We start from the raw sequence: 55,624 nt of genomic DNA, 5'->3' as shown, positions 1-55,624 counted from the left end.
TGCTGGACGGGGGCATCCTGACGCTTGCCGAGCGGGTGCCGGTACGGCTGGCCTGGCGCGGTCTGTTCGTACGTTCCCTCGCACCGATCGCCGTGCACGGGCTCGCCGGGCTGATGATGGCCGTGCTGTGGCGCAGCCCGTACGGACCCGTCGCCGCGCTGCTCGTGCTGCTGCCGATGTGTGTGTCCTGGTGGGCCTTCGCCCAGTACCACCGGGAACAGGCCGCCCATCAGGCCACCATCCGCGCACTCGTGCAGGCCGTCGACATCAAGGACGAGTACACCCGCGGGCACAGTGAGCGCGTAGGCCAGGCCTCGATGATGATCGCCCGTGAGCTCGGCATGGACGAGGGCCGCATCGAGGTGCTCCGCTTCGCCGGGATCCTCCACGACGTCGGCAAGCTGGGCGTGCCGACGCGGCTGCTGCGCAAGGACGGGCCGTTGACCCCCCAGGAGCGGCGCGTCATCGAGCTGCATCCCGAGTACGGGCACGAGATGGTGCGGGGGATCTCGTTTCTGGGGGAGGCGCGGGCGGCCGTACTGCATCATCACGAGCGGCTGGACGGGAGCGGGTATCCGTACGGGCTGGTGGGGAGCCAGATTCCCGAGTCCGCACGGGTGGTGGCGGTCGCCGACGCCTTCGACGCCATGACGTCGACGCGGTCGTATCGCCGGGCACGGCCTGTCGCCACCGCGCTGGAGGAGCTGGAGCGGTGCGCCGGGTCGCAGTTCGACCCGCGGATGGTCACGGCACTGGTGCGGGCACTGAGCAGACACGGCTGGCACCCCGCGGTGACCGCGGACGAGGAGCGCCCACCGCACCCCCGCCGACCGGTCTCCAGCCGCCCCGGAGCGCACCGATGAGGCGGCAGGGCCTGTGGGCGGGGTGGCCGGGGTTCGGGTTTTGCGTGGGTGCATCGGTGGGGCGGCCGGGGTTCGAATCTGGCGTGGGTGCATCGGTCGGGTGGTCGGGCCTCCGGTCAGGCGGGAGCGCGGCGGTGGGGCGTTCCGGACTCTGGTTTGAGCGGGGCACTCCGGTGGGGTGGTCCGGGCTCTGGTCTGCGGGGAGTGCTTCGGTGTGGCGGCTCGGGCTCAGGTCTCGTGGGGGGTGCGGATGAGGTGGCCTCGGCTGCTTGTGCACGGGGCGGCGGGGCTTCTCGCCCTTGTCTCGCTCGGGGTCATCCTCTCGACGGGGCTTGAGGAGCGCGGGGTCGCGCTGGCCTTCGGGGTGCTGATCACCGTCGGTGAGCTCGCGCGGTGGACCGGAGCCCGGGTACGGGAGGCCGCGCCGCTCGGGGCCGCAGGGGCGCTGGCGTACGCGCTGCTCGGGGCGGACGCCGGGCGGCCCACCACGCACGGGGTCCTCCAGGTGGTCACCGTCGTGCTCGCCGCCGCGCTCCTCGGCAGCGTGCCGCACATCGCGCGCGGACAGGGCCCGATGATCGACCATCTCTCGCGACGCCTGCTCAGCACCGCGTTCTGCGCCGTCTGCTTCCAGCCCCTCTACAACCGGGGCGTCCTCGACGCCTGGGGCGGACCGGCGTACGCCCTCGTGCTGATCTCGCTCCTCGCCCTCACCGCACTCTGCGACGCCGTGCTCGCCGCCGCGCTCGCGCACTCCCGCACCCGCTGGCCCTTCGCCCCGCTGCTGAGGCACGAGCTGCGGGCCCTGCTCGGCATCGGCTCCGCCGTCTGCGCGACCGGCGCGGTGATGGCCCTCGCGGTCGCCGTCGTCGGACTGTGGGCGCTGCCCGTCTTCTCCCCGCCCCTCCTCCTCACCCAGCTGGCCTTCCGGCGGTACGCCGCCGTACGGACCACCTACCGGCAGACCATCGCCTCCCTCGCCCGGGCCACCGAGATCGCCGGCTACACCCCCGCGGGGCATGCCCGCCGCGTCGCCGAGCTCAGCAAGGCCGTGGGGCGGGACCTGGGGCTGACCGGACCCGATCTCACCGTCCTGGAGTACGCCGCCCTCATGCACGACATCGGACAGCTGAGCCTGATCGACCCGGTGCCGGCGGGGGCCACCGCGGGGCTGCCCACCGAGGAGCAGCGGCGGATCGCCCTGCTCGGCGGGGCCGTCGTACGGCAGACGGGGGTGGACGGCACGGTCGCCGTGGTCGTGGAGCGGCAGGCCGACCCCTATCGGCAGCAGCCGGTCGCCGCGCGGATCGTGCGGGCGGTGAACGCCTACGAGGAGAAGGCGCGGGACGCCGGGCCCGGCGGGCCCCTCACCGCGCTGGAGGAGCTGCGGCTCGCCACCGCGGGGGACTACGCGCCCGAGGTCGTGGAGGCGCTGGCCCGGGTGCTGGCGAGGGACTGTCTTACCCTGCCCTCGGTTGGGTAACCCATGGGTAATGAGCGCCCTTCCAGCCGCGCATGGTTGGATGCGAAGAAGAGGGTGTCCGGGGGCGATGGCCAGCCCACTGAACGGAACTGGCAGGCGGGAATCGTGAGGATCTTCGGCAAGGGACGGCACCGGCCCTCCGCCTCCTGGCGGCAGGCCACAGACCGCGCGTTCACGCTGATCGGCGACGGTCGGTACGAGGACGCGGGCGCGCTGCTGACGCGGGCCGCCGACCTGGAGCCCTGGCTGTCCGAGTCCTGGTTCAACCTCGCCCTGCTGCACAAGTTCCGCCACGACTGGGAGCAGGCGCGGGCCGCGGGCCTCAGGGCCGTCGCGCTGCTCGACCGGGAGACGGGCGCACCCGACTGGTGGAACGTCGGCATCGCGGCCACCGCGCTCCAGGACTGGCCGCTGGCCCGGCGGGCCTGGCAGGCCTACGGGCTGCGGGTGCCGGGCGGGGCAGCGGACCCCGGGGAGCCGGTCGGTATGGACCTCGGCAGCGCCGCGGTGCGGCTGTCGCCGGAGGGGGAGGCGGAGGTGGTCTGGGGCCGCCGTCTGGACCCTGCTCGTATCGAGGTGCTGTCGATTCCGTTGCCGTCCTCCGGGCGACGGTGGGGTGAGGTCGTGCTCCACGACGGGGTGCCGCACGGCGAGCGGACCACCGCGGCCGGGCACTCGTATCCCGTGTTCGACGAGATCGAGCTGTGGGCGCCGTCGCCGGTGCCGACGTGGGTGGTGCTGCTGGAGGCTGCCACCGAGGCGGACCGGGATGCGTTGGAACAGCTCGCCTCCGACGCGGGGTTCGCTGCGGAGGACTGGTCTTCTTCGGTGCGGTTGCTGTGCCGGATGTGCTCGGAGTCCCAGATGCCCTCGGACGAGGGGGACGGGGAGCATCTCGATCCGCACGATCACAGTGAGCCGGGGCATCCGGGGCCGCTGGGGCATCGGACGGATGGGCAGCTGTGGGTGCCGGAGCGGGAGTGCGGGGTGGCTGCGCCGGCTGCGCTGGTTCGGGGGTTGCTGGACGGGTGGGTTGCCGATAGCCCTGATTCGCGTGACTGGCGTGATCTTGAAGAGGTGTGCTGACGGATTTCGGGTGCGGCGCCGTCGTGGCTGGTCGCGCCCACGCGGCGGAGCCGCATATCGACACAGCCCCGCGCCCCTAAAAGCAAGCTCCCCTTACCCTGTATCAGCATCACTCCCCCGTTCTTGGTTTGAGGAAGGCATACGTCGGTCATGGCGCAGCAGGACACCGATCAGCAGCACGCGGGCGTGCTCCCCGTGGACGACGAGGGCTTCGTCATCGACACCGAGGAGACCGAGGAGCGGGAGAACGGCTGGCGGGAGCGTGGGACCTCGCGGCCCATCACCGTCGTCGGGAACCCGGTGCTGCACAAGGAGTGCAGGGACGTCACCGAGTTCGGCGCGGAGCTGGACCAGCTGGTGGCGGACATGTTCGCCTCGCAGCGCACCGCCGAGGGTGTGGGCCTGGCCGCCAACCAGATCGGCGTCGACCTGAAGGTCTTCGTGTACGACTGCATGGACGACGAGGGCAAGCGGCACGTCGGCGTGGTCTGCAACCCCGAGCTCGTCGACCTGCCCGCCGACCGGCGCGTCCTGGACGACAGCAACGAGGGCTGCCTGTCCGTGCCGACCGCGTACGCGCCGCTCGCCCGCCCCGACTACGCCGAGCTGGCCGGGCAGGACGAGAAGGGCAACGCGATCAAGGTCCGCGGCACCGGCTACTTCGCTCGGTGTTTGCAGCACGAGACCGATCACCTTTACGGATACCTCTACATCGACCGGCTCTCCAAGCGTGAACGCAAGGACGCGCTGCGGCAGATGGCCGAGAACGAGCCCCGATACCCCGTGGTCGCCAACGACTGAGACCTCTCGGGATCACCCAAGTCCCATGCGCACGGCGTCTGTTCAGGTTCCCCTCTCTGACCAGGCGCCGTTCGTCTGTCCGTCGCACGTTCGATCGCATGTGCTCCCTTAGTGATCCAGATTCAGTCACACAAGGGGAGATTCTCGGCACTGTGGGGTAGTGAATGGTGCAAATCCGTTCCCAGATCGGTCAGTTGTGGTGCTGAATGGGAAGTGCGGGGATACGCAACGGCGCACGCCCGGCACTGCGGGAGGGGCGTGCGCAACTGGCGGCTGAGAGGGGTTAGTTCGTGCATGCTTTCTCACACGGCACCACATCGACACCGACAGCGATCGCGGTCCCACCGTCGCTCTCTCTCCCGGTGATCGAGGCGGCGTTTCCCCGGCAACTCCACTCGTATTGGCCCCAGCTCCAGGAGAAGACACGCACCTGGCTGCTGGAAAAGCGGCTCATGCCGGCGGACAAGGTGGAGGAATATGCCGACGGTCTTTGCTACACGGACCTCATGGCGGGCTACTACCTGGGCGCCCCCGACGAGGTCCTCCAGGCGATAGCGGACTACAGCGCGTGGTTCTTCGTCTGGGACGACCGGCACGACCGCGACATCGTCCACCACCGGCGCGAGGCCTGGCGGCGGCTCAGGTACCGGTTGGACGCGGCACTCGACTCCCCCCAGGAGCATCTGCACCACGAGGATCCCCTGGTCGCCGCGTTCGCCGACACCATGGTCCGGCTGTACGCGTTCCTGCCCGGCACCTGGAACGCACGGTTCGCCCGGCACTTCCACTCGGTGATCGAGGCGTACGACCGGGAATTCCGCAACCGCACCGAAGGTGTCGTGCCGACCGTCGAGGAATACCTCGCGCTCCGGCGCCTCACTTTCGCGCACTGGATCTGGACCGACCTTCTGGAGCCGAGCGCGGGCCGGGAACTCCCGGACCGGGTTCGGAAACACCCGGCATATCGGCGGGCGGCACTCCTGAGCCAGGAATTCGCCGCCTGGTACAACGACCTCTGTTCACTGCCGAAGGAAATAGCGGGCGACGAGGTCCACAATCTCGGGATCAGCCTCATCAAACACGAGGGGCTGACACTCGAGGAGGCCATAAGGGAAGTCAGGCGACGGGTCGAGGAATGCATCAGTGAATTCCTTGTCGCCGAGAAGTCAGCCCTGCGGTTCGCCGCGTCGCTCGACGACGGAACCCTGCGCGGAAAAGACCTGAGCGCCACCGTGCGGGCCTGTGTCGGCAATATGCGCAACTGGTTCAGCACCGTCTACTGGTTCCACCACGAGTCCGGCCGCTACATGGTCGACAGCTGGGACGACCGGTCCACACCCCCGTACGTCAACAACGAAACGGCAGGTGAGAAATGACCGTCGAGTCTGTGAAGCCCGAAACCCCGATGACACCGGGGCCCGGGCCGCGTGAACCGGTCCTCGCGGGAGGGGCCGTCCCGGTCCTCGGGCACGGGCTGAAGCTGCTGAGGGATCCGCTGGCCTTCATGTCCCAGCTGCGTGACCACGGCGATGTCGTACGGCTCAAGCTCGGCCCCAAGACGGTGTACGCCGTCACCACACCGGCCCTCACCGGGGCCATGGCGCTCAACCCCGACTACGTCATCGACGGGCCGCTCTGGCAGTCCCTGGAGGGCCTGCTCGGCAAGGAGGGCGTGGCCACCGCCAACGGCCCGCGCCACCGGCGCCAACGGCGCACCATCCAGCCCGCGTTCCGGCTCGACGCGATACCCGGATACGGGTCGATCATGGAGGAGGAGGCGCACGCCCTCACCGAGCGCTGGCAGCCCGGCGAGACCATCGACTGCACCTCCGAGTCCTTCCGGGTGGCGGTGCGCATCGCGGCCCGCTGTCTGCTGCGCGGCGACTTCATGGACGAGCGGGCCGAGCGGCTGTGCGTGGCGCTCGCCACCGTCTTCCGCGGCATGTACCGGCGGATGGTCGTCCCGCTCGGACCGCTGTACAACCTGCCCCTGCCGCCCAACCGCAAATTCAACACGGCCCTGGCCGATTTGCATCTGCTGGTCGACGAGATCGTCGCCGAGCGCCGCGCATCTGGTCAAAAGCCGGACGATTTGCTGACGGCATTGCTGGAGGCGAAGGACGACAATGGCGACCCCATCGGGGAACAGGAGATCCACGACCAGGTGGTCGCCATACTCACCCCGGGCAGCGAAACAGTGGCCTCCACGATCATGTGGCTGCTCCAAGTGCTCGCGGAACATCCGGAACACGCGGACAGGGTGTGCGAGGAGGTTCAATCCGTAACGGGCGGCCGTCCTGTCGCATTCGAGGATGTCCGGGCGCTGACCCACACGAACAATGTCGTCATCGAGGCCATGCGTTTGCGCCCCGCCGTGTGGATATTGACGCGCCGGGCGGTCGCCGACACGGAACTCGGTGGGTATCGCATTCCGGCCGGTGCCGACATCGTGTACAGCCCGTACGCGATCCAGCGCGATGCGAAGTCGTACAAGGGCAACCTGGAGTTCGACCCCGACCGCTGGCTTCCGGAGCGGGTCAAGGAGGTGCCGAAATACGCCATGAGTCCGTTCAGCGTGGGCAACCGCAAGTGCCCGAGCGACCACTTCTCGATGGCGCAGCTGTCGCTGATCACGGCGGCCATCGCGACGAAGTACCGCTTCGAGCAGGTGTCGGGCTCCGACGACGGGACGCGGGTGGGGATCACGCTCCGCCCGCACAAGCTGCTGCTGCGGCCCGTCGCGAGGTGACCGCTCAGGCCGCTTCCGGCCCCCTGAACGCCCTTCGGTAGGCGTTCGGGGTGGTCCCCAGTGCCCGTACGAACTGGTGGCGCAGTGCGGCCGCGGTGCCGAACCCCGTTCGGCCCGCGACCGCGTCCACCGTCTCGTCGGTCCCCTCCAGCAGCCGCTGGGCCAGCAGCACGCGCTGGCGCAGGATCCAGCGGTAGGGGGTGGTGCCCGTCTCCTGCTGGAAGCGGCGGGCGAAGGTGCGCGGGGACATGTGGGCGCGGTCGGCGAGCTGCTCGACGGTGACGTCCTCGTCGAGGTGATGCTCCATCCACACGAGCACCTCGCCGACGGTGTCGCACGAGCTCTTCGGCAAGGGCCGTTCGATGTACTGCGCCTGTCCGCCGTCCCGGTGCGGCGGTACGACCATGCGCCGGGCGATCTTGTTGGCGACCTCGGGTCCCTGTTCCTTGCGCACGATGTGCAGACAGGCGTCGATGCCGGCGGCGGTGCCGGCGGAGGTGATCACCGGGTCCTCGTCGACGTACAGGACATCGGGCTCGATGACCGCCCGCGGATTGCGTACGGCGAGCTCGTCCGCCTGCCGCCAGTGCACACTGCAGCGCCGCCCGTCGAGGAGTCCGGCGGCGCCGAGCACGAAGACGCCTGAGCAGACGCTGAGCACCCGGGCGCCCCGGTCGACGGCCCTTCTGAGGGCGTCGAGCAGCTCGGGCGGATAGTCGCGCACGACATAGTCCGCCCCCGCCGGTACGGCGATCAGGTCGGCCTCCTCCAGCCGCTCGAGGCCGTACGGCGTGCCCACGGTGAGGCCGCCGACATGGGTGGTCAGCGACGGGCCCTCCGCCGAGGCGACCGCGAAGTCGTACGTCGGCAGTCCCTCGTCGCTGCGGTCGATGCCGAACACCTCGCAGATCACCCCGAGTTCGAAGGGGTGCACGCCGTCGAGCAGGACGGCCGCCACGTTCTTCAGCATGTTTTCAGTATGCCTCGGAAGTGGCAGCAAATCGAGGTTGTACGGCAGTCCTGCCACTGTTGGTAAGGAGTGTACGGCGCGACAGTGGTGTCATGACTACCGCACAGACAGAGGGACTGATCGGAATGCTCATCGTTCTCGCCATCCTGGTTCTGCTGGTCGCCCCCGCCGTGATCGGCATCGTCCGCGACCGGCGGATCGACCGTCAGATCAGGGAGGCCGAGCTGGACCGCGAGGTAGCCGTCGAGCCTCGCGCCCGGCGGCAGCGGCGCAGCTATGTCACCACCACGGTGACCCACCACTCCTGAATCCCCTGGCACGCGACCCGGCCGGTCTCGGTGGCACACAGTGGTCGCGAGGAGCTGAGCTTCGTCCGGCCCGCCGAGACCGCCTCGAACGCGGCGTTCGCGTCACCCGGCAGCAGCACGATGCCGCTGTTGGCGGCTTCCAGCCCGCTGCCCTCGGCGGTGACCGGTGCCCAGGGCCGGTTCTTGGCCCCGTCCAGGGCGACCCGGACCGTGCCGCCCACCGCCAGACAGACCGTGCGGCCACTGTCGGCGGCGTGGAGTTCCGGTGCGGACGTACAGCCGGAAGGCGACGGCGACACGGAGTCACCGCTGTCGCCTCGGTCGCCGCCGGGCTGGGTTCCGCACCCGGCCAGCAGTAGGGCTGTGACGGCCAGAGTCGCGATACGGCGCATGAAGAATCCCTCCTCACCGATGTGACGTAACAGCGGCGAGGAGGGATCCACGATCCTCGGTCAGAAGTCCTCGTCCAGGTCGACCGTGCCCTCCACGGCGACCTGGTACGCGGACGGCCGCCGCTCGAAGAAGTTGGTCAGCTCCTGGACGCCCTGCAGCTCCATGAAGGAGAAGGGGTTCTCGGAGCCGTAGACCGGCTTCAGGCCAAGACGTACGAGTCGTTCGTCAGCAACGCATTCCAAATACTGGCGCATCGACTCGGTGTTCATGCCCGGCAGGCCGTCACCGCACAGGTCGCGCCCGAACTGCAGCTCGGCCTCGACGGCTTCGCGGATCATGTCGGTGATCTGCTGGTCCAGTTCGTCATCGAAGAGGTCAGGTTCTTCCTTACGAACGGTGTCGACCACGGCGAACGCGGCGTTCATATGGCAAGTCTCGTCCCGGAAGACCCAGTTGGTCCCCGTCGCCAGACCGTGCAGCAGGCCCCGGCTGCGGAACCAGTAGACGTAGGCGAAGGCGCCGTAGAAGAAGAGGCCCTCGATGCACGCGGCGAAGCAGATCAGGTTGAGGAGGAAGCGGCGGCGGTCGGCCTTGGTCTCCAGGCGGTCCAGCTTCTCGACCGAGTCCATCCACTTGAAGCAGAACTCGGCCTTCTCACGGATGGAGGGGATGTTCTCCACCGCGTCGAAGGCGGCCGCACGGTCCGCCGGGTCGGGGAGGTAGGTGTCCAGGAGGGTCAGATAGAACTGGACGTGCACGGCCTCCTCGAAGAGCTGGCGCGACAGGTACAGGCGCGCCTCCGGGGAGTTGATGTGCTTGTAGAGGGTCAGCACGAGGTTGTTCGCCACGATCGAGTCGCCCGTCGCGAAGAACGCGACCAGCCGGCCGATCATGTGCTGCTCGCCCTCGGACAGCTTCGCCAGGTCGGCGACGTCCGAGTGGAGGTCGACCTCCTCGACGGTCCAGGTGTTCTTGATGGCGTCCCGGTAGCGCTCGTAGAAGTCGGGGTAGCGCATGGGGCGGAGGGTCAGCTCGAAGCCCGGGTCGAGCAGGTTTTTGGAAGGTGCAGCCTTGGCTTCGCTGGTCATTACTGGCAGGCCTCGCAGGACTCGGGGTTTTCCAGGGAGCAGGCGAGGGCCTCTTCGGCGGTCACCTGCTGGACGGGGATGGTCTTCTCGGGCTGGGCCTGCGCCTGGGCCGCGCGGGCGATCCTCGTCGCCGGGCGCGAGCGCAGGTAGTACGTCGTCTTCAGACCCTGCTTCCAGGCGTACGCGTACATCGAGGAGAGCTTGCCGATGGTCGGCGTCTCCAGGAACAGGTTCAGGGACTGCGACTGGTCGAGGAACGGGGTACGGTCCGCCGCCATGTCGATCAGGCCGCGCTGCGGGATCTCCCAGGCCGTGCGGTACAGGTCGCGGACGTCCTGCGGCACCCAGGTGAAGCCCTGCACCGAGCCGTTGGACTCGCGCAGCGCCTCCCGGGTCTGCGCGTCCCAGACGCCGAGCCGCTTCAACTCGGCCACCAGGTAGGAGTTGACCTGGAGGAACTCACCGGACAGCGTCTCGCGCTTGAAGAGGTTCGAGACCTGCGGCTCGATGCACTCGTACACGCCCGCGATGGACGCGATGGTGGCCGTGGGGGCGATCGCCAGCAGGAGCGAGTTGCGCATGCCGACCGCGGCGATACGCTCCCGCAGCGCCGCCCAGCGCTCCGGCCAGGTGAGCTCGACGTCGTAGTGGTCGGGGTGCAGGACACCCTTCGCGGTACGGGTCTTCTCCCACGCCGGCAGCGGACCGTTGCGCTCGGCCAGGTCGGCGGAGGCCTCGTACGCGGCGAGCATGATGCGCTCGGCGATACGGGCGGAGAGCGCCTTGGCCTGCGGGGAGTCGAAGGGCAGCCGCAGCTTGAAGAAGACGTCCTGCAGGCCCATCGCACCCAGGCCCACCGGCCGCCAGCGGGCGTTGGAGCGGCCCGCCTGCTCGGTCGGGTAGAAGTTGATGTCGACGACCCGGTCGAGGAAGGTGACGGCGGTGCGGACGGTCTCGTCCAGCCGCTCCCAGTCGATGTCGTCGCCGAGGACGAACGCGCCGAGGTTGACGGATCCCAGGTTGCAGACCGCCGTCTCCCCGTCGTCGGTCACCTCCAGGATCTCCGTGCAGAGGTTGGACGAGTGGACGACGCTGCCCGCTTCGGCCGTCTGGTTGGCGGTGCGGTTGGCGGCGTCCTTGAAGGTCATCCAGCCGTTGCCGGTCTGTGCGAGGGTGCGCATCATGCGGCCGTACAGGTCACGGGCCGGGATGGTCTTCTTGGCGAGGCCGTTCGCCTCCGCCTCGCGGTACGCCGCGTCGAACTCCGCGCCCCACAGGTCGACCAGCTCGGGCACGTCGGCGGGGGAGAACAGGGACCACTGGCCGTCGGCGTTCACGCGGCGCATGAACTCGTCCGGGATCCAGTGCGCGAGGTTCAGGTTGTGCGTACGCCGGGCGTCCTCACCGGTGTTGTCCCGCAGCTCCAGGAACTCCTCGATGTCGGAGTGCCAGGTCTCCAGGTAGACCGCGGCCGCACCCTTGCGCCGGCCGCCCTGGTTCACGGCGGCGACCGAGGCGTCGAGCGTCTTCAGGAACGGGACGATGCCGTTGGAGTGCCCGTTGGTGCCGCGGATCAGCGAACCGCGGCTGCGGATACGGGAGTACGACAGTCCGATGCCGCCGGCGTGCTTCGAGAGACGGGCGACCTGGTGGTAGCGGTCGTAGATGGAGTCCAGCTCGTCCAGCGGGGAGTCGAGGAGGTAGCAGGACGACATCTGGGGGTGCCGGGTGCCGGAGTTGAAGAGCGTGGGGGAGGAGGGGAGGTAGTCGAGGCGGCTCATGAGCCGGTAGAGCGCGGCGACTTCGTCCACGGCCCTGGCCGTGTCGTCCTCGGCGAGGCCGGACGCCACCCGGAGCATGAAGTGCTGGGGGGTCTCGATGACCTGGCGCGTGATCGGGTGCCGCAGGAGGTAACGGCTGTGCAGGGTGCGCAGACCGAAGTAGCCGAAGCGGTCGTCGGCGTGCACGTCGATCAGGGCGTCGAGCCGGACGGCGTGCACCCGGACGAACTCCGCCGTGCGGTCCGCGACCAGGCCCTCACGGTGGCCGACCGCGACCGACTCGGTGAAGGTCGTGACGCCCTGCGAGGCGGCCTCGGCGGCGATGCTGATCGTCAGCAGCCGGGCGGCGAGCCGGGAGTAGGCGGGGTCCTCGGAGATCAGCCCCGCGGCCGCCTCGGTCGCCAGCTCGCGCAGCTCCGACTCGTCGGCCCGGGCGGACCGTCCGCGCAGTGCGGCGGCGGCGACCCGTCCGGGGTCGGCGTCAGGGAGGTCGGCGGTCAGCTCGGTCAGGGTCCGCAGCAGTGCGGTACCGGGACCGTCGGTCTCCGCCTGCGTCACTGAAGCCGGGTCGACTGGCGCGATGGTCACGTGGGGGCTCTCCCTCGCTCGGCACGGGGGCCTTGCGGAGGGCAGGGGGCAGCACACGAGCGCACGGGGCGTCGCGTCCACCGGCCCACTCCACGAGGCCCGGACGTCTTGGCACCCGGGCCACGGCGGCCTGGGCGCACTGTCGACAGGTCCTCGGACTGACTCTCATATGTGCTTATGCACGCATGAGTACACCGTTGCGGGACAGTTCCGGATTCGCACCGGATTCCCCTGCGACGACAGCGAGCATGAGCATACATCTTGTGCCGGGTTCTCTTGGCACCCCTAGATGTTGTGTCGCAGCGACTTCAGAGAGTCAACTCGTAGGTGAGAAGCGTGAACTCGACGCCCTGGATCGGGTCCCAGTCGCGTGCGGGGGCGCGGGTGAATCCGAGACGCTCGTAGATGCGGTGCGCGGCGTGCATGATCTGCTGGGTCGACAGGACCATGCCGGTGCAGTCGTCGGCTGCTCTGGCCCGGTCGATGCAGGCGCGGACGAGGGCTTCGCCGGCTCCTCTGCCGCGGGCCGCCCGGGACACGGCCAGCATGCGGATCTCGGCCTCTCCGGGGCGGGCGAGGTTGGCCATGGGGCCGCCGGCGGGGACGTAGGTGACGGTGCCGATCGGCTCGCCGCCGAGGAGGGCCACGACTACCTCGGCCGCCGCGGCTCGTTTGGCGACGTCTCTCAACTCGCCCAGGTACCAGTCGCTCTCGCCGAACGTGAGGAGGTCGTCCAGCAGGTAGGCCTGGGCTGTGATCTCGCCGATGACGGCGTACTCGGTGGGTTTCGCCGGCCGGATCTCTATGTCCATGCAGGTGAGTGTGCACGAAAGCGGGCCGCCGTTGGTGGTGCTGTCGGCGGCCCGCTGCGGGTGGTTCGTGGCTGGTCGCGCCCACGCGGCGGAGCCGCATATCGATACAGCCCCGCGCCCCTGGGTCTCTTCAGTGAGCGGAGTCTGCAGTCGCCGGCGGCAGCTCCACCTGTACGCCCGGGTCGCCCGCGTCCGCCGTGTAGTCCTCGGGGCGGGTCTCGTCGACGCCCTCGGGGGCCTTCGCGGCCCTCAGGACGAACGTGAGGACCACCGCGACCACCACGTTGAGCAGGAACGCCGTCAGGCCGATGTAGCCGATCTCGCCGATGCCCGGGATCTCCTTCGACGAGCCGCCGAAGTGCTTCTGCGTGGGGGAGGCCACGCCGTACGCCGCGACGGTGCCGTAGATCATGCCGACCGCCCAGCCCGCGAGCAGCGCCCAGCGGTGGAACCAGCGGGTGAACAGGCCGCCGACCAGCGTCGGGAAGGTCTGGAGGATCCAGATGCCGCCCAGGAGCTGGAAGTTGATGGCGACCGTCTTGTCCATGGTGAGGACGAAGACCAGGGCGCCCACCTTCACCAGCAGCGAGACCAGCTTGGAGATCTTCGTCTCCTGCTCCGGCGTCGCGTCCGGCTTGATGAAGTCCTTGTAGATGTTGCGGGTGAAGAGGTTCGCGGCCGCGATGGACATGATCGCCGCCGGTACCAGCGCGCCGATGCCGATCGCCGCGAAGGCCACGCCCGCGAACCAGCTCGGGAACATGTCCTCGAAGAGCTGCGGGATCGCCAACTGCGGGTTGGTGACGTCGACTCCGGACGCGATCGCCATGAAGCCCAGCAGGGCGAGCAGGCCCAGCATCAGCGAGTACAGCGGCAGGATCGTGGTGTTGCGGCGGATCACCTCACGGCTCTTGGAGGAGAGCGTCGCGGTGATCGAGTGCGGGTACATGAACAGCGCGAGCGCGGAGCCCAACGCCAGCGTGGCGTACGTCCATTGGCCCGCCGCGGGCGGGACCAGGCCGCCCGCCTTGGCGGCGGTGTACTTGTCGTTCGCCGCGCCGAAGATCTCGTCGAACCCGCCCAGCTTGATCGGGATGTAGATGATCGCCACCGCGATGACGATGTAGATCAGGGTGTCCTTCACGAACGCGATCATCGCGGGGGCACGCAGACCCGAGGAGTAGGTGTACGCCGCCAGCACACCGAAGGCGATGAGGAGCGGGAGGTCCTTCACGAACCAGTTGGTGTTCTCCCCGCCGCCGACGCCCATCACGTCCAGCACCGCCTGGATGCCGACGAGTTGGAGGGCGATGTAGGGCATCGTCGCCAGGATGCCCGTGACGGCCACCGCCAGCGACAGGCCCTTGGAGCCCCACCGGCCGCGCACGAAGTCGGACGTCGTCACATAGCCGTGCTTGTGGGAGACCGACCAGAGCCGGGGCAGGAAGGTGAAGATCAGCGGGTAGACGAGGATCGTGTACGGCACCGCGAAGAAGCCGGCCGCGCCCGCCGCGTAGATCGCCGCCGGTACGGCGACGAAGGTGTACGCCGTGTAGAGGTCGCCGCCGAGCAGGAACCAGGTGATCCAGGTGCCGAACGACCGGCCGCCCAGGCCCCATTCGTCCAGCGTGTGTTCGTTCTCGGCCTTGCGCCAGCGCGAGGCCAGGAAGCCCATGACCGTGACGGCCAGGAAGAAGATGATGAAGACGGCGAGTGCCACGCCGTTCACGCCGTCGTTCACTTGGAGGCACCTTCCCGGCGGGCGCGCTGGTCACGCTGCCACAGCTGGTACGCGACCATCGTCAGCGCGGTGGAGATGAGCACCCACAGCATCTGGTACCAGTAGAAGAACGGGATGCCGATGAACGTGGGGTCGACCTTGGCGTACGAGTCGACCCACAGCATGGCGACGAACGGTGCCAGGAGGCACAGGGCGATGACGACCCGCACGGGTGTCACCACCGCTGGTCTGGCCTCGGGCGAATCTGTTGACATGCGGCGGCTCCGATCCCTCACTGATCACCGTGTAACGCGCAGGCAATCTAGGTCACGGTGTGACAGGAGCGGAAGACCTCGTCCGCATATCGGTATGTCGATTCGGTGAAGGTGCGACAACAGGTCCGACATCGGTGTCAGCAGCAGCGGAACCCCTGGCGCGGGTCGGCCTCCTGGCGGTCCGTCCGCATCCGCTCGAACGCCCGCCGGGTCGGCACGTCCGCCTGCGGATGGTCCCGGCGGACGTGCGCGACATAGCGGTCGTAAGCCGACTCGTCGGTCAGCTCCCGCACGTACCAGCGCACACCCCTAAGTGCGCGCCGCAGTGCCGACCTCATGGCGTGCCTCCTCCTTCTCCTCCCGGGTCGGGAACAGCCCGGCCGGGGCGACGATCTTCGACTCGACGTGCGGCGACTCGCTGAGCGTGGAGAGCGCGGGACGGCGTATGTGCCGGATGCAGACCCGCAGGGCGTCGGCGATCACCACGACGATCAGCAGCGCGAGGACGGCCGTCAGTACGCCGTCCACCGTGGAGTTGGTGACCACGGTGCGCATGTCCTCCATGCTCTTGGCGGGCGGCAGCACCTCGCCCCGGTCGATGGCGTCCTGGAAGATCCGGCGCTGCTTGAAGAAGCCGACCTTGGGGTCGCTGGAGAACACCTTCTGCCAGCTCGCGGTCAGGGTGACCGTGGCGTCCCAGGCGAGCGGGATCCCGGTGATCCAGGCCCACTTGAGGCGTCCGGACTTCACGAGCAGCGTGGTGCAGACGGCCAGGGCGACGGCGGCGAGCAGCTGGTTGGAGATGCCGAAGATCGGGAACAGCTGGTTGATCCCGCCGAGGGGTTCGTGGACGCCCACCCAGAGGAAGTACCCCCACAGTCCGCACACGATCGCGCTGGTGATGACCAGGCCGGGCTTCCAACTGATGTTCTTGAAGGGCTTGATGACGTTGCCCAGCATGTCCTGGAGCATGAACCGGCCCACGCGCGTGCCGGCGTCGAGCGCGGTCAGGATGAACAGCGCCTCGAACATGATCGCGAAGTGATACCAGAAGGCCCGCAGGCTCCCGCCGGTGACCTTGGAGAAGATCTCCGAGACACCGATGGCCAGGGTGGGCGCCCCGCCGGTCCGGGACAGCAGTGACGACTCCTCGACCCGCTCGGCCGCCCGGGCCAGATCGTCGGGGGAGATCGCGTAGCCCCACCCGGTCACCACCCGCGAGGCCTCCTGCACGGTCGTGCCGATCGCTCCCGAGGGCGCGTTCATCGCGAAGTACAGGCCCGGGTCGATGATGCTCGCCGCGACCAGCGCCATCACGGCGACCGACGACTCCATCAGCATGGAGCCGTAGCCGATCATCCGGACCTGCGTCTCCTTCTGGATCATCTTCGGCGTGGTGCCGGAGGAGATGAGGGAGTGGAAGCCGGACAGGGCGCCGCAGGCGATGGTGATGAAGACGAAGGGGAACAACGACCCCGCGAAGACAGGGCCGTTGCCACGCGAGGCGAAGTCGGTGACCGCGTCCATCTTCAGGGTCGGCAGGGAGACGACGACACCGAGTGCGAGCAGGAAGATCGTGCCGATCTTCATGAAGGTGGAGAGGTAGTCGCGCGGTGCGAGCAGCATCCACACCGGCAGGATCGAGGCGATGAAGCCGTACGCCACCAGCCAGACGACCAGCGTCGAGGGCGCGAGGGTGAAGGCGCCGGCCCACGAGGACTCCGCGACCCAGCGCCCCGCGATCAGGGCGAACAGCAGCAGCCCCACGCCGATGAGCGAGACCTCGGCGACCCGGCCGGGGCGCAGGACCCGCAGATAGAAGCCCATGAGCAGGGCGATCGGGATGGTCATCGCGATGGAGAAGGTGCCCCAGGGTGACTGTGCGAGGGCGTTGACGATGACCAGGGCCAGCACACCGAGCAGGATGATCATGATGGCGAAGGCCGCGATGAGCGCCGCCGCGCCGCCGAACGGGCCGATCTCCTCGCGGGCCATCTGGCCGAGCGAGCGGCCGTCGCGCCGGGTCGAGAAGAACAGCACCACCATGTCCTGGACGGCGCCCGCGAAGATCACGCCCACGATGATCCAGATCGTGCCGGGCAGATAGCCCATCTGCGCGGCCAGCACGGGCCCGACGAGCGGTCCGGCGCCGGCGATCGCCGCGAAGTGGTGGCCGAGGAGGACGCGCCGGTCGGTGGGGTGGAAGTCGATGCCGTTGTCGAGGCGTTCGGCCGGGGTGGCCCGGGTCCTGTCGACCTTGAGGACGTTGTACGCGATGAACTTCGAGTAGAAGCGGTAGCCGATCGCGTACGAGCCGAGGGCGGCCGCGACCATCCAGGCGGCGGAGACGTCCTCACCGCGGGAGAGGGCGAGCACGGCCCAGCCGGTGGCGGCGATCAGCGCGACGACGGTCCAGATGGCGATGGTTCGGACGTTCGCGGTACGCACAGCGCGGTCCTCCCGTCCATACGGAGACGGGAGGACCGTAGAGCAGGATGCGCGCTTGCGCTACACCGCGTGCGGTAACGCTCCGCTGGGGGCCGTGGGGCCGTCGTGCGGCTGCGGCGCCGTCGTGGCTGGTCGCGCCCGCGCGGCGGAGCCGCATATCGACACAGCCCCGCGCCCGTTCGGGCGCTCCTAGTCAACCGGCCTTTTCAGGCGTGCCACGAACTTGTACCGGTCCCCGCGGTACACCGACCGCACCCACTCCACCGGCTGCCCGTCCCGGTCCAGCGAGTGGCGGGACAGCATCAGCATCGGCAGGCCCACGTCGGTGCCGAGCAGGCCGGCCTCGCGGGGAGTGGCCAGCGAGGTCTCGATGGTTTCCTCGGCCTCGGCGAGATGGACGTCGTAGACCTCGGCGAGGGCGGTGTAGAGCGACGTGTACTTCACGAGACTGCGCCTCAGCGCCGGGAAGCGCTTGGCGCTGAGGTGGGTCGTCTCGATGGCCATCGGCTCGCCGTTCGCCATACGGAGGCGCTCGATGCGCAGCACCCGGCCGCCGGCCGTGATGTCGAGGAGCTCGGCGAGGCGGTCGTCGGCGGTGATGTAGCCGATGTCCAGGAGCTGCGAGGTGGGTTCGAGGCCCTGGGCGCGCATGTCCTCGGTGTACGAGGTGAGTTGGAGTGCCTGGGAGACCTTCGGCTTGGCGACGAAGGTGCCCTTGCCCTGGATGCGTTCGAGGCGGCCCTCGACGACGAGCTCCTGCAGGGCCTGGCGGACGGTTGTGCGGGAGGTGTCGAACTCCGCGGCCAGGGTGCGCTCGGGAGGGACCGGCGTACCGGGCGACTGTGTCTCCGTCATGTCGAGCAGGTGCTTCTTCAGGCGGTAGTACTTGGGCACGCGCGCGGTACGGACGCCGGCCCCACCCTCGTTCTCCGCACTGCTGACGTCGGTAGTCATGCTCTGCCTTCCCGGCTCCGGATGCGGGTCACATCGTGATCCCTTCTGTATACCGTCGCCGCCTCTTTTGGTCTAGTCCATAGCCCCAGGTGGTCTAGTGGAAGACAGTACTCCGGCGGCGCTGATTTCGCTGGCTTCTTACTTAAAGGTTCTTGCATATGTAGGTCGGATAACGGCTGGTCAGAGCCTATTCGGACACCCTTGACAGGCTCCATGGTCTGGTCCAAGCTCCCGGTACTGGTCTACACCATTGGTCCAGGTCCCGGCCCAACGCTCGTGCGGGGAGGCAGGGGGGTTTGTGGCATCCCTGAGGAGGGTGGCGTGAAGCGCAAGCTGATAGCCGCGATCGGTATCGCGGGCATGATGGTCTCCATCGCGGCATGTGGGGACAGTGACAGCGGCAGCTCGGACAACAGCGGCGCCGACGCCAAGGAACTGACCGTCTGGCTCACCGTGGACGCGCAGAACAACTGGCCCGAGCTGGTGAAGGCCGCCGATGCGGCGATCGTGAAGAAGCACCCCGGCATCAAGATCAAGCACGAGTACTACGGCTGGCCGGACAAGAACGCCAAGCTCGACGCGGTCCTCGCCACCGACAAGGCCCCCGACGTGGTCGAGATGGGCAACACCGAGATGCTGAGCTACATGGTCAAGGGTGCCTTCGCGCCCGTCGACGCGGCGAAGTTCGACAACTCGGGCGCCTGGCTGGACGGCCTCAAGGCCTCGGTGACCTACGACGGCAAGACCTACGGCGTCCCTTACTACGCCGGTGGCCGTGTCGCCAACTGGCGCAAGGACCTCTTCGCCTCGGTCGGCGTCAAGTCCACCCCGAAGACCTACGACGAGCTCACCGCCGCCCTGGACAAGGTCCAGAAGAAGGAGGGCGACAAGTTCAACGCCTGGTACCAGCCCACCCGTGACTGGTACGCGGCCATGTCCTTCGTCTACGACGCCGGCGGCTCCATCGCCGTCGAGTCCGGCGGCCAGTGGAAGGCCAACCTCTCCTCGCCCGAGTCCGTCAAGGGCCTGAAGGCGTTCCAGAACGTCGTCGACACGTACATGCACGGCGACAAGACCAAGGACGAGTCCGACCGCTACATCGTCTACGGCCAGGGCAAGTCCGGCATGATCTTCGCCCCCGCCTGGGAGGGCGCCACCGCCGCGGCGAAGGAGAACGACAAGACCGGCAAGCTCGAGGGCAACGTCGAGAACTTCGTGATGCCCGGCCCGTCCGGCAAGAACCTTCCCGTCTTCCTGGGCGGCTCCGACCTCGCCGTACCGGTGAAGTCCGACGCGCAGGCCGTCGCCGCCGAGTGGATCAACGCCTTCACCGGCTCCTCCGGCCAGAAGGGCCTGATGGCCAAGGGCAACCTGCCCAACAACAAGACCGACCTCGCCACCCTGAAGAACGACCCGGCGACGGCGGTCCCGGCCACCGCGGCCGAGTCCAACTGGTTCGTCCCGATGGCGCCCGGCTGGGGCCAGGTCGAGAAGGCCCAGGTCCTGCAGACCATGCTGCAGTCCATCGGCACCGGCAAGAAGTCGGTCGAGGACGCCGCGAAGGAAGCGGACGCCGCGATCGACAAGGTCATCAACACCAAGTGACCATCGGCGGGGCCCCGTTGAGCGTGACGGGGCCCTGCTTCTCGTACGACCTGAGGGACCGCTGAGGAGCGCGCGGATGAGTGCCGCAGACACGACCACTGCCAAAGTGCCGCCGGCGCGGCAGTCACCACCACCAGCACCGGCCGTGGGGAAGAAGCCATCCAGAAGGCGCAGCCCCGGCGGCGCCGGCACCCCCTGGCTGCTGCTCGCCCCCTGTCTGCTGATCCTGGCGCTCGTCCTCGGCTATCCGCTGGTCCGCCTGGTCACCCTGTCCTTCCAGGAGTTCGGGCAGTCCCAGCTGTGGGGCTTCAAGCCGGCCGAGTCGGTCGGATTCGACAACTTCAGCAAGGTGCTGGGCGACAGCGATTTCTGGGCGGTCGTCGTGCGCACGGTCGTCTTCGCGGCCGGCTGCGTCATCTTCACCATGGTCGCCGGCATGCTGATCGCGCTGCTGCTCCAGCGGGTCTCCGGCTGGGTGAAGACCCTCGTCAACATCGCCCTCGTGGCCAGCTGGGGCATGCCGATCATCGTCGCCACCACCGTCTTCAAGTGGCTCTTCGACGCGGACTACGGCATCCTCAACGCGCTGCTCAGCAAGTTGCCCGGGGTCGAGATGGTCGGCCACAACTGGTTCGCCAGCGGACCACAGGGCCTGGCCGTGATCATGCTGCTCGTGGTCTGGGGAGCCGTCCCCTTCGTCGTGATCACCCTCAGCGCCGGGCTCACCCAGGTCCCGGCCGAACTGGAGGAGGCGGCCCGCCTCGACGGCGCGGGCGCCTGGGGCGTCTTCCGGTTCGTCACCCTCCCCATCCTCAAGCCGATCATCGTGATGCTCACGACGCTCTCGGTCATCTGGGACATGGGCGTCTTCCCGCAGGTCTTCGTGATGCGCAACGGGCATCCGGAGGCCGAGTTCCAGCTCCTCACCACCTACTCCTACGACCGTGCCTTCGTGGTCAACGACTACGCCCAGGGCTCGGCGATCGCCCTGCTCACCGTGCTGCTCCTGCTCGGCGTGGTCGCGGTCTACATGCGTCAGATGCTGAAGATCGGAGACGTCGAATGACCATTACGAGCGCGATCGCCACGTCGGGGCGCGGTTCGCAGGGCCGTTCAGGGCGCCGGAAGTCCAAGGCCGGCTGGAACCTCCTCGGTCTCCTCGTCTTCGTCACCGCCGGCTTCCCCGTCTACTGGATGCTCAACACGGCCTTCAAGCCGGCCAAGGACGCCATCGACCCGGACCCGAGCCTGCTGCCCACCGGCATCACCTTCTCCAACTTCGACCGGGCGCTGAACATCGCCGACTTCTGGGGCCCGGTCGGCCGCAGCCTCGTCGTGTCCCTCTCGGTGGTGGCGATCGGCATCGTCATCGGCCTGCTGGCCGCGCTCGCCATCTCCCGGTTCGCCTTCCGCGGCCGCAAGATCGTGATCGTCGGCATCCTGGCGGTCCAGATGGTCCCCCTGGTCGCGATGATCATCCCGGTCTTCCTGCTGCTCAACGACCTCGGCCAGTACGACCGGTTGTCCGGCCTGGTCCTCACCTATCTGACCTTCATCCTCCCCTTCACGGTGTGGACGCTGCGCGGCTTCATCGTCAACATCCCGAAGGAGCTGGAGGAGGCGGCGATGGTGGACGGCTGCTCCCGCACGACCGCGTTCCTGCGCGTGGTCTTCCCGCTCCTCGCCCCCGGCATGGTCGCCACCTCGGTCTACGGCTTCATCCAGGCCTGGAACGAGTACCTCTACGCCCTCATGCTGCTCAGCCAGGAGAACCAGACGGCGACCGTCTGGCTGGGCAACTTCACCACCAAGCACGGCACCGAATACGCTCCGATGATGGCCGGATCCACCTTGATGGCCGTGCCGATCGTCGTCCTGTTCCTCCTCGTCCAGCGCAAGATGGCCGCGGGCCTGACCGCCGGCGCGGTGAAGGGATAACGCCACCCGATGACGACTTTCGCCAGCGGTACGGACACACTCACCCGCGACGCCCTGACCGTCCTGCAGCCCGGCTTTACCGGCACCACCGCCCCCGACTGGCTGCTGCGCCGCCTGGGGGAGGGGCTCGCCTCGGTGGGCCTGTTCGGCCGCAACATCACGTCCCCGGACCAACTGTCCGCCCTCACCGCCCAGTTGCGCACCGAACGCGACGACGTCCTGGTCGCCATCGACGAAGAGGGTGGTGACGTCACGCGCCTGGAGGTGCGGACGGGCTCCTCCTTCCCCGGCAACCACGCACTCGGCGCGGTCGACGACGTGGACCTGACGCGCGAGGTGGCCTGCGAACTGGGCCGCCGCCTCGCCGCCTGCGGGGTCAACCTCAACTGGGCCCCGTCGGCCGACGTGAACTCCAACCCGGACAACCCGGTGATCGGCGTCCGCTCCTTCGGTGCCTCCGCGGACCTGGTCGCCCGGCACACGGCGGCCTACGTCACGGGCCTTCAGTCGGCCGGAGTCGCCGCCTGCACAAAGCACTTCCCGGGCCACGGCGACACCGCGATCGATTCCCACCACGCCCTGCCGCGTATCGACGTGGACCTCCCGGTGCTGATGTCCCGTGAACTCTCCCCGTTCCGCGCCGCGATCGCCGCCGGCTCCCGCGCGATGATGAGCGCCCACATCCTGGTCCCGGCCCTGGACTCCGACCACCCGGCCACGCTGTCCCACAACGTCCTGACGGACCTCCTTCGCGGCGAACTCGGCTACGACGGCCTGATCGTCACCGACGGCATGGAGATGCAGGCCATCGCGGGCACCTACGGCATCGAACGCGGCAGCGTGCTGGCGATCGCCGCCGGCGCGGACGCGATCTGCGTGGGCGGCGGCCTCGCGGACGACGAGACGGTACGGCGGCTGCGCGACGCGTTGGTGTCGGCGGTCCGCTCGGGCGAACTCCCCGAGGAGCGGCTGGCGGACGCGGCGGAACGCGTCCGCTCCCTCGCCCGCTGGACCGCGGCGGCATCGGCGGCCGACGCGGAGGCCGAGGCGGACCCGGAGGTAGGCCTCCGCGCAGCCCGCCGAGCCCTCACCCTGACCGGCGCCGACAACCCCACCCCCCTCACCGAACCGCCCTACGTCGCCGCCTTCACCCCGGTCGCCAACTTCGCGGTGGGCGACGAGACCCCGTGGGGCGTGGCCGCGGAAGTCACCCGCCTGCTGCCCGGCACGGAGACGGGCAGCTTCACGGGCGAGGGCGCCGGCATGGCCGCACTGGCGGCAGCGGGCCGGCGCCGCATCGTCGCCGTCGTCCGCGACGAACACCGCCACCCCTGGATGACGGCAGCCCTGGACAGCGTCCTGCGCAGCCGCCCGGACACGATCGTGGTCGAGATGGGCGTCCCTCAGGCCCCCGCACGCGGCGCCCTGCACATCGCGACACACGGCGCGGCGAGGGTGTGCGGCAGGGCGGCGGCGGAGGTCATCGCCGGGGAGTAGCAGGTACGACGAGACAGGCGCCGGTTCCGCTGGAGGGAACCGGCGCCTGTCTCTGCCTCTCAGGGGCGCGGGGCTGTATCACTGTGCGGCTCCGCCGCGTGGGCGCGACAAGCCACGACGAACCCGCAGCCCGAAACGCACAGGACCCGGCAGACGCAACCGCTAAATCCCCTGCCACTCCGGCTTGTTGACAAACGTATGCCGGAAATAATCCGCCAGCTTCAACTTGGACGCGGCCCCCTCGTCGACCACGACCGTCGCATGCGGATGCAACTGCAACGCCGACGCGGGACACACCGCGGCGACCGGTCCCTCCACCGTCGCCGCCACCGCGTCCGCCTTCCCCTCACCCGTGGCGAGCAGCACCAGATGCCGAGCCTCCAGGATCGTCCCGATCCCCTGAGTGATCACGTGATGCGGCACCTGGGAGATGTCCCCGTCGAAGAACCGCGCGTTGTCCACCCGAGTCTGCTCGGTCAACGTCTTGATCCGAGTCCGCGAGGCCAACGAAGAACACGGCTCGTTGAACCCGATGTGCCCGTCGGTCCCGATCCCGAGCAACTGCAGATCCACACCCCCGGCGTTCGCCAGCGCCGCGTCATACGCCTCGCACGCCCCCTGAACGTCCTCCGCCGTACCGTCCGGCCCGATGAAGGAGGACATCCCGATCCCCAGCGGCTCCAGCACCTCGCGCCGCAGCACCGACCGGTACGACTCCGGATGCTCGGCGGGAAGCCCCACGTACTCGTCGAGCTGGGCGATCCGCGCCCGCGAGACGTCCACCGCACCGGCCCGCACCTTCGCGGTCAGCGCCTGATAGATCGGCAGCGGTGTCGAGCCGGTGGCCACGCCGAGCAGCGCGTCGGGCTTGCGCCGCAGGAGCTGCGCCATGGCCTCGGCGATGAGCTCGCCGCCCGACTTGGCGTCCGGAACGATGACAACTTCCACGCTGGGCCTGCCGTTCTGAAAGGGCTGTGTGGTTTAGACCAATTTAACAGAATCAGCTTTGCCTGCCCAGGTGAAGCGGCCCGTACGGGACGGCCACGAACGGGTGTGCTGGGGGAGTGGAACAGGAGAGGCCGCTGCCGAACCGCGGTGGGCATCGCCCGGCCTGCTCAGTGCAGGCTCAGCAAGGACCCCCCGGTCGCGTCGATGTGCTGCCCCGTGACCCAGCGGGAGTCCGGTGACGCCAGGAACGCCACCACATCGGCCACGTCGGACGTGGTGCCGACGCGCTTGAAGACCGATACGGATTCCGCGTGCGCACGTATCGCGGGGTCGGCCAGGGCCGCGCTCGTCAGGTCGGTGTCGATGAAGCCGGGCCCGACCGAGTTGGCGGTGATGCCGCGCGGTGCCAGCTCGGCCGCCAGGGAGCGGGTCAGAGTCGTGACGGCTCCCTTGGCCATGTGGGTGGCGGCGATGGGGGAGATGGCGGCGTCCGTCACCGCCGTGACGTTGATGATCCGGCCGTGGTCGCGCAGTCGCCGCAGGCCGTGCTTGACGATGAAGAACGGCGCTCTGGCGTTGACCGCCTGCGTCCGGTCGTAGAGCTCCTCGTCCGTCTCCTCGACGGTCGCGAAGAGCGCCATGCCCGCGTTGCCGACCAGGATGTCCAGTCCCTGCGCATGCCGGTCGAAGGCCTCCCACAAGGACTCCGCGTCGCCGGGCACACCCAGCTCGGCCCGGATCGCGAAGGCGCTCCCACCCGCCGCCTCGATCGCGGCGACCGTCTCCTTCGCCGCCGCCTCATTGCTGCCGTAGTGCACGGCGACCCGCGCCCCGTCGCGCGCCAGCCGCTCGGCCACCGCCCGCCCGATCCCCCTGCTCGCTCCCGTGACCAGTGCCGTCCTGCCCGTGAGCACACCCGTGCCACCCATGCCGACGCCCCCTCGCAATTCCCTAGCGGTCGATACAGAAAGACCGTACAGCAGGGTGCCGACAATTCTCTAGCACCCGCTATAAAATGCACTCCATGGTGAGCAGCAAGGAGACGAAGGCGCAGACCCCACCCGCCGCCCGGACTCGCGGCCGGCCCCGTTCCTTCGACCGGGAGACCGCCCTGGAGAAGGCGATCCTCGCCTTCTGGGAGCACGGCTACGAGGCCACCTCGGTCTCCGACCTCACCCGGGTCATGGACATCGGCGCCCCGAGTCTCTACGCCGCCTTCGGCGACAAGCGCTCCCTCTTCGACGAAGCCGTCAGCGTCTACACCGCCCGCTACGCCGCCTTCGCCGACCGGGCCCTCGCCGAGGAACCCACTGCCCGCGCCGTGGTGGAACGGACCCTGCGGGAAGCCGCCGCCAGGTACACGGACCCGGAGCGCCCGCACGGCTGCCTCATCGCCCACGCGGCCATCAACTGCACGACCCCGGAGGTCGCGGACTCCCTGCGCGACCGGCGCAACGCCACCATCGCCGCCTTCGAGAGTCGTATCCGGGCGGACATCGCCACCGGCGCACTCCCGCCCGGCGTCGACGCCGAAGCGCTCGCCCGCCATACCGGGGCGATCATCAACGGCATGTCCCAGCAGGCGCGCGACGGAGCGAGCCGGGCGGAACTGGAAGCGCTCGCGGAAATTGCCATGGCCATCTGGCCCCGCACATGAACCCACACGGGTTAGGCTGCGTGGTGGATGCTAGGGCGTCCGATCAGTTCTCCAGCGGGGGTCGAGCCACTTCGAAGACCCTCGGAGAACTGACAACAACGAACAGCCTCCAACGCATGGACACATCGAAGTGGTCTAGTCCACAATGCGTTGCAGAGAACTGAATACACAGACTTCCGCCTTCCCCGCACAGGAAGGCGGACCGAGGAACCGGTGCTCTCTGCCCTGACTGCCCCGGCTCCTCATCCTTCGGCCGATCGGGACCGCACACCCCGCGGCCGTTGTTGCTCCGGGCTGCGGTGCCGAGAGGGTTGAGGGTCCCTCTCAGGCGCCGCGGCCCGCGGGTGTTCTCAGGGCTCGTCCGGACCGGGCCGGTGCGCAGGGCCGTACGATCCCCGGCGCTTTTCCCGGCGCTTTTAGGCCATCCACATACCGCCAGGTACGCTCGCACACGTGCCCTCCATGAACGAACTGGTCCGCCAGCACACCGCCCTCGACGACTCCGACCTCGAGTGGCTCCATCTGCTGGTGTCGGAGTGGCAGCTGCTCTCCGACCTCTCCTTCGCCGACCTCGTGCTGTGGGTGCCCACCCGGGACGGCGCCCGGTATGTGTCCGTGGCGCAGATGCGCCCCAACACCGGCCCCACCTCCTACCAGGACGACATGGTCGGCCACCTCGTCCCACGCGGCCGCCGCCCGCTCCTCGACGCCGCGCTCGACGAAGGCCGGATCGTGCGCGAGGGCGACCCGGAGTGGCGCGAAGAGGTCCCCGTACGGGTCGAGTCGATCCCCGTACGACGGGAGGGGCGCGTCCTCGGTGTCATCGCGCGCAACACCAACCTGCTCACCGTGCGCACCCCGAGCCGTCTCGAACTGACCTATCTGCAGAGCGCCTCGGATCTCGCGCAGATGATCGCGGCCGGCTCCTTCCCGTTCGCGAACCAGCAGATGGACATGGACGCCGCCCCACGCGTCGGCGACGGCCTGATCCGCCTCGACGCCGACGGTGTCGTCCAGTACGCCTCCCCGAACGCGCTGTCCGCCTACCACCGTCTCGGCCTCGCCTCCGATCTGGTCGGCCACCACCTCGGCATGACCACCGCCGAACTCGCCCCCACCCGCGGCCCGGTGGACGAGGCGCTCGCCAAGGTCGCCAGCGGCTGGGCGCCGCGCGAGTTCGAGATCGAGTCGGGTGACGGGGTCATCCAGTTCAGGGCGATCCCGCTGAAGCCCAAGGGCACCCGCATCGGTTCGCTGGTCCTGCTCCGTGACGTCACCGAACTTCGGCGTCGCGAGCGCGAGTTGATCACCAAGGACGCGACCATCCGGGAGATCCACCACCGGGTGAAGAACAACCTCCAGACGGTCGCCGCCCTGCTGCGCCTCCAGGCCCGCCGTATCGAGTCCGATCGCGGCCGCGAAGCCCTCGAAGAGGCGGTACGACGGGTCGGGTCGATCGCGATCGTGCATGAGACGCTGTCTCAGAACCTGGACGAGCGCGTGGAGTTCGACGAGATCGCCGACCGGGTCCTGGCGATGGTCGCGGAGATCTCGCCCGGCAAGGTCACCGGCCGGCGCACCGGCCGCTTCGGCATCCTCGACGCCGAGGTCGCCACCCCGCTGTCGATGGTGCTGACCGAGATCCTCCAGAACGCCCTGGAACACGGCTTTCGCGAGGGTGACACCGGCACGGTCGAGGTCTCGGCCGTCCGCGGTGGTACGACGAAGGAGGCCCGCCTCCTGGTCACGGTCCAGGACGACGGGGTCGGTCTGCCCGAGGGCTTCGACCCGCACACCGGGGGCAACCTCGGTCTTCAGATCGTACGGACACTGGTGGAGGGCGAGTTGGGGGGAACGTTCGACATGGTTCCGGCACCGGGGGGCGGCACCCGGGTGATCCTGGACGTTCCGGTGAGCGCGAACAAGTAGGAGTGAAACGCGCTGTGTTCAGTAAACGGGCACAGCAAGAAGCCCCGGACCTGAAGTGGTCCGGGGCTCGAATGCTCGTTGCCAGCTTGTGCTGCGCATCGGGGGTACTGCGCGCTGCGGCTCGGGGGCGGGAGATGCGTACTCGCTGTACGCGCCGCCAAGCTCAGGCGGGGTGGGTGCGTCAGGCAGAAGCCTGACGGGCCCGGTTGCGGGCGGCGCGGCGCTTCATGGCGCGACGCTCGTCCTCGCTGAGACCACCCCAGACGCCGGAGTCCTGGCCGGACTCGAGCGCCCACTGCAGGCACTGCTCCATGACGGGGCAGCGGCGGCAGACGGCCTTGGCTTCCTCGATCTGCAGCAGCGCAGGACCGGTGTTGCCGATGGGGAAGAAGAGCTCGGGGTCTTCCTCGCGGCAAACGGCGTTGTGACGCCAGTCCATGGCTGCTACCTCTCCTTGGTATTACATGCAAGTTGCTTGTGAATGTGAACGCTTTCACGAATCCCTCAACAAGTGAAGGGCCGAACGTCAGGTTTCCCCGGCGTGGTCCTGGGTTTTGAAGAGGGGTTCCGGTGATCTGTGGAGCCGGTGTTGCGGGCTGTCCCGATCGCCACGTAGAGACTCGCAAACCTCAGCGGCGGATACAACCCCTTCCGGAAAGTTTTTTTTGATTCCTCGGTGTCGACTAGGTCACAGCCGTACTTCCATGGGGTGGATCCTGGCCTAAACGTTCGAGTGAAAGGACTTCAGCCCTTTCTGCTCACACAATCACACGCAGTGCACGGCGTACGCCTGTGAACGTCACGCTCGTACGCAGCCCGAGGTGGTCGCCGTCCATCTGAAGGGGCAGGGGCACCTTGGAATGCAAGGTGAACTGGTCCAGGTCGTGCAGGGAGAACGCATGCTTGCCATGCGGGCCACGCTCGGGGGACGAAGTGAGCAACTGGGTGCCATACCGGGCAACCGCGGTCGTCGTCATTCGGCTGAGACCGAGTACGTCGAGGCCTTTATCGAACGAGGCCTTAGGCGACGCGTACATCGGGTGATTGCCCAGGAACGTCCACGGAGAAGTGTTCGAGACTATGGACAGCACCAGATCGGTCACCGGATCGGCGTCCGGGCGCTCCAAGGTGATCGTGCCGTGCCGGCGGTGGGCCTCACCGAAGAACTGACGCATGGCCTGGCGGACGTAGAGCGCATGCGTCGACTTCCTGCCGCGCTCCCGCTGCTGCTCGACCCGGCCGACCACGCCGGCGTCGAAACCGAGACCCGCGTTGAAGGTGAACCAGCGCGCGGGCACCGCCTCGTCCTCCGTGCCGGGCGTGCCCGAGGTCAGGCCCAGGCCGACCGTGCGCTCGCTGCCGTCGCGCAGAGCGTCCAGGATCGCGCCGGTCGCCTCCACGGCGTCGTTGGGCAGGCCCAGGGCGCGGGCGAAGACGTTGGTGGAGCCGCCGGGGACCACGGCGAGACGGGGGAGGCGCTCCGGATCGGGCCCGGCGTGCAGCAGACCGTTGACGACCTCGTTGACCGTCCCGTCGCCGCCGAGGGCGACCACCAGATCGACGTCCCGGCTCTCCGCCGCCTGCCTGCCCAGGTCGCGCGCGTGCCCTCGGTACTCGGTGGTGACCGCCTCGAGCTTCATCTCGCTCGCGAGCGCGTGGATCAGCACATCGCGCGTACGTGCGCTTGTGGTGGTAGCTGCCGGATTGACCACGAGAAGTGCACGCATGAGTTGCAGGGTACCTACTGGGTGGTACCCGGCACAGGCCGAGGTAGGGATCAAGTAAGAGATGATCACGTGAACCTCGCCACGGCGATGGGTCCCGGAACCGCCGGAGAGACGCTCGGGCCCGCCATGGGGGCGCTGTGGGCGGCCGATACCCTTCAGGGGTGACCAGTGAGCAGACGCCCGTTCCCGAGGAAACCGTCGGTCCGCGGCCGCGGCGGCTGACCTACGCCGCCGCGCTGGCCGCGCTGGAGGGGCTCGCACTGTTCGTCGGGGGCGTGTGGATGCTCGTGGCGGGATTCACGGGCGACCCGGACAACAGGGAGACCGGTGTCACCGGCGGCATCACGGTGATCGTCCTCGCCCTGCTGCCACTGCTCGCCGCGCGGGGGCTGCTCGGCCGCCGTAGCTGGAGCCGGGGGCCCGCCGTCATCACACAGATCCTGGCGCTGCCCGTGGCCTACAACCTGTTGCAGGCCGACAGTGTGGCGATTCCGGCGGGGATCGTGCTCGCGGTCGTCGCGGTCACCGCGCTCGTCCTGCTCGTCAACGCAGAGACGACCCGGGCCCTCGGAATCCGCGGGCCCGGCAACGCCGGCGGTGCGGAGAAGTAGGGCCCGGCCCTCGGCTACTCCTCCACCAGGAGCTTCTCCCGCAGCTGCGCCAGCGTCCGCGCCAGCAGCCGGGAGACATGCATCTGCGAGATGCCGACCTCCTGCGCGATCTGCGACTGCGTCATGTTGCCGAAGAACCGCAGCAGCAGGATCCGCTTCTCGCGCGGCGGCAGGTCCTCGAGCAGCGGCTTGAGCGACTCGCGGTACTCGACGCCCTCCAGCGCCTCGTCCTCCGCGCCCAGGGTGTCCGCCACCGCCGGTGACTCGTCGTCGGTGTCCGGGACGTCCAGGGACAGCGTGGAGTACGCGTTGGCGGACTCCAGGCCCTCCAGGACCTCCTCCTCCGAGATGCCCAGCTTCTCGGCCAGCTCGTGGACCGTGGGGGAGCGGCCGTGCAGTTGCGAGAGCTCCGCCGTCGCCGTGGTGAGCGCGAGGCGCAGTTCCTGGAGCCTGCGCGGGACGCGGACCGCCCAGCCCTTGTCCCGGAAATGCCGCTTGATCTCGCCGACGACCGTCGGGGTCGCGTACGTCGAGAACTCGACGCCACGCTCCGGGTCGAAGCGGTCGACCGACTTGATCAGGCCGATGGTGGCGACCTGGGTCAGATCGTCCAGCGGCTCGCCGCGGTTGCGGAAGCGGCGCGCGAGGTGCTCGACGAGCGGCAGGTGCATACGGACCAGCCGGTTGCGCAGGTCCGCGTACTCCGTGCTGCCGTCCTGCAGCTTGCGCAGCTCGATGAACAGCGCGCGTGCTCCGCTGCGGTCCTGAGGGTTGTGCTGCGTGGCCTGCCCGCTCTGCGCGCCCTGTTGATCGTCTCGCTGGTGCTCGCTCATCGTCCCGCCCGTCGCCCTTCCCCGAGCCCTCGTCTCTGCTCGGACAGGGGAGACCCCGATCCGTCCGTCCAGAGGCACGCTCTGCACGGCACCTTCCTGATCCCGCTGCCCGTCGTCCAGGAAGCCGGCCTCCGGCGAGTCGTCCTCCGGATGCGGCCGGGCCTGTTCGGGGATGCTGTTGACGCCGTCCCCCGTGCGTCGGGACCCGCCTGTGCCCTCGGTCGGCAGCTCCCGTGTGCCGCGCTCTTCGTCACGCACCGGCCCGTCCCCTGTCCTCACGCCGGCCCGGGTCCCGCGCCGCGCTGTTTGTAGAGGCTGATCGAAACGGTTTTGTCGTCGTCCACGGCTGAGGAGACCTTGCCCGCGAGAGCGGACAGGACGGTCCAGGCGAAGGTGTCACGCGCGGGGGCGTGACCGTCCGTGGTCGGCGCCGAGACGGTGACCTCGAGTGAGTCGTCGACGAGGCGGAAGACACAACTGAGCACCGAGCCGGGCACGGCCTGCTGGAGCAGGATCGCGCAGGCCTCGTCCACCGCGATGCGCAGGTCCTCGATCTCGTCGAGGGTGAAGTCCAAACGGGCCGCGAGGCCGGCAGTCGCCGTACGCAGCACCGACAGGTAGGCACCCGCAGCCGGCAGCCGGACTTCCACGAAGTCCTGGGTCGCGGGCTCGCCTGCGATCTGGGACACCCTCACCTCCAAGGTGGTACAAGCTTTTCGGGGCCGAGGGTCGCCCCCCGGGGTAACGCGAAGTGTGGTTCAGCGGTGACGCTATCGCGCTCTCAACTTTCCTGTCCCCAGGACCCCAACCCCTCGGCGTCACTCACAGTAAAACTGTGGACACGCTCCGTGTCTAGGGGTCTGCGGCTCCAATTGGGAAGAACGCGCGCCGGGTTGACGTACCCAGACGTCAGACCGTCGAACCGTCGAAAACCGGAGCGGTCCGAGGTCATACGAGTACGTGGTCCACGAAGCACCATCGCCAGCTCTCACCGGGTTCGAATGTCCGCATGATCGGGTGTCCGGAATCCTTGTGGTGCTCGGTGGCATGTCTGCCCGGCGAGGAGTCGCAGCAGCCGACGTGGCCGCAGTCGAGGCACAGTCGCAGCTGCACCGGGTGTCGGCCCTCGCGCAGACACTCGACACACGTGTCGCTCAGCGGGGCGGGTTCCGGGTGCGGCAGCGCGTCGGCATGCGTGCACTGTTTCATGATTGCCAGATTACGACGGCCGCGCGGAAGGCCGCGCGGAAAAACGAGGGCGGGCGAGAACCATGGACGTGATGCCACTGCTGTTGCTGGTGGCGGGCAGCGCCGCGGTCGCCGCGGCGGCCCGGCGCACCCCGGTGCCGGCACCGCTGCTGCTGGTCGCCGTGGGGCTGGTGCTCTCGTACGTCCCGGGGGTCCCGGAGTACACCCTCGACCCGGACGTCGTCCTGCCCCTCGTGCTGCCCCCGCTGCTGCACTCGGCGGCCACCGACAGCTCCTACCTCGACCTGCGCGCGCAACTGCGGCCCGTGGCGCTGCTGTCCGTGGGGTACGTGCTCTTCGCGACCTTCGTCGTCGGCTGGGCCGCCTACCGAATCGTGCCCGGCCTGTCGCTGACCGGCGCACTCGTCCTGGGCGCGGTGGTGGCGCCGCCGGACGCGGTCGCGGCGACGGCGGTCGCGCGCCGGGTGGGGCTGCCGTCCCGGATCACCACGATCCTCCAGGGCGAGTCCCTGGTGAACGACGCCACCGCGATCACCGCCTACCGGGTCGCCCTCGCGGCCGCGGTCGGCGAGGGCGCGTCCTGGGCGGGCGGCATCGGCGAGTTCCTGCTCGCGGCGGTCGGCGGCGTCGCGGTCGGTCTGATCCTGATGGTCCCGATCCACTGGCTGCGCACCCACCTCAAGGAACCGCTGCTCCAGAACACCCTCTCCCTGCTGATCCCCTTCGTCGCCTACGCCGCCGCCGAGCAGTTCCACGCCTCAGGAGTCCTCGCGGTCGTCGTCGTGGCCCTCTTCCTCGGACACCGCGCGTGGGAGGTCGACTTCGCCACCCGCCTCCAGGAGGACGCCGTGTGGAAGATGGTCGCCTTCGTCCTGGAGTCGTCGGTCTTCGCCCTCATCGGCCTGCAGCTGCGCGTCGTCGTGAAGGGTCTCGGGGAGTACGAGGGTGGCGACGCCGCCTGGTACGCGGTGGCCGTCTTCGCGGTGGTCGTCGTCTCCCGGTTCGTCTGGGTGTACCCCGCGACCTTCCTGCCGCTCCTGCTCTCCTCGCGGATCAGGGAGCGTGAGGACAACCCCACCTGGAAGGCGCCCTTCGTGATCGCCTGGGCCGGCATGCGCGGTGTCGTCTCGCTGGCCATCGCCTTCTCGATCCCCGAGACCATGCACGGCGAGCCGTTCCCCGGCCGCAACCTCATCCTCTTCCTGACCTTCACCACCGTCATCGGCACCCTGGTCGTCCAGGGCGTCACCCTCCCCCCGCTGATCCGCCTGCTGAAGCTCCCCGGCCGCGACGCCCAGGCCGAGACCCTGGCGGAGGCCAACGCCCAGGCACAGGCCTCCCGGGCCGCCGAACGCCACCTGGACGACCTCCTGTCCGACGAACGCAACGCCCTCCCACAACCCCTTGCCGACCGCCTCCGCACGGTCCTGGAACGCCGCCGCAACGCCGTCTGGGAGCGCCTCGGCTCGGTGAACCCGGTGACCGGCGAGACCGTCGACGACACATACCGACGGCTGTCCCGGGAGATGATCGGCGCCGAACGCGAGGTGTTCGTGAAGCTGCGGGACGCGCGCTACATCGACGACGAGATGCTGCGGACCCTGCTGCGCAGGCTGGACCTGGAGGAGGCGGCGGCGTATCGGGAGGCGGCGTGACATCTCGTAGTCCCGCTCATCATCCGTGGAACGGATTCCCGGTGATCACCGCGACCACCTTGGTCCCCGCCGGAAACGTGTCCTCTTCCGACAACGCAACAAGTCCATACAGCAACTTGGCGACATACAGCCGCTCCACCCCCACCCCGTGGCGCCCCTCGAAGTCCTCCGCGAAGGCGTCGAGTTCGGGTGTCGTACGTGCGTAACCCCCGAAATGGAACCGGTCCTCCAGTGACCAGTCGCCGCGACGGCCCCCGAACGCCTCCCGTTGCAGGCCCTCTATGTCGGCCGTCAGGAAACCGCCCTTGAGCACCGGTATCCCCAACACCCGCTGACCCGGCCCCAGTCCCGCCGCCAGCCCCGCGAAGGTGCCGCCCGTCCCGCACGCCACCGCGACCACGTCGGCCCGCCCCCGCAACTCCTCGCCGAGCGCTCGGCAGCCCCGTACCGCAAGCGCGTTGCTCCCGCCCTCCGGCACGACGTACGCGTCCTCGGCCCCCGCCGCGTGCAGAACCGCTGCCAGAGTCGATGGCTCGTTCTTGCGGCGATAGGTCGACCTGTCGACGAAACACAGCCGCATGCCGTCGGACACGCAACGGGTCAGGGAGGGGTTCAGGGGCCGGTCGGCCAGTTCGTCGCCGCGGACCACGCCGACCGTCGGCAGCCCCAGCAACCGCCCCGCGGCGGCCGTCGCGCGCAGGTGGTTGGAGTACGCGCCGCCGAAGGTGAGCACCGTGCGGCCGGCCGCGGCCGTGAGGTTCGGGGCGAGCTTGCGCCATTTGTTGCCGACGAGGTCGGGGTGGATGAGGTCGTCGCGTTTCAGGAGGAGGCGGACGCCCCGACGGGTGAAGCGGTCGTCCTCGATCTCCTGCAGCGGCGACGGGAGCCGGGGGTGCAGGGCGGCGAGGTCGGTGCTGGTCACGCCCTCATTGTCGCCTGCGTGGTCGCCCCCGGAACATCCGTGCCATTGCTTCGGACGCTCCTCACTTCAGACGGTCCCTGATCCGTGCCCGCATCGACGCCATCGTGAAGCCGCGTGGGTCCACCTTCCCGGGCTGCCACTCCAGGTGGCCGATGACCGACCGTTCCGTCCAGCCGTGGTGGCGGCAGATCGCGGCGGCGACCTTCTCGATCGCCTCCAGTTGGGCCGCCGGCCACGGGTCCCTGCCGTCGCCGAGGTTCTCGCACTCGAAGCCGTAGAAGTGGCGGTTGCCGTCGGTGTTCGCCTCGTTGTCCGGCGGGAGGGCCTTCTCGGCGATCACCGCGCGCAGGACGTCGTCGTCGCCGAGGCCCGCGTGGTTGGCGCGGCCGTAGCCGACGAGGTGGACGCGGCCGTCCTTGGTGATCACGCCGTGGCAGAGCGGGCCGGGGAGGCCCTCGTAGCCGTCGCGGCAGAGTTCGACGGTGCGTTCGCTGCCCTTGGTCACCGTGTGGTGGATCATCACGCCGTGCACCGGGCCCCAGGGGCCCTTGTGATTGCGGTTGTGATGTCTCCAGTCGCCGACCTGGACGACGGTGACGCCCTCGTCCTGCAGTGCGTCCAGGAACGTGTTCGCGGACATGGGTGGGGCCATGCCGCCTCCTTCGCTTGCGCGGCGACCGCCTGTCGCGACCGGCTCGTACCGCTGCTTGTACCCGGGGCGGGCAGCCGGGACTACCTGGTTCGTACGGTGTGCGAGCCGTTTCGGACACCGGGCCGGGAACGGTGTGCGAGATCTCGGTATTGCCCAGTTATCGAAGATCCATTCCAACTCTTTCGTGTAATAGCACCGGCACGTTCCGTGATGGAAGGCTGGTCCGCAGTTCGATGCCCCGGTGCAGACCGGCGCGGGGGTATGACCGGGAGGGCAATTCTCATATGTCGGTAGGCGAAGAGGTCCGCACCGAGCAGGGCCGGCCGCAGCAGAGTCTCGGCACGGCGGCCGCGCGGAACCTGGCCACCACCACCAAGTCCGCACCCCAGATGCAGGAGATCAGCTCTCGCTGGCTGCTGCGCACGCTGCCCTGGGTGAATGTTCAAGGCGGTACGTACCGCGTGAACCGGCGGCTGACCTACGCCGTGGGGGATGGCCGGGTCACTTTTGTGAAGACGGGCGATCGGGTCGAGGTCATTCCGGAGGAACTGTGCGAACTGCCGGCGCTTCGGTCGTACGAGGACGAGGAGGTGCTCACGGAGCTCGCCCGCCGGTGTGAGCAGCGCGAGTTCGCGGCGGGGGACGTGATCGCCTCGTTCGGCAGCCAGGCCGACGTGGTCTTCCTGCTGGCGCACGGCAGGGTGGAGAAGATCGGCACGGGCCCCTACGGCGACGACGCCGTCCTCGGAGTCCTCGCCGACGGCGCCTACTTCGGCGACCAGGCGCTGCTGGACCCCGAGGCCATCTGGGAGTACACCGCTCGCGCGGTCACCGGCTGCACGGTGCTCGTCCTTCCGCGCAACGCCGTCGAACAGGTCGCGGAGCGCACCGACTCCCTGCGTGAGCACCTCCAGGCGCTGCGCGCGATCCCGGAGCAGAGCACCAACAAATACGGTGAGAAGGCGATCGACCTCGCGGCCGGCCACAGCGGTGAGCCGGACATCCCGCACACCTTCGTGGACTACGAGGCCCGGCCGCGTGAGTACGAACTGAGCGTGGCCCAGACGGTGTTGCGCATCCACTCACGCGTGGCCGACCTCTACAACCAGCCGATGAACCAGACCGAGCAGCAACTGAGGCTGACCGTGGAGGCGTTGAAGGAGCGCCAGGAGCACGAGCTCGTCAACAACCGGGAGTTCGGGCTGCTCAGCAACTGCGAGTACGACCAGCGCATCCAGCCGCACGACGGCGTGCCCAGCCCCGACGACCTGGACGAGCTCCTCAGCAGGCGGCGCGGCACCAAGCTGCTGCTCGCGCATCCGCGCGCGATCTCCGCGATCGGGCGTGAGCTCAACAAGCGCGGACTCGTCCCCGAGACCATCGACGTGGGCGGCAACCGCATCCCCACCTGGCGGGGGGTGCCGATCTACCCGTGCAACAAGATCCCGGTCACCGAGGCCCGTACGACCTCGATCATCGCGATGCGTACCGGCGAGGCCGAGCAGGGCGTCATCGGTCTGCAGCAGGCCGGTATCCCGGACGAGATCGAGCCGAGCCTGTCGGTGCGGTTCATGGGCATCAATGAGCAGGCGATCATCAAGTACCTGGTGACGGCGTACTACTCGGCCGCGGTGCTTGTGCCGGACGCGCTCGGCGTGCTGGAGAACGTCGAGATCGGCCGGTGGAGGTGACGTTTCTGCAGCTGGGAACCGTGTCCCCGCCCCCACGGGCGGGTACACCCCGGTCGTATGCGCCCAGTCGCAGCACAAACGCCACCGTCCGCGGACTCTCCGAGGGGACCTCCATGGCCGAGCTCATGAGGGAGGCGACACAGCACCCTGCCGGGACGGAGCCGCTCGACGGGCACGAGGCGGCGGTGATCCTGGAGCGGGCCCGGGCGTCGGTCGACCCCGTGCTGCGCGAGGCGATCGAGTCGCTCCCCGGCTCCATGCGCCGGATCGCGCTGTACCACTTCGGCTGGGAGCACGCCGACGGCACCCCGGCGGCGGGCAACGCCGGCAAGGCGATACGGCCCGCACTCGTCCTCACCGCGGCCGCCGCACTGGGGGAGCGGCGGCGCGGGAGGTGGCCGTGCGGGCGGCCGCGGCGGTGGAGCTGGTCCACAACTTCACGCTGCTGCACGACGACGTGATGGACCGGGACACCACCCGACGGCACCGGCCCACGGCGTGGACGGTGTTCGGTGACGCCGACGCGATCCTCGCCGGGGATACCCTCCAGGCGCTCGCCCTCGGGCTGCTCGCCCGGGACCCGCACCCGGCGGCCGGGGCCGCGGCCGCCCGGCTCACGGCCTGTGTCGTCGAACTCTGTGCCGGCCAGCACGCGGACACGGCCATGGAGACCCAGGGCCCCGGCGAGGTCACCGTCGACGAGGTGCTCGCCATGGCCGAGGCCAAGACCGGCGCGCTGCTCGGATGTGCCTGTGCGCTGGGCGCGCTGTACGCGGGCGCGTCGCGGGAGGACGTCGAGGCGCTGGACGCGTTCGGCCGGGAGGCCGGACTCGCCTTCCAGCTCATCGACGACGTGATCGGCATATGGGGCGACCCGCGCCACACCGGCAAACCGGCCGGGGCCGACCTCGCGGTCCGCAAGAAGTCCCTGCCGGTGGTCGCCGCGCTGGCCTCCGGCACCCCGGCGGGCGCGGAACTGGCGGAGCTCTACGCGACCCCGTATGCGAAGGAGGACCTGGACCGGACGGCACTCGCCGTCGAGCGGGCCGGTGGACGTGACTGGGCACAGGTCCAGGCGGCCGACCGGATGGCCCGCGCGATGGCGGAACTGTCCCGTGCGGTGCCCGAGCCGGCGGCGGCGGGGGGACTGCTGGCCCTGGCCGAGTTCGTGACGCGGCGCACCAGTTGAGCGCTGATACCTCAGTAGGCCGTACTGCTCTGCGGAAGCAGTCGACCCGGACCCCGGAGCCCCCGGGGCCGTGCGGCTCCTGACCCCGCGCGGCCCCGAGGGGCTCCGGTCAGGCGGGTCCCGCACATCCCCACGGCGTGCGGGCCCCGCCCCTTTCTTCGGGCTCACTCGCCACTGGGACCCCGATAGAGTCAACGCCCATATGATCAAGGGCTGTTGATACGAGGGGCGGGCGGAACATGGGTGTGGCGATCCGGGCGGCGGGCGAAGGGGATCGTGAGCTGGTCGTCGGACTGCTGGACGCGGCGTTCCAGGACGACCCGGTCAGCCGGTGGGTGTTCCCGGGTGACGAGCACCGCCGAACGACCCACCATCGGCTCATGGCCGCCTTCACCGACATCGTGCTGGCCGAGGGACGCGTCGACGTCACCGAGGACGGTACGGCCTGTGCGCTGTGGCTGTCGGTGCCGGACGGCGAGCACGCGGACGAGGAGGGCGCCGATGGCCCCGCCGAGCTGCGCGCGGAAGTCGACCCGGACAACGAGCGCGTCGAGCTGATCGGCCGGCTGACGGCGGACATCCACCCCGCCGGCCGCGCCCACGAATACCTGTGGATGATCGGCGTGGCACCGGAGCACCAGGGCCAGGGCCTGGGTACCGCGCTCATCGCCTCGGTCCTCGACCGCTGCGACCGCGAGGGCCTCTGCGCCTACCTGGAGGCAAGCAGCGCCCGCAGCCGCGCCCTGTACGAACGCCTCGGCTTCCAGCCCGCCGGCCCCGCGCTCGACCTCCCGGCCGGCCCTCAGATGTGGCCGATGTGGCGCGAGCCACGGGGCTGATCCGACGCGAGCGGGCGGCATCCGCCGGGACCCAGGAGACGCCGACCCTCGCGGTGCGTCCGGTCCCGCGGTGCGTGTGCCCGACCGCCGTGGTGCGTCCGGTCCCGCGGTGCGTGTGCCCGGCCGCCGTGGTGCGTCCGGTCCCGCGGTACGTGTGTCCGACCCCCGCGGTGCGTCCGGCCGCGGGGGTGCTGGGCGGGGCCGGCTACTCCTCCGGCACCACCACCCCCACGATCCGCTCCACCACACCCTCCGGCACCCCCACCCCCGGCAGCACCCCGGCCAGTACCCCCGGCAGGGTCAGGTGTTCCAGGATCAGGCCGAGCATCGCGAGGTAGAGGACCACGACCGTTTCGTCGCCGCCGGGGAGTCCCGCGTCGCGGTGGAACCGCATGCCGTCGTCGAGGTCGCCACGTACCGACTTGGTGTAGGAATCCCGGAGTTCGGGACGGCGAGTGGCTTCGAGGCGCATTTCCAGGAGGGCCAGATAGCCGGTGCGGTCGTGGGTCGCGCGGGCCATGAGGTCGTGCATGAAGGCCGCGACCAGCGCTCGGTCCTTCGGTCTCGTCATCAGTTCGGCGAGCACCGAAGGATCGGGAGCGAGTCGTACATGCAGCCGGGCGTCTATCTGGCGCAGCAGATCGTCGCGCCCGGTGAAGTAGTTGGAGGCGGTCCCCACCGGCACCCCGGCCGCCGCGTCCACCGCACGGAACGTCAGCCCCCGGGCCCCCTCCCGTGAGAGCACCTCGACCCCCGCGTCGACCAGTGCGGCCCGTCGCTCCGGATTGCTCGCCATACGGAATCCCCTCTCCTACTTGCGCCGGATGCCGAAAACACCTTGCAACCACTACAAGTGAAGCACTACAAATGAAGTCGTTCAACGGACAGTACACAGCCAGCACACCCAGCCGACGGAAAGAGACCAGCTTGCGCAAGCTCACGTACTTCATCGCCTGTTCCATCGACGGCTTCATCGGGGACGAGAGCGGCGACGCGATGTTCATGATGCCGTTCGTCGACGAGGAGTTCCTGGCGTTCCTCGCGGCCGAGTACCCGGAAACCCTGGCGACCGCGGGCCGCAGGGCCCTGGGCCTCGACGCACTCGAGAACAAGCGGTGGGACACCGTCGTCCAGGGCCGCGGCAGCTACAACGAGGGCTTGAAGCAGGGCATCACCAGCCCCTACGCCCACCTGCGCGAGTACGTCGCCTCGCGCACCCTGACCGAGTCGCCCGACCCCAACGTCGAGATCATCGCCGACGACCTGGTCGGCAAGGTCCGCGAACTGAAGGCCGAGGAAGGGGAGTTGGGGATCTATCTGTGCGGAGGATCCCAGATCGCGGGCGAGCTGTTCGACCTGATCGACGAACTCGTCATCAAGACGTACCCGGTCACCATCGGCTCGGGCATGCCGATGTTCGGATCCGGCTTCTCGATCACCGAGTTCGGGCTCGACGAAGTCCGTACCTTCAAGAACGGCGTCTTCGTGCGGACGTACAGCAGGAAGCGCTGACGCCCTGTCCGCCCTACTCTGAAGGCATGGACAGCGAAAAACATGCCTGTCCCGCCTGTGGACAGTCTGTCGAGACGGTCGTCAAGCGTCACAAGACGCTGGGCGCGTGGGTCCCGGTCTGGGTGGCCGGGCCATGCCGGAACCCGAAGTGCGAGGCGTACGTCGAGGAGGGCACTGAGCCCGAGGACGAGCGCGCGAAGAAGATCGGCAGGAAATCCGCCGCGAAAAAATCCTGAATCCTGTCGAGAACCCGGGCCCGGCTCCGACGTCCCCTGTGAGAGCCGCCCGTCAGGGGTGGCCGGAGCCGAAGGAGTGGACTCATGAAGTACCTGGTCATGGTGCAGGGAACCCAGGCCGACTACGAGGCCATGCGCGGCAAGGCCTCCGCGGACTCCCCGGCCTGGAGCGAGCAGGAGGTCCAGGCGATGTACGCCTTCATGAGCGCGATCAACGACGACCTGGCCGAGAGCGGTGAGATGGTCGACGGCCAGGGCCTCGCCGAGCCCGCCAAGGTCCGCCACGTCGGCCTCGGCGCGGACGGCAAGGCCGTGATCACCGACGGGCCGTACAGCGAGACCAAGGAGCTGCTGGCCGGCTACTGGGTGCTGGACTGCGCGAGCCTGGAGCGGGTCACGGAGATCGCCGAGCGCATCGCCCACTGCCCGCAGCCCGCGGGCGCCCCCGACCACCCCGTGGTGATCCGCCCCATCCTGGACGGCGCCGGGGACATCTGAGCCGCGTGCGACGGACGACCGACGTCGAGGACCTGCTGCGCCTGCACGCGCCGCAGGTCCTCTCCGCGCTGATCAGGCGCTACGGCCATTTCGACGCCGCCGAGGACGCCGTACAGGAGGCACTCCTGGCGGCGGCAGGGCAGTGGCCCGAGGCCGGGGTGCCGGACAATCCGCGCGGCTGGCTCATCAAGGTGGCCTCGCGGCGGCTCGTGGACGCACTGCGGGCGGAGGACGCGCGGCGGGCGCGGGAGGAGAAGGCGGCGGCGCTCGCCCTGCCACCGGCCGAGCGGGTCCCGCAGGACGACGACACCCTCTCCCTCCTCTTCCTGTGCTGCCACCCCGACCTGCCCCCACCCGCGCAGATCGCCCTCACCCTCCGCGCGGTCGGCGGTCTGACGACGGCCGAGATCGCCCGCGCCCACCTGGTGCCCGAGGCGACCATGGCCCAGCGCATCAGCCGTGCCAAGCAGCGCGTCAAGGGCGTGCGCTTCGGGCGGCCCGACCACGGGCTGGAGCGGCTGCCGGCCGTCCTCCACACGCTGTACCTGATCTTCAACGAGGGCTATACGGCGACCTCCGGCCCGGCGCTGCAACGCCGCGACCTCGCCGCCGAGGCGATCCGGCTGACCCGCACCGTCCACCGGCTCCTCCCCGACACCGGCGAGGTCACCGGACTGCTCGCCCTGATGCTGCTCACCGACGCCCGCCGCGAGGCCCGTACCGGCCCGCACGGCGACCTCGTGCCCCTCGACGAACAGGACCGCGACCGCTGGGACAAGGCCGCGATCGAGGAGGGCGTGGCTCTCATCACCCGCGCCCTGAGCAGCGGCCCGGCGGGCCCGTACCGACTGCGCGCGGCCATCGCCGCCGTGCACGACGAGGCACCCTGCGCCGAGGCCACCGACTGGCGGGAGATCCTCGGCCTCTACGACGTCCTGGTCCGCCTCGTCCCCGGCCCCGTCGAACGCCTCAACCGCGCGGTCGCCCTCGCCATGGTCCACGGGCCCGAAGCGGGGCTCGCCGAAGTGGACGCCCTGGAGGGCGAGTTGGGACATCGCCGGGATGCCGTACGGGCTCATCTGCTGGAGCGCGCCGGATCGTACGACGAAGCCCGCGCCGCCTACGAGTCGGCGGCCGCGCAGACGCTGAGCCTGCCCGAGCAGCGCTATCTGCACGGGCGGGCGGCACGGCTCAGGGCATAACGTGAGTCCATGTCCACGCCCATCGTGCACCTGACCGAACGCGCCCTCTGGGAAGCCGCCCGCGCCCGCGGCACGTACGAGATGTCGACCCGCGGCAAGACCCTCCAGGAGGTGGGCTTCATCCACTGCTCGACGCGCGCGCAGCTCCCGGACGTCGCCGCCTTCCTCTACGGCTCCTACGACGGCCCCGACGAACTGGTGCTCCTGGTCATCGACCCCGACCGGCTCGGCGTACCCCTGAAGTACGAGGCCCCGGAGCCCGGTGCCGAGGAGTTCCCGCACATCTACGGGCCGCTGCCGGTGGAGGCAGTGGTGGACGTGGAGGCGTGGGGGTGACGCACCGGCCCCGGTGGTGGCGATGGGCCGTGATCGCGTGGGCGGTCGCGGTGGTCGTCGGGGGCGGACTCACCTGGTGGCTTCAGGACTCGGAAGAGCCGCAGAAGCCGGTGGGGCGGACCGAGTTCAGCCCGCAGCCGTCGCTCCCGGAGGACTGGAAGGAGCGGTGCGGGCTCGTCACGCCCAGCCCGCCGGAGGAGGAGAGCGACGGGACGACGGTCCTGTGCGTCACGGCGCGCTAGGCAGCCCGCCCGTCTCCGGATCACGGCCGGTCAGGCAGTACGTCCCGCCCGCCGGATCCCGCAGCACCGTCCAGTGCCTGCCGTGCGCGACCGTCTCCGCGCCCAGCTTCTCGTGCCGGACCCGGGTCGCTTCGATGTCCGCGCAGGCCAGGTCGAGATGGGCGGAGCCGGCGCGTTCCTCGCCGAGCCGTTGGAGCAGGATGCGGACCGGGAGGCCGGGCGGCGGCACGAGTACGTGGAACTCGGGCAGCGAGCCGGGGCGGGACTCCCAGCCGGGCAACAGGGCGCTCCAGAACGTGACTTCGGTGTCGTAGAGCGAAGGCGCGAGGTCGAGGCAGACCTGGTCGAGGCGGCTGCCGTGGACGACGGGCGGGCGGACCGACTCCCCGTGCCAGGGCACCGCGCAGAACAAGTGCCCGGCGGGGGAGCGGAGTACGGCCCACCCCTCGTGCTCGGCCGCCATGGTCGCGCCCAGCCGCAGAGCCGACCGCACGAACTCCGGCAGGCCGTCCACGTCCACGGAGAAGTCGAGGTGGGCACCGCCGCCCTCGTCGACGCCCTGGACCTTGACGCAGGCGTCGGCGCCGTCGGGTACGAGGGTCACGAACTCGCCCCGCGAGCCACGTGGGGCGGACAGCCGCGTGTCCGTGACCGCCGTCCAGAACTCATGGGCCCGGTCGAGGAGTTCGATGCGACGGTCGACGAAGGCGTACGTCCAGCGGATGCTCATGCCGGGGATCGTAGATCAGGGGGACTGCATGAACCGCAGCATATTTCCGGCGGGGTCCCGGAACGCGCAGTCGCGCACCCCGTACGGCATGTCCGTCGGTTCCTGGATCACGTCGGCGCCGGATTCCTGCACGCGGGCGAAGAGGGCGTCGCAGTCCGCGGTGGTGAAGTTGACCCCGCGCAGCACGCCTTTGGCCAGCAGCTGCTCCATCGCCTCCCGGTCGGCGGGGGAGAGGTCGGGGTTGGCCGCGGGCGGCTCCAGGACGATCGACACGTCCGGTTGCAGCGGCGACCCGACGGTCGTCCACCGCATGCCCTCGTACTTGACGTCGTTGCGGACCTCCAGGCCCAGGACGTCGCAGTAGAAGGCGATCGCCTTGTCGTGGTCGTCGACGGCGATGAAACAGGTGTGGAGTTTCAGGTCCATGGGACCAACCTAAGGTCGGAACCGCGTTACGTCCGTCTGGGGCGCGTGTACGCCCGCACGACGCAGGGCGGGATCTCCGCGCTCTCCTCGTGCGAGCGGGCCCGGTAGGAACTCGGCGTCTCGCCCACCAGTTCGGTGAAGCGGGAGCTGAAGGAGCCGAGGGACGTACAGCCGACCGCCATGCAGACATCGGTGACGGAGAGGTCGCCGCGGCGCAGCAGCATCTTCGCGCGCTCGACGCGACGGGTCATGAGATAGCCGTACGGCGTCTCGCCGTACGCCTCCTTGAAGCTGCGCTGGAAGTGGCCCGGGGACATCAGGGCGGTGCGCGCGAGGGCGGTCACGTCGAGGGGTTCGGTGTACTCGCGGTCCATGCGGTCGCGTGCCTTGCGCAGTCTGACGAGATCCTCACGGTTCACCTGGTCAGCATCGCACGGAGAAGGGGGCGAGGATCGCTCCCCGCCCCCTCTCGTCACTTCGGGCTCGTCACTTGAGGTAGACCAGCCCGTCCGTCGTCACCGTCGGGCGGCCGCTGGTGGCGGCGACCACGATCTTGACGGTGTGCTTGGCACTGCTCGACCAGGTCTTCGTCCAGAGCGCGTCACGGTACTTGGTCGTCGTCGACTTGAGGTCGACGGTGGCGACCTTCGTGCCGTCCACGTAGACGTACGCCTGGCCCGAGGTCGAGGCCCGCGAGACCACCCAGGCCGCCGAGCGGCCGGTGAACGTCCAGCTCAGGGAGGCGTTCTTGGTCTTGCTGGTGTACGACTTGCCGCCCAGGTAGCTGGTCGACGACTTGGCCGTCCAGGTACCCGACTTCGTCGCCGAGGTCTCCTGGAGGATCACCGGGGTGCCGCTGACCGAGGCCGTCGCGGTGTTGCCGGCCTGGTCGTACGCCGTCATCGACCAGGCCGTCGCCGTACCGGACTTGGCGGTGTGGGAGGCGCTGGTCGTCGTCGGACCGTAGGTCTTGGCGACCGGGGCGGTCAGCCTGACCTCCTTGAGCGCGGCCGTGTCGGTGGCCTTCCACTTCAACGTGAGCGGGACGGCCGTGGTGCTCACCGTGCCGGTGCGCAGGGCGAGGTTCGGCTTGGTGGAGAAGGTGGGCGCGGTGCTCTCCGCGACGACCGTGGCCGTCGGGGTGCTCGCCGTGGTGCCGGACTGGTGGACGGCCCGAACGGCGACCTTGTGGCTGCCGACCGTGAGGGTCGCCTTGCCGCTGGTGGCGGTGCCCGAGGTGGTGGCGGCGACCCTGCCGTCGACGAGGATCTCGTACTTCGATATCAGAGCGGACGGGGTGGTGGCCGACCAGTTCAGGGTGACGGAAGCCTTGGCGTACGTCGTCGAGCCGATGACACCAGCGCCCGTGACCGACTTGAGGGTGAGGCCGGAGACCGGTCCCGCCGCCCAGCCGCGGATCGTGGAGAGCTTGGCGTAGAAGGCGTCACCCGGGCACTCGGTGTTGTAGCCGTCGCGGTGACCGATGATCGTCGGGTACGTCAGCTGGGTGCCCAGGGTCCACGACTTGCCGAAGTAGTTGTTGCCGTCCGCGCCCGCCGTCAGCGTGGTGGTGCCGTCCGGGTCGACCCCGTACTGGCCGAGCTTCCAGGCGGCGATCCGGGCGACGGAGGTCATCGCGGCCGTGCTCGGGGCCGCGTCCGTGTAGGTGCCGAGCACCGAGATGCCGGTGGTCTGGCTGTTGAAGCCGTAGGTGTGCGCGCCCAGCACCGGGAGGTCGACGCCGCCCTTGCGGCCCTCGTAGACCGTGCCGCACTTGTCCACAAGGAAGTTGTAGCCGATGTCCTTCCAGCCCAGCGTCTTCACGTGGTACGCGTAGATGCCGCGGACGACGGCCGGCGCCTGTTCGCAGGTGTAGTCGTTGGAGTCGACGGTGTGGTGGACCGTGACCGCCTTGATCTTCCCGCCCGGCAGATAGGTCGGCTCCTCCGGGCTGATCGACTCGTCGGCACCCCATCCGGCCCGCGAGGTGATCGGCGGCTCCGGCACGGTGGACGCCGGGGCGGAGGGAGCCGTCGAGGTCGGGGTGGCCGTCGGTGACGTGGACGCGCTCGGCGTACCGGTCGTCGGCGGGGTGGTCGTGGGCGTATCGGCCGGGCTCGTGGACACGCTGGGTGTGCCCGTGCCGTCCGTCTCGCCGGTGGACGGCTCGGAGGAGGCCTCCGTCGAGCTCTCGCCGGGAGAGGCGCTCGGCGACTCGGTGGCGTCCATCGCGAAGGCGGCCGGCTCCAGGCCGGACACCGTGCCGGAGCCCGGGTCGACCATGTCCAGGCGCAGCCCCTTGGGCAGCTTGGCCGAGGACTTGCCGTCCACCCGCACTTCCACGCCGTCGGACGCCCCGACCCAGGCCGGCTCGGTGCCGGCACGCGTGGCACCCTGCTCGCCCTCGCCGCCGTCGCCCTCCAGCGTCAGCCACTTGGACCAGATGCCCGTCTCGGCGTCCCGGGTGCGGGCCTCGATCGTGGCGCTCACGCGCGCGGACGTGTCGGACCAGGTGAGGCCGAGCATGCTGAAGGGCGCGGTGCCGCGCTTGCCGAGCTGTGCCGAGGTGCCGTCGGCGGCCACGGACAGCTGCGCCGTGCGGGTGCTGCTCTTGACGGGCCGTGACTTGCCGTCGTCCGCCGCGCTGTCCGCCGGACCGCCGATCATGCCCTGGACGACCAGTGCCCCGGTCACCGTCGCGGCCGTCAGCGCGGCCGCCCCCCACCAACGACGTCTCATGTCGACGCGCACACCTTTCGTCACAGTGCCCCCAGTGGCATCACAGATGTGTTGCCAAGGGAAAGGTATGGGGAAGACAAGCGCCCGACAGCGGAACACAAGCGCCCGATAGAACGTCAATTCCTCATGAGGCGGGCAATTATGAGCGAGGGTCTCGGGTGATCTGTGTCACCCTTCACCGTCGTCCAGCGCGAAACGCAGATACCGCTCCGCCGAACGCCGCACCGCGGCCGCCCCGTCGGCGGTGACCACCCGTCCCCAGAACGCCCCGTAGATGCGCTCGAAGCCGAACGGCTCGACCAGCCTCAGCGCGCGCCGGACGGTCCGCGGCCGCTCCGGGATGAAGTTGGGGATGCTGTACATGAAGCTGATCCACCGCCGGTCCATCACCACCATGAAGATGTCGCCGCTGAACAGCGCACCGCGCCCCTCGGGGTCGTCCGCCCAGTGCAGCACGGTGCCGCCGGCGAAGTGCGTGCCCGCGTTGACCAGGGTCATGCCGGGGGCGATCGGGTGGATGTCGCCCGACCAGTACTCGATCAGCGGATCGGGGTGGCCGACCCAGTCACGGTCGGCGGCGTGGACGTACACGGGGGCGTCGAAGGCCCGGCCCCACTCCGTCATCGCGCCGTGGAAGTGCGGATGGCTGACGGCGATCGCGCTGATGCCGCCCAGCTCCTCGACCTCGGCGGCGAGTTCGTCGTCGAGGTAGCCCACGCAGTCCCACAGCACGTTCCCGGCCGGTGAGCGCAGCAGCAGCGCCCGCTGCCCGATGGCCACGGACGGCTCCGCACCGACGCCGACGACACCGGGCCCCTCCTCGCGCAGCTGCCCGCGGCGGCCGCTGTCGCGCAACTCGGCCAGGCTGGTCCAGCGCTGGCCCTCCCAGCCGACGTACTGCCGCTCGTCCAGGCAGATCGGGCAGTCGGCGCGGGGCGCGGCGTACTGCACTCCGCAGGTACGGCAGATCGGGAGTTCGGTACCGGACACGGGCTTGAGGCAGGACACCACGACTCCTTCGCTCTGGCTGCTCGCCGACGAACGCCGAAGGGGTCCGGCCAGAACTTCGGCCGGACCCCTTCAGATCTCCGCTGACCCGCGATGGTGCACCGATCGCCGGTCACGGACGGCTGACTGTGCGTCAGGCCTTCTTGGTCTCCCAGAAGATCTTGTCGATCTGGGCGATGTAGTCCAGCGCCTTCTGGCCGGTGGCCGGGTCGGTGGACGCCTTGGCGGCCGAGAGGGCCTTCAGGGCGTCGTTGACCAGCTGGTGCAGCTCCGGGTACTTCTCGAAGTGCGGGGGCTTGAAGTAGTCGCTCCAGAGCACCGAGACGTGGTGCTTGGCGAGCTCGGCGCGCTGCTCCTTGATGACGGTGGCGCGAGCCTGGAAGTGAGGGTCGTCGTTGGCGGCCATCTTGTCCTGCACGGCCTTCACCGACTCCGCCTCGATGCGGGCCTGGGCCGGGTCGTACACACCACAGGGCAGGTCGCAGTGTGCGCTGACCTTGACCTTGGGGGCAAACAGGCGGGAAAGCATGGAGCATTCCTTCCTCGTGATCGTCTTCTCAGGTGCGACATTACTCCCTGGGAGAGGCGATTTCGCGAGTGCCCCCATGGGCTTAGGACAAAAGTCCGGGGTCGGTATCAGACTGGTGGATGAACGGACAGGGGAGGTGCCGGGGATGCCGGAGCTGTCGCAGGAGACCGAACACAGGGGTGCGCTCCTGCCCTTCGGGCCGGCCGAGGTGACCGGGCCGTCGATGGTGCCCACGCTGCACCACGCGGACCGGCTCGTGGTGCAGTACGGGGCCCGGATCCGGCCGGGTGACGTGGTCGTCCTGCGGCATCCGTTCCAGCAGGACCTGCTGGTCGTCAAGCGGGCCGCGGAACGCCGCGAGGGCGGCTGGTGGGTGCTCGGGGACAACGCGTACGCCGGCGGCGACAGCACGGATTACGGGGTCGTGCCCGTCGAGCTGGTCCTGGGCAAGGTGCGTCTGAGGTACCGGCCGCGCAGGCCGGATCAGCGCTCGCCGTTGGCCGTCGCGCGCTGGGCGCTGTCGTGCGCCAGGCCCGTCTTCTCCGACCGGTCGGCCTCCAGGCGCTTGCGGGCGCGGTAGGCGGCCACGTTGGCGCGGGTGGCGCAGCGGTCGGAGCAGTAGCGCCGGGAGCGGTTCGTGGACGTGTCCAGATAGGCGTTGCGGCAGGGCGACGCCTCGCACAGGCCGAGGCGGTCCACGCCGTACTCCGTGAGGTGGAAGGCGAGGCCCATCGCGGCGATGGCCGCGTAGCCGGCGGTCGCGTTGGACGGGTGGTCCGACAGGTGCATGTGCCACAAGGGGCGGCCGTCGTCGTCGCGGTGGTCGTGCCCGGAGATCTGCGGGCTCACCGGGAACTCGAGGAGGAGTGAGTTCAGCAGGTTCACCGCCAGGCTCTCGTCGCCGTCGTCCGCGGCCTCGAAGACCGCCCTCAGCCGTCCGCGGACCGAGCGGAAGCGGCTGACGTCGGCCTCGGTGGCGCGCCGGCCCGCGTCCTGGCTGGCGCCGAACAGCTCGCGAACGGCCTCGACCGAGGTGAGCGAGTCCTTGCCCCGGGCCGGGTCCTCGGTGTTGACGAGACGCACGGCATAGTCCGAGTAATAGGCCAGTTCCACTTGTAGTCCTTACGGAGGCGTTCTATCGTCGTCGTGCGATCGGTCGGTAACAGCTGATCGTGCTTCCAGGGTATTACGCATATGTTCGAAGAGGGGGCTCCCATGACGACGAGTACCGGAACCGACTGGCTAGCCTGGCAGGAGAGCTGGGACCGGCAGCAGGAGTGGTACATGCCCGACCGGGAGGAGCGCTTCCGGATCATGCTCGACATGGTCGAGGCCCTCGTCGGACCCCGCCCCCGGGTACTGGATCTCGCGTGCGGCACGGGAAGTATCACGGCCCGGCTGCTCGCCCGGTTCCCGGAGGCCGTCAGCACCGGGGTCGACCTCGACCCGGCGCTCCTCGCCATCGCCGAGGGCACCTTCGCGGCCGACGAGCGGGTCACCTTCGTGACGGCCGACCTCAAGGACTCCAACTGGCCGACGAAGCTGCCCTACGAGTCGTACGACGCCGTCCTGACCGCCACGGCCCTGCACTGGCTGCACAGCGAACCCCTCGCGGCCCTCTACGGTCAGGTCGCGGGCCTGGTCCGCGACGGCGGTCTCTTCATGAACGCGGACCACATGATCGACGACACCACGCCCCGGATCAACGCGGCCGAACGCGCCCAGCGCCACACCCGCATGGATCAGGCCAAACGCGACGGCGCCCTCGACTGGTCCGAATGGTGGCAGGTCGCCGCCAACGACCCCGTCCTCGCCGAGCCCACCGCCCGCCGCTTCGAGATCTACGGCGACCACGCCGACGGCGACATGCCCTCCGCCGCATGGCACGCGCGTGTACTGCGTGAGAAGGGCTTCGGGGAGGCGCGCCCGGTGTGGTGCTCGCCTTCGGACACGTTGCTGCTCGCGGTGAAGTAGCGCATGCGAAAGGGGCGGTACGGGATTCTCGTACCGCCCCTTTCACGTCGTAGCGCCGCTACAGCACCTTCGACAGGAACGCCTGCGTCCGCTCGTGCTGAGGGTTCGTCAGGACGTCACGCGGGTTGCCGGACTCGACCACCACGCCGCCGTCCATGAAGACCAGGCTGTCGCCGACCTCGCGGGCGAAGCCCATCTCGTGGGTGACGACGATCATCGTCATGCCGGACTCGGCCAGGTCGCGCATGACGTCGAGGACGTCACCGACCAGCTCCGGGTCGAGGGCCGAGGTGGGCTCGTCGAAGAGCATCAGCTTCGGGTCCATGGCAAGGGCCCGGGCGATGGCGACGCGCTGCTGCTGGCCGCCGGAGAGCTGCGAGGGGTAGCTGTCGACCTTGTCGGCCAGCCCGACCCGGTCGAGCAGCTCCCGCGCCCGTTCCCTGGCCTGGGCCCTGCTCACGCCCTTGACCTGGACCGGCGCCTCGATGATGTTCTCGGCGGCCGTCATGTGCGGGAACAGGTTGAACCGCTGGAACACCATGCCGATGTCCCGGCGCTTCAGCGCGACCTCGCTGTCCTTGAGCTCGTACAGCTTGTCGCCCTTCTGGCGATAGCCGACCAGCTCGCCGTCGACGTACAGCCGCCCGGCGTTGATCTTCTCCAGGTGGTTGATGCACCGCAGGAAGGTCGACTTGCCGGAGCCGGAGGGGCCGATGAGGCAGAACACCTCGCCGGACTGCACTTCCAGATCGATGCCCTTCAGGACCTCGACCAGGCCGAAGGACTTGTGGACGCCCTCGGACTTCACCATGGCGGTCATGCGGTGCCTCCCGCCGACGAGGAACGGTTCGACAGGGACAGCAGGTTCGCCCTGATCTTCTGCATCGGCGTCGCCGGCAGGCTGCGGCTGGAGCCGCGTGCGTAGTACCGCTCCAGGTAGTACTGGCCGACGCTGAAGACCGAGGTCAGCACGAGGTACCAGGCCGCGGCGAGGAACAGCATCTCGGCCGGGGCGCCGGAGGTCTGGCCGATGTCCTGGGCGACGCGGAGCAGCTCCGAGTACTGGACGACGGACACCAGCGAGGTCGTCTTCAGCATGTTGATGACCTCGTTGCCCGTGGGCGGCACGATCACGCGCATCGCCTGCGGGATGACGATCCGGCGCAGCGTCTTGGCATGACTCATGCCCAGCGCGTGCGACGCCTCCGTCTGGCCCTCGTCGACGGCCAGCAGGCCGGCGCGGCAGATCTCCGCCATGTACGCCGCCTCGTTGAGGCCGAGGCCGAGCAGGGCCGTCAGGAACGGGGTCATGAACTGCGACCACTCGTCCTTGTAGACCGGCCCGAGGTTGATGTACTCGAAGACCAGGCCCAGGTTGAACCAGACGATGAGCTGGACCAGGACCGGGGTGCCGCGGAAGAACCAGATGTAGAACCACGCGATGGACGAGGTCACCGGGTTCTTCGACAGGCGCATCACCGCCAGCAGGATGCCGCCGACGATGCCGATGAGCATGCACAGCACCGTGAGCAGAAGCGTCTTGCCCACGCCGCTGAGGATGCGGTCGTTGAAGAAGTAGTCCGGGATCGCGCCCCAGTTGATCCTGCCCTGGGAGAACGCGTAGACGATGGCGCCCAGCGCGGCGAGCGCGACCACCGCGGAGATGTACCGCCCGTAGTGGCGGACGGGGATCGCCTTGATGGCCTCCGGGCCGGCCGGCGGGGTGTCCGCCGGCCCGTCCGTCTTGTCGATGTCAGCAGTCACGGATGTTGCCTTTCAGTGCCCGCGGTCCGCGGTCACTTGCCGCCGTTGACGGTGGCCTTGGTCACGGAGCCGTCCTCGACGCCCCACTTCTTCATGACCTTCTCGTACTCGCCGTTCGCGATGATCGCGTCCAGGGCGGCCTGGAGGGCGTCACGCAGCTGGGTGTCGCCCTTGGCCACCGCGATGCCGTACGGGGCGGCCTCGACCTGCTCGCCGACGAGCTGGAAGTCCTTGCCGCCGCCGGAGTGGGCGACCGCGTACGCCGCCACCGGGAAGTCGGAGGAGCCGGCGTCGGCGCCGCCCGCACGCAGCCGGGTCTGGGCCTGCTGGTCGTTGTCGAACGACTCGAGGGCCAGCTTCTTGCCGCTCGGGCACTTCTTGGCCTCGGCCTTGGCGAGGTCCTCGGAGACCGAGCCGCGCTGCACCACGAGCTTGCGGCCGCACAGGTCGGCCCAGGTCTTGATGTCGGTGTTCTTGCCCTTCTGGGTGTAGATCGAGACACCGGCGGTGAAGTAGTCCACGAAGTCGACGCCCTCACCGACCTTCTTGCCGGTCTCGGAGTCGACGCCCTCCTGGCGGTCCTTGGTGTCGGTCATCGCGGACATGGCGATGTCGTACCGGTCGGAGCGCAGGCCCGTGATCAGTGTGTCGAAGGTGCCGTTCTCGAACTCGAACGTCACCCCCAGCTGCTTGCCCAGGGCGGCCGCGATGTCCGGGTCGATACCGACCGTCTTGCCGGAGTCGTCCTTGAACTCGACCGGCGCGTAAGCGATGTCCGAACCGACCTTGATGACGCCCTTGTCGCGGATCTCCTTGGGCAGCTTGTCGGCCAGCGGAGCAGAGGACGTCGAGGCGGCGTCGGAGCTGTCCGAACCGTTGTCCTTGGTCTGGTCACCGCAACCGGTGAGAAGCAGGGCGCCTGCGACCGCGATCGCGCCTACCGCGGCAGTCCTGGAGCGCGCGGCGGTCGTACGACGGGAGCTTGCGGTCATTTTGGGTTCCTCCGGCGGATGGGTGGAGTTGCCGATGGGGCGGGCATCTGCCGACGGGGTCGACGGATGCCTTGGTTTCTCAGGTCGACGAGAGCACACGCCTTCGAGTGTCGCGACCTCGTGTGATTAGGGCATCTTGCCATTCGGACTGGACCATTCAGGGGGCCAGCCATGTCAAAATCGGATAACGGGTGACCCCCGAACCGCATCAGGTCGGACATCACGGCCGCACCTTCTGCGGGAATCTGTCCTTCCGGCCGGAGGATCTTCGGCGCATCTCAGGATGCGAGCGTGGCCTTGACGTCCGGGTCCGCTGTTCAAGTCCTCGTCAAGAGGCAATCGAGGATGAGTCCACATATTTGACCATGATTCATGTCACTGGTCTGTGGCCCACAAGGTCCGTCATGTGACCTTGCACTTATGGACTCGTCGCAGGTGCCGTCCGTCCGGTAAGAAGGTTCTTTACACCCCTCATCCGGGGCTCAGGGCGCGTGTGCGGCGCGCCCGTCGCGCACGACCCATACGCATCACCGACAGGGTCGTACGCGGTGCCCGCCCACTTCTCAACCAGGAGTGGCCACCCTCAAACCATGAATATCTAAGGGGTAGAACAAGTGGCAGCGGAGATCGTCAATCCTCGCAGCGACAGCGGTACGGGCCAGGACGGGGCGGAGCCCCTCGATTCCTTCGATCCCGCGTTCGCGCTGCATCGCGGCGGCAAGATGGCTGTGCAGGCCACCGTGCCGATCCGCGACAAGGACGACCTGTCCCTCGCGTACACGCCCGGCGTGGCGAAGGTGTGCAGCGCCATCGCCGAGCAGCCCGACCTCGTCCACGACTACACGTGGAAGTCCTCCGTCGTCGCCGTCGTCACGGACGGCACGGCCGTGCTCGGACTCGGTGACATCGGGCCCGAGGCCTCCCTTCCGGTCATGGAAGGCAAGGCCATCCTCTTCAAGCAGTTCGGTGGCGTCGACGCGGTGCCGATCGCGCTGGCCTGCACGGACGTCGACGAGATCGTCGAGACCGTGGTCCGGCTCGCCCCCTCCTTCGGCGGCGTCAACCTGGAGGACATCTCGGCGCCCCGGTGCTTCGAGATCGAGAAGCGTCTCCAGGAAGCCCTCGACATCCCGATCTTCCACGACGACCAGCACGGCACGGCCGTCGTGACCCTCGCCGCCCTGCGCAACGCCGCGCGGCTGACCGGGCGCGGGGTCGGTGAGCTCCGTGCGGTCATCTCGGGCGCCGGTGCGGCCGGTGTCGCCATCGCGAAGATCCTCGTCGACGCCGGGATCGGGGACGTCGCCGTCGCCGACCGCAAGGGCGTGGTGTCGGCGGACCGGGACGATCTGACCCCGGTCAAGCGGGAGCTCGCCGGCTTCACCAACAAGGCCGGCATCACCGGGTCCCTGGAGGCCGCTCTGGAGGGTGCCGATGTCTTCATCGGCGTCTCCGGCGGCACGGTGGCGGAGGAGGCGGTGGCGTCGATGGCGGAGGGTGCCTTCGTCTTCGCCATGGCCAACCCGAACCCCGAGGTGCACCCGGACGTCGCGCACAAGTACGCGGCGGTCGTGGCCACGGGCCGCTCCGACTTCCCGAACCAGATCAACAACGTCCTCGCGTTCCCGGGCATCTTCGCCGGTGCGCTCCAGGTGCGGGCCTCCCGTATCACCGAGGGCATGAAGATCGCGGCGGCGGAGGCGTTGGCGGCGGTCGTCGGTGACGACCTCGCGGCGGACTACGTGATCCCCTCGCCGTTCGACGAGCGGGTGGCTCCGGCCGTTACCGCGGCTGTCGCGGCCGCGGCCCGTGCGGAAGGCGTTGCCCGCCGCTGAGGCAGGTAGCTGTGGGTGGCCCCGTCCGGATCGCCGGGCGGGGCCGCTTTTTTACCTGGGCGGGGGGCTGGGCGGGTGGTTTTTCGCCCCCGCCGCCCCTACCCGTCCCACCCTCCAGGGGCTGCTGCCCCGTCGACCCCGCCTCCAGGGGGCGCCGCCCCCTGGACCCCCGTCGGCCCGAAGGGCCTCGTCCTCAAACGCCGGACGGGCTGAAACACCTGGACCGGCATCGACAGGCGCAGCCACCTGCGGGTGGGTGGGGATCGGGACGGCGGGGCCTCGTCCTCGAACGCCGGACGGGCTGAAACACCTGGACCGGCATCGACAGGCGCAGCCACCTGCGGGTGGGTGGGGATCGGGACGGCGGGGCCTCGTCCTCG

Annotated in this window: 56 protein-coding genes, 1 pseudogene and 1 riboswitch (1 of these 58 cut by a window edge); of the genes and pseudogenes, 27 read left to right on the top strand and 30 right to left on the bottom strand. The window is 69.3% G+C overall.

Annotation, left to right across the window (positions count from 1 at the left end):
• The 6 genes from TN53_RS22795 to TN53_RS22770 all read left to right on the top strand — a co-directional run.
• Window positions 1-863: the 3' portion of an HD-GYP domain-containing protein gene (locus TN53_RS22795; RefSeq protein ID WP_046260456.1), read on the top strand. 427 nt of this gene lie to the left of the window's left edge; 863 of the gene's 1,290 nt are visible here — the last part of the coding sequence; the start codon falls outside the window, past its left edge; it ends in the stop codon at window positions 861-863.
• 250 nt (window positions 864-1,113) lie between these two features.
• The gene (locus TN53_RS22790; protein ID WP_046260455.1) at window positions 1,114-2,346 is read left to right on the top strand and encodes an HD-GYP domain-containing protein; all 1,233 of its coding nucleotides are present in this window, start codon (window positions 1,114-1,116) and stop codon (window positions 2,344-2,346) included.
• Window positions 2,347-2,451: 105 nt separating this feature from the next.
• Entirely contained in the window at window positions 2,452-3,432 is a 981-nt protein-coding gene (locus TN53_RS22785; RefSeq protein ID WP_046260485.1) for a tetratricopeptide repeat protein, read from the top strand.
• Window positions 3,433-3,582: 150 nt separating this feature from the next.
• The gene (gene def / locus TN53_RS22780) at window positions 3,583-4,233 is read left to right on the top strand and encodes a peptide deformylase (protein WP_046260454.1); all 651 of its coding nucleotides are present in this window, start codon (window positions 3,583-3,585) and stop codon (window positions 4,231-4,233) included.
• 290 nt (window positions 4,234-4,523) lie between these two features.
• Window positions 4,524-5,609, top strand: coding sequence for an epi-isozizaene synthase (gene cyc1 / locus TN53_RS22775; RefSeq protein ID WP_095046659.1), 1,086 nt, complete (start codon window positions 4,524-4,526; stop codon window positions 5,607-5,609).
• Window positions 5,606-6,982 (top strand): cytochrome P450, encoded by a 1,377-nt coding sequence (locus TN53_RS22770; RefSeq protein ID WP_046260452.1) that lies wholly within the window; start codon window positions 5,606-5,608, stop codon window positions 6,980-6,982. Before cyc1 ends, TN53_RS22770 begins: the two co-directional genes overlap by 4 nt.
• A gap of 4 nt (window positions 6,983-6,986) precedes the next feature.
• On the opposite strand, the gene TN53_RS22765 is transcribed toward TN53_RS22770, so the two are convergent.
• Entirely contained in the window at window positions 6,987-7,952 is a 966-nt protein-coding gene (locus TN53_RS22765; RefSeq protein ID WP_046260451.1) for a helix-turn-helix domain-containing protein, read from the bottom strand.
• Window positions 7,953-8,044: 92 nt separating this feature from the next.
• Between TN53_RS22765 and TN53_RS22760 the strand changes: the two genes are divergently transcribed.
• Window positions 8,045-8,260: a hypothetical protein gene (locus TN53_RS22760; protein ID WP_046260450.1), complete on the top strand. Its 216-nt coding sequence runs from the start codon at window positions 8,045-8,047 to the stop codon at window positions 8,258-8,260.
• On the opposite strand, the gene TN53_RS22755 is transcribed toward TN53_RS22760, so the two are convergent.
• The 9 genes from TN53_RS22755 to TN53_RS22715 all read right to left on the bottom strand — a co-directional run bounded on the left by TN53_RS22755 (window position 8,227) and on the right by TN53_RS22715 (window position 18,319).
• Entirely contained in the window at window positions 8,227-8,652 is a 426-nt protein-coding gene (locus tag TN53_RS22755) for a hypothetical protein (protein WP_046260449.1), read from the bottom strand. The two genes, TN53_RS22760 and TN53_RS22755, sit on opposite strands and share 34 nt — an antisense overlap.
• 60 nt (window positions 8,653-8,712) lie before the next feature.
• Window positions 8,713-9,741 carry a ribonucleotide-diphosphate reductase subunit beta gene (locus TN53_RS22750; protein ID WP_046260448.1) on the bottom strand — a complete coding sequence of 343 codons (1,029 nt, stop codon included), beginning with the start codon at window positions 9,739-9,741 and terminating at the stop codon, window positions 8,713-8,715.
• Window positions 9,741-12,110 (bottom strand): ribonucleoside-diphosphate reductase subunit alpha, encoded by a 2,370-nt coding sequence (locus tag TN53_RS22745; protein WP_046260447.1) that lies wholly within the window; start codon window positions 12,108-12,110, stop codon window positions 9,741-9,743. Before TN53_RS22745 ends, TN53_RS22750 begins: the two co-directional genes overlap by 1 nt.
• 148 nt (window positions 12,111-12,258) lie before the next feature.
• Window positions 12,259-12,341: riboswitch (cobalamin riboswitch) on the bottom strand.
• Window positions 12,342-12,418: 77 nt separating this feature from the next.
• On the bottom strand, window positions 12,419-12,922 hold the full coding sequence (locus TN53_RS22740) for a GNAT family N-acetyltransferase (RefSeq protein WP_046260446.1): 504 nt from the start codon (window positions 12,920-12,922) through the stop codon (window positions 12,419-12,421).
• 130 nt (window positions 12,923-13,052) lie between these two features.
• Entirely contained in the window at window positions 13,053-14,663 is a 1,611-nt protein-coding gene (mctP, locus tag TN53_RS22735; protein WP_046260445.1) for a monocarboxylate uptake permease MctP, read from the bottom strand.
• Window positions 14,660-14,917, bottom strand: a complete 258-nt coding sequence (locus TN53_RS22730) for a DUF3311 domain-containing protein (RefSeq protein ID WP_046260444.1) — start codon at window positions 14,915-14,917, stop codon at window positions 14,660-14,662. The genes mctP and TN53_RS22730 overlap by 4 nt, the downstream gene beginning before the upstream one ends.
• 137 nt (window positions 14,918-15,054) lie before the next feature.
• Entirely contained in the window at window positions 15,055-15,255 is a 201-nt protein-coding gene (locus tag TN53_RS22725; protein ID WP_046260443.1) for a YbdD/YjiX family protein, read from the bottom strand.
• Window positions 15,227-17,365 (bottom strand): carbon starvation CstA family protein, encoded by a 2,139-nt coding sequence (locus TN53_RS22720; RefSeq protein WP_046260442.1) that lies wholly within the window; start codon window positions 17,363-17,365, stop codon window positions 15,227-15,229. The genes TN53_RS22725 and TN53_RS22720 overlap by 29 nt, the downstream gene beginning before the upstream one ends.
• 189 nt (window positions 17,366-17,554) lie before the next feature.
• Window positions 17,555-18,319, bottom strand: a complete 765-nt coding sequence (locus TN53_RS22715) for a GntR family transcriptional regulator (protein ID WP_046260441.1) — start codon at window positions 18,317-18,319, stop codon at window positions 17,555-17,557.
• Between the two features lie 321 nt (window positions 18,320-18,640).
• On the opposite strand from TN53_RS22715, the gene TN53_RS22710 reads away from it, so the two are divergent.
• The 4 genes from TN53_RS22710 to TN53_RS22695 all read left to right on the top strand — a co-directional run bounded on the left by TN53_RS22710 (window position 18,641) and on the right by TN53_RS22695 (window position 23,359).
• Window positions 18,641-19,924, top strand: a complete 1,284-nt coding sequence (locus TN53_RS22710; RefSeq protein WP_046260440.1) for an extracellular solute-binding protein — start codon at window positions 18,641-18,643, stop codon at window positions 19,922-19,924.
• Window positions 19,925-20,000: 76 nt separating this feature from the next.
• Window positions 20,001-20,990: a carbohydrate ABC transporter permease gene (locus TN53_RS22705; protein WP_046260439.1), complete on the top strand. Its 990-nt coding sequence runs from the start codon at window positions 20,001-20,003 to the stop codon at window positions 20,988-20,990.
• Window positions 20,987-21,862 carry a carbohydrate ABC transporter permease gene (locus TN53_RS22700; protein WP_046260438.1) on the top strand — a complete coding sequence of 292 codons (876 nt, stop codon included), beginning with the start codon at window positions 20,987-20,989 and terminating at the stop codon, window positions 21,860-21,862. Before TN53_RS22705 ends, TN53_RS22700 begins: the two co-directional genes overlap by 4 nt.
• A 9-nt stretch (window positions 21,863-21,871) precedes the next feature.
• A complete protein-coding gene (locus TN53_RS22695; RefSeq protein WP_046260437.1) occupies window positions 21,872-23,359 on the top strand; it encodes a glycoside hydrolase family 3 protein in 1,488 nt (495 codons plus the stop codon).
• 162 nt (window positions 23,360-23,521) lie between these two features.
• Here TN53_RS22695 and nagB read toward each other — a convergent pair whose 3' ends face one another.
• Together nagB and TN53_RS22685 are read right to left on the bottom strand one after the other, a co-directional pair.
• Window positions 23,522-24,307, bottom strand: a complete 786-nt coding sequence (nagB, locus tag TN53_RS22690) for a glucosamine-6-phosphate deaminase (RefSeq protein WP_046260436.1) — start codon at window positions 24,305-24,307, stop codon at window positions 23,522-23,524.
• A 167-nt stretch (window positions 24,308-24,474) separates the two neighbouring features.
• Window positions 24,475-25,236, bottom strand: a complete 762-nt coding sequence (locus tag TN53_RS22685; RefSeq protein ID WP_046260435.1) for an SDR family oxidoreductase — start codon at window positions 25,234-25,236, stop codon at window positions 24,475-24,477.
• 95 nt (window positions 25,237-25,331) lie between these two features.
• Between TN53_RS22685 and TN53_RS22680 the strand changes: the two genes are divergently transcribed.
• Complete coding sequence (locus TN53_RS22680) at window positions 25,332-25,964, top strand: TetR/AcrR family transcriptional regulator (protein WP_046260484.1); 633 nt, start codon at window positions 25,332-25,334, stop codon at window positions 25,962-25,964.
• 462 nt (window positions 25,965-26,426) lie between these two features.
• Window positions 26,427-27,893, top strand: a complete 1,467-nt coding sequence (locus TN53_RS22675) for a sensor histidine kinase (protein ID WP_046260434.1) — start codon at window positions 26,427-26,429, stop codon at window positions 27,891-27,893.
• A gap of 181 nt (window positions 27,894-28,074) precedes the next feature.
• On the opposite strand, the gene TN53_RS22670 is transcribed toward TN53_RS22675, so the two are convergent.
• Window positions 28,075-28,332 (bottom strand): WhiB family transcriptional regulator, encoded by a 258-nt coding sequence (locus TN53_RS22670; protein ID WP_016639615.1) that lies wholly within the window; start codon window positions 28,330-28,332, stop codon window positions 28,075-28,077.
• A 319-nt stretch (window positions 28,333-28,651) separates the two neighbouring features.
• On the bottom strand, window positions 28,652-29,620 hold the full coding sequence (locus TN53_RS22665) for a diacylglycerol/lipid kinase family protein (protein WP_046260433.1): 969 nt from the start codon (window positions 29,618-29,620) through the stop codon (window positions 28,652-28,654).
• 161 nt (window positions 29,621-29,781) lie between these two features.
• Here TN53_RS22665 and TN53_RS22660 point away from each other — a divergent pair, with 161 nt between their 5' ends.
• Window positions 29,782-30,231: a hypothetical protein gene (locus tag TN53_RS22660; RefSeq protein WP_046260432.1), complete on the top strand. Its 450-nt coding sequence runs from the start codon at window positions 29,782-29,784 to the stop codon at window positions 30,229-30,231.
• 14 nt (window positions 30,232-30,245) lie between these two features.
• Here the strand turns inward: TN53_RS22660 and TN53_RS22655 are convergent, their stop codons facing one another.
• The 3 genes from TN53_RS22655 to TN53_RS45410 all read right to left on the bottom strand — a co-directional run bounded on the left by TN53_RS22655 (window position 30,246) and on the right by TN53_RS45410 (window position 32,273).
• Window positions 30,246-31,322, bottom strand: coding sequence for an RNA polymerase sigma factor SigF (locus TN53_RS22655; protein WP_420719117.1), 1,077 nt, complete (start codon window positions 31,320-31,322; stop codon window positions 30,246-30,248).
• A 17-nt stretch (window positions 31,323-31,339) separates the two neighbouring features.
• Window positions 31,340-31,753, bottom strand: coding sequence for an anti-sigma regulatory factor (locus tag TN53_RS22650; RefSeq protein WP_030784224.1), 414 nt, complete (start codon window positions 31,751-31,753; stop codon window positions 31,340-31,342).
• Window positions 31,754-32,012: 259 nt separating this feature from the next.
• The gene (locus tag TN53_RS45410; RefSeq protein ID WP_095046657.1) at window positions 32,013-32,273 is read right to left on the bottom strand and encodes a UBP-type zinc finger domain-containing protein; all 261 of its coding nucleotides are present in this window, start codon (window positions 32,271-32,273) and stop codon (window positions 32,013-32,015) included.
• Between the two features lie 62 nt (window positions 32,274-32,335).
• Between TN53_RS45410 and TN53_RS22645 the strand changes: the two genes are divergently transcribed.
• Window positions 32,336-33,928, top strand: coding sequence for a Na+/H+ antiporter (locus tag TN53_RS22645; RefSeq protein ID WP_046260431.1), 1,593 nt, complete (start codon window positions 32,336-32,338; stop codon window positions 33,926-33,928).
• Between the two features lie 19 nt (window positions 33,929-33,947).
• Here the strand turns inward: TN53_RS22645 and TN53_RS22640 are convergent, their stop codons facing one another.
• Together TN53_RS22640 and TN53_RS22635 are read right to left on the bottom strand one after the other, a co-directional pair.
• Window positions 33,948-34,850 carry a 1-aminocyclopropane-1-carboxylate deaminase/D-cysteine desulfhydrase gene (locus tag TN53_RS22640; RefSeq protein WP_046260430.1) on the bottom strand — a complete coding sequence of 301 codons (903 nt, stop codon included), beginning with the start codon at window positions 34,848-34,850 and terminating at the stop codon, window positions 33,948-33,950.
• 61 nt (window positions 34,851-34,911) lie between these two features.
• Window positions 34,912-35,502, bottom strand: a complete 591-nt coding sequence (locus tag TN53_RS22635; protein WP_199924632.1) for an N-acetylmuramoyl-L-alanine amidase — start codon at window positions 35,500-35,502, stop codon at window positions 34,912-34,914.
• 284 nt (window positions 35,503-35,786) lie between these two features.
• Between TN53_RS22635 and TN53_RS22630 the strand changes: the two genes are divergently transcribed.
• From TN53_RS22630 to TN53_RS22620, 3 genes and pseudogenes are all read left to right on the top strand, one after another.
• The gene (locus TN53_RS22630) at window positions 35,787-37,193 is read left to right on the top strand and encodes a family 2B encapsulin nanocompartment shell protein (protein ID WP_046260428.1); all 1,407 of its coding nucleotides are present in this window, start codon (window positions 35,787-35,789) and stop codon (window positions 37,191-37,193) included.
• 113 nt (window positions 37,194-37,306) lie between these two features.
• Window positions 37,307-38,382: pseudogene (locus TN53_RS22625) on the top strand (family 2 encapsulin nanocompartment cargo protein polyprenyl transferase).
• Window positions 38,383-38,621: 239 nt separating this feature from the next.
• Complete coding sequence (locus tag TN53_RS22620; RefSeq protein WP_046260427.1) at window positions 38,622-39,221, top strand: GNAT family N-acetyltransferase; 600 nt, start codon at window positions 38,622-38,624, stop codon at window positions 39,219-39,221.
• 205 nt (window positions 39,222-39,426) lie between these two features.
• On the opposite strand, the gene TN53_RS22615 is transcribed toward TN53_RS22620, so the two are convergent.
• The gene (locus TN53_RS22615) at window positions 39,427-40,017 is read right to left on the bottom strand and encodes a TetR/AcrR family transcriptional regulator (protein WP_046260426.1); all 591 of its coding nucleotides are present in this window, start codon (window positions 40,015-40,017) and stop codon (window positions 39,427-39,429) included.
• 131 nt (window positions 40,018-40,148) lie between these two features.
• Here TN53_RS22615 and TN53_RS22610 point away from each other — a divergent pair, with 131 nt between their 5' ends.
• The 6 genes from TN53_RS22610 (at window position 40,149) to TN53_RS22585 (ending at window position 43,247) form a co-directional block, all read left to right on the top strand.
• Complete coding sequence (locus tag TN53_RS22610) at window positions 40,149-40,733, top strand: dihydrofolate reductase family protein (RefSeq protein WP_046260482.1); 585 nt, start codon at window positions 40,149-40,151, stop codon at window positions 40,731-40,733.
• Window positions 40,734-40,759: 26 nt separating this feature from the next.
• The gene (locus TN53_RS45405) at window positions 40,760-40,969 is read left to right on the top strand and encodes a hypothetical protein (RefSeq protein WP_095046656.1); all 210 of its coding nucleotides are present in this window, start codon (window positions 40,760-40,762) and stop codon (window positions 40,967-40,969) included.
• Between the two features lie 84 nt (window positions 40,970-41,053).
• Window positions 41,054-41,467, top strand: a complete 414-nt coding sequence (locus TN53_RS22600) for a YciI family protein (protein WP_046260424.1) — start codon at window positions 41,054-41,056, stop codon at window positions 41,465-41,467.
• A 5-nt stretch (window positions 41,468-41,472) separates the two neighbouring features.
• Window positions 41,473-42,669: an RNA polymerase sigma factor gene (locus tag TN53_RS22595; RefSeq protein WP_046260423.1), complete on the top strand. Its 1,197-nt coding sequence runs from the start codon at window positions 41,473-41,475 to the stop codon at window positions 42,667-42,669.
• A gap of 9 nt (window positions 42,670-42,678) precedes the next feature.
• Complete coding sequence (locus tag TN53_RS48415) at window positions 42,679-43,005, top strand: DUF952 domain-containing protein (RefSeq protein WP_046260422.1); 327 nt, start codon at window positions 42,679-42,681, stop codon at window positions 43,003-43,005.
• Window positions 43,002-43,247 (top strand): hypothetical protein, encoded by a 246-nt coding sequence (locus TN53_RS22585; RefSeq protein WP_159038173.1) that lies wholly within the window; start codon window positions 43,002-43,004, stop codon window positions 43,245-43,247. Before TN53_RS48415 ends, TN53_RS22585 begins: the two co-directional genes overlap by 4 nt.
• Here TN53_RS22585 and TN53_RS22580 read toward each other — a convergent pair.
• The 6 genes from TN53_RS22580 to sodN form a co-directional block, all read right to left on the bottom strand.
• The gene (locus TN53_RS22580; protein ID WP_046260420.1) at window positions 43,234-43,977 is read right to left on the bottom strand and encodes a VOC family protein; all 744 of its coding nucleotides are present in this window, start codon (window positions 43,975-43,977) and stop codon (window positions 43,234-43,236) included. The two genes, TN53_RS22585 and TN53_RS22580, sit on opposite strands and share 14 nt — an antisense overlap.
• Window positions 43,978-43,992: 15 nt before the next feature.
• Entirely contained in the window at window positions 43,993-44,403 is a 411-nt protein-coding gene (locus TN53_RS22575; protein ID WP_046260419.1) for a VOC family protein, read from the bottom strand.
• A gap of 26 nt (window positions 44,404-44,429) precedes the next feature.
• On the bottom strand, window positions 44,430-44,822 hold the full coding sequence (locus TN53_RS22570) for a helix-turn-helix transcriptional regulator (RefSeq protein ID WP_046260418.1): 393 nt from the start codon (window positions 44,820-44,822) through the stop codon (window positions 44,430-44,432).
• Window positions 44,823-44,889: 67 nt separating this feature from the next.
• A complete protein-coding gene (locus tag TN53_RS22565) occupies window positions 44,890-47,142 on the bottom strand; it encodes an N-acetylmuramoyl-L-alanine amidase (RefSeq protein ID WP_199924631.1) in 2,253 nt (750 codons plus the stop codon).
• 168 nt (window positions 47,143-47,310) lie between these two features.
• A complete protein-coding gene (locus tag TN53_RS22560; protein ID WP_234441675.1) occupies window positions 47,311-48,150 on the bottom strand; it encodes an MBL fold metallo-hydrolase in 840 nt (279 codons plus the stop codon).
• A gap of 133 nt (window positions 48,151-48,283) precedes the next feature.
• Window positions 48,284-48,679 carry a superoxide dismutase, Ni gene (gene sodN / locus TN53_RS22555; RefSeq protein WP_005480378.1) on the bottom strand — a complete coding sequence of 132 codons (396 nt, stop codon included), beginning with the start codon at window positions 48,677-48,679 and terminating at the stop codon, window positions 48,284-48,286.
• A gap of 145 nt (window positions 48,680-48,824) precedes the next feature.
• Between sodN and sodX the strand changes: the two genes are divergently transcribed.
• Entirely contained in the window at window positions 48,825-49,259 is a 435-nt protein-coding gene (sodX, locus tag TN53_RS45400) for a nickel-type superoxide dismutase maturation protease (protein ID WP_095046654.1), read from the top strand.
• Here the strand turns inward: sodX and TN53_RS22550 are convergent.
• Window positions 49,163-49,792, bottom strand: coding sequence for a CGNR zinc finger domain-containing protein (locus TN53_RS22550; RefSeq protein WP_046260417.1), 630 nt, complete (start codon window positions 49,790-49,792; stop codon window positions 49,163-49,165). The genes sodX and TN53_RS22550 overlap by 97 nt on opposite strands.
• Window positions 49,793-49,894: 102 nt before the next feature.
• Between TN53_RS22550 and TN53_RS22545 the strand changes: the two genes are divergently transcribed.
• Complete coding sequence (locus tag TN53_RS22545) at window positions 49,895-50,653, top strand: class I SAM-dependent methyltransferase (protein WP_046260416.1); 759 nt, start codon at window positions 49,895-49,897, stop codon at window positions 50,651-50,653.
• A 58-nt stretch (window positions 50,654-50,711) separates the two neighbouring features.
• On the opposite strand, the gene TN53_RS22540 is transcribed toward TN53_RS22545, so the two are convergent.
• The 3 genes from TN53_RS22540 to TN53_RS22530 are packed head-to-tail and all read right to left on the bottom strand — an operon-like array spanning window position 50,712 to window position 53,409.
• Complete coding sequence (locus TN53_RS22540; RefSeq protein WP_046260415.1) at window positions 50,712-51,473, bottom strand: amino acid ABC transporter ATP-binding protein; 762 nt, start codon at window positions 51,471-51,473, stop codon at window positions 50,712-50,714.
• Complete coding sequence (locus TN53_RS22535) at window positions 51,470-52,417, bottom strand: amino acid ABC transporter permease (protein ID WP_046260414.1); 948 nt, start codon at window positions 52,415-52,417, stop codon at window positions 51,470-51,472. Before TN53_RS22535 ends, TN53_RS22540 begins: the two co-directional genes overlap by 4 nt.
• Before the next feature lie 32 nt (window positions 52,418-52,449).
• Window positions 52,450-53,409, bottom strand: coding sequence for an ABC transporter substrate-binding protein (locus TN53_RS22530; protein WP_046260413.1), 960 nt, complete (start codon window positions 53,407-53,409; stop codon window positions 52,450-52,452).
• Between the two features lie 614 nt (window positions 53,410-54,023).
• Here TN53_RS22530 and TN53_RS22525 point away from each other — a divergent pair.
• Window positions 54,024-55,244, top strand: coding sequence for an NAD(P)-dependent malic enzyme (locus TN53_RS22525; RefSeq protein WP_046260412.1), 1,221 nt, complete (start codon window positions 54,024-54,026; stop codon window positions 55,242-55,244).
• Window positions 55,245-55,624: the final 380 nt, after the last annotated feature.

This window comes from Streptomyces sp. WM6386 (assembly GCF_000972385.1).
In the GTDB taxonomy this organism is placed as follows: Bacteria; Actinomycetota; Actinomycetes; order Streptomycetales; family Streptomycetaceae; genus Streptomyces.
Note: the sequence above shows the minus strand (reverse complement) of the source record. Positions and strands in the feature narration are given on the sequence as shown.

Excerpts from the sequence above, each read along its gene's own strand:
- TN53_RS22730 (WP_046260444.1), bottom strand. The coding sequence starts at position 14,917 with ATGTCAACAGATTCGCCCGAGGCCAGACCAGCGGTGGTGACACCCGTG.
- TN53_RS22600 (WP_046260424.1), top strand. The coding sequence starts at position 41,054 with ATGAAGTACCTGGTCATGGTGCAGGGAACCCAGGCCGACTACGAGGCC.
- TN53_RS22715 (WP_046260441.1), bottom strand. The coding sequence starts at position 18,319 with ATGACTACCGACGTCAGCAGTGCGGAGAACGAGGGTGGGGCCGGCGTC.
- TN53_RS22755 (WP_046260449.1), bottom strand. The coding sequence starts at position 8,652 with ATGCGCCGTATCGCGACTCTGGCCGTCACAGCCCTACTGCTGGCCGGG.
- TN53_RS22620 (WP_046260427.1), top strand. The coding sequence starts at position 38,622 with ATGGGTGTGGCGATCCGGGCGGCGGGCGAAGGGGATCGTGAGCTGGTC.
- TN53_RS22790 (WP_046260455.1), top strand. The coding sequence starts at position 1,114 with ATGAGGTGGCCTCGGCTGCTTGTGCACGGGGCGGCGGGGCTTCTCGCC.
- TN53_RS45410 (WP_095046657.1), bottom strand. The coding sequence starts at position 32,273 with ATGAAACAGTGCACGCATGCCGACGCGCTGCCGCACCCGGAACCCGCC.
- TN53_RS22575 (WP_046260419.1), bottom strand. The coding sequence starts at position 44,403 with ATGGACCTGAAACTCCACACCTGTTTCATCGCCGTCGACGACCACGAC.
- TN53_RS22645 (WP_046260431.1), top strand. The coding sequence starts at position 32,336 with ATGGACGTGATGCCACTGCTGTTGCTGGTGGCGGGCAGCGCCGCGGTC.
- TN53_RS22750 (WP_046260448.1), bottom strand. The coding sequence starts at position 9,741 with ATGACCAGCGAAGCCAAGGCTGCACCTTCCAAAAACCTGCTCGACCCG.
- TN53_RS22760 (WP_046260450.1), top strand. The coding sequence starts at position 8,045 with ATGACTACCGCACAGACAGAGGGACTGATCGGAATGCTCATCGTTCTC.
- TN53_RS22615 (WP_046260426.1), bottom strand. The coding sequence starts at position 40,017 with ATGGCGAGCAATCCGGAGCGACGGGCCGCACTGGTCGACGCGGGGGTC.
- TN53_RS22680 (WP_046260484.1), top strand. The coding sequence starts at position 25,332 with ATGGTGAGCAGCAAGGAGACGAAGGCGCAGACCCCACCCGCCGCCCGG.
- TN53_RS45405 (WP_095046656.1), top strand. The coding sequence starts at position 40,760 with ATGGACAGCGAAAAACATGCCTGTCCCGCCTGTGGACAGTCTGTCGAG.
- TN53_RS22770 (WP_046260452.1), top strand. The coding sequence starts at position 5,606 with ATGACCGTCGAGTCTGTGAAGCCCGAAACCCCGATGACACCGGGGCCC.
- TN53_RS22670 (WP_016639615.1), bottom strand. The coding sequence starts at position 28,332 with ATGGACTGGCGTCACAACGCCGTTTGCCGCGAGGAAGACCCCGAGCTC.
- TN53_RS22695 (WP_046260437.1), top strand. The coding sequence starts at position 21,872 with ATGACGACTTTCGCCAGCGGTACGGACACACTCACCCGCGACGCCCTG.
- TN53_RS22580 (WP_046260420.1), bottom strand. The coding sequence starts at position 43,977 with ATGAGCATCCGCTGGACGTACGCCTTCGTCGACCGTCGCATCGAACTC.
- sodN (WP_005480378.1), bottom strand. The coding sequence starts at position 48,679 with ATGCTTTCCCGCCTGTTTGCCCCCAAGGTCAAGGTCAGCGCACACTGC.
- TN53_RS22565 (WP_199924631.1), bottom strand. The coding sequence starts at position 47,142 with ATGAGACGTCGTTGGTGGGGGGCGGCCGCGCTGACGGCCGCGACGGTG.
- TN53_RS22665 (WP_046260433.1), bottom strand. The coding sequence starts at position 29,620 with ATGCGTGCACTTCTCGTGGTCAATCCGGCAGCTACCACCACAAGCGCA.
- TN53_RS22630 (WP_046260428.1), top strand. The coding sequence starts at position 35,787 with ATGTCGGTAGGCGAAGAGGTCCGCACCGAGCAGGGCCGGCCGCAGCAG.
- TN53_RS22705 (WP_046260439.1), top strand. The coding sequence starts at position 20,001 with ATGAGTGCCGCAGACACGACCACTGCCAAAGTGCCGCCGGCGCGGCAG.
- TN53_RS22700 (WP_046260438.1), top strand. The coding sequence starts at position 20,987 with ATGACCATTACGAGCGCGATCGCCACGTCGGGGCGCGGTTCGCAGGGC.
- TN53_RS22545 (WP_046260416.1), top strand. The coding sequence starts at position 49,895 with ATGACGACGAGTACCGGAACCGACTGGCTAGCCTGGCAGGAGAGCTGG.
- sodX (WP_095046654.1), top strand. The coding sequence starts at position 48,825 with ATGCCGGAGCTGTCGCAGGAGACCGAACACAGGGGTGCGCTCCTGCCC.
- TN53_RS48415 (WP_046260422.1), top strand. The coding sequence starts at position 42,679 with ATGTCCACGCCCATCGTGCACCTGACCGAACGCGCCCTCTGGGAAGCC.
- TN53_RS22530 (WP_046260413.1), bottom strand. The coding sequence starts at position 53,409 with ATGACCGCAAGCTCCCGTCGTACGACCGCCGCGCGCTCCAGGACTGCC.
- TN53_RS22725 (WP_046260443.1), bottom strand. The coding sequence starts at position 15,255 with ATGAGGTCGGCACTGCGGCGCGCACTTAGGGGTGTGCGCTGGTACGTG.
- def (WP_046260454.1), top strand. The coding sequence starts at position 3,583 with ATGGCGCAGCAGGACACCGATCAGCAGCACGCGGGCGTGCTCCCCGTG.
- TN53_RS22685 (WP_046260435.1), bottom strand. The coding sequence starts at position 25,236 with ATGGGTGGCACGGGTGTGCTCACGGGCAGGACGGCACTGGTCACGGGA.
- TN53_RS22765 (WP_046260451.1), bottom strand. The coding sequence starts at position 7,952 with ATGCTGAAGAACGTGGCGGCCGTCCTGCTCGACGGCGTGCACCCCTTC.
- TN53_RS22635 (WP_199924632.1), bottom strand. The coding sequence starts at position 35,502 with ATGGCCCCACCCATGTCCGCGAACACGTTCCTGGACGCACTGCAGGAC.
- TN53_RS22675 (WP_046260434.1), top strand. The coding sequence starts at position 26,427 with ATGAACGAACTGGTCCGCCAGCACACCGCCCTCGACGACTCCGACCTC.
- TN53_RS22740 (WP_046260446.1), bottom strand. The coding sequence starts at position 12,922 with ATGGACATAGAGATCCGGCCGGCGAAACCCACCGAGTACGCCGTCATC.
- TN53_RS22540 (WP_046260415.1), bottom strand. The coding sequence starts at position 51,473 with ATGACCGCCATGGTGAAGTCCGAGGGCGTCCACAAGTCCTTCGGCCTG.